56 protein-coding genes and 1 pseudogene (2 of these 57 only partly in view) are annotated in these 55,404 nt (G+C 73.5%); 31 read left to right on the forward strand and 26 right to left on the reverse strand.

Annotation, left to right across the window (positions count from 1 at the left end):
• From ACFT41_RS04190 to ACFT41_RS04255, 14 genes are all read left to right on the forward strand, one after another.
• A protein-coding gene (locus ACFT41_RS04190) for an FAD-dependent oxidoreductase (protein ID WP_377581238.1) crosses the window boundary here: on the forward strand, window positions 1-286 show its 3' end. The gene continues 827 nt to the left of window position 1, outside the view; the window shows 286 of its 1,113 coding nt (coding positions 828-1,113); its start codon lies off the left edge, out of view; the stop codon is at window positions 284-286.
• Window positions 287-368: 82 nt separating this feature from the next.
• The gene (locus ACFT41_RS04195) at window positions 369-2,279 is read left to right on the forward strand and encodes a primary-amine oxidase (protein WP_377581235.1); all 1,911 of its coding nucleotides are present in this window, start codon (window positions 369-371) and stop codon (window positions 2,277-2,279) included.
• Window positions 2,280-2,671: 392 nt separating this feature from the next.
• Entirely contained in the window at window positions 2,672-4,297 is a 1,626-nt protein-coding gene (locus ACFT41_RS04200) for an ABC transporter substrate-binding protein (protein ID WP_377581232.1), read from the forward strand.
• Window positions 4,290-5,171 (forward strand): ABC transporter permease, encoded by an 882-nt coding sequence (locus ACFT41_RS04205; protein WP_377581229.1) that lies wholly within the window; start codon window positions 4,290-4,292, stop codon window positions 5,169-5,171. The genes ACFT41_RS04200 and ACFT41_RS04205 overlap by 8 nt, the downstream gene beginning before the upstream one ends.
• On the forward strand, window positions 5,168-6,253 hold the full coding sequence (locus tag ACFT41_RS04210; RefSeq protein WP_377581226.1) for an ABC transporter permease: 1,086 nt from the start codon (window positions 5,168-5,170) through the stop codon (window positions 6,251-6,253). The genes ACFT41_RS04205 and ACFT41_RS04210 overlap by 4 nt, the downstream gene beginning before the upstream one ends.
• Before the next feature lie 5 nt (window positions 6,254-6,258).
• Window positions 6,259-6,954 (forward strand): alpha/beta fold hydrolase, encoded by a 696-nt coding sequence (locus tag ACFT41_RS04215; protein WP_377581224.1) that lies wholly within the window; start codon window positions 6,259-6,261, stop codon window positions 6,952-6,954.
• Window positions 6,951-7,949 carry an ABC transporter ATP-binding protein gene (locus tag ACFT41_RS04220; RefSeq protein ID WP_377581221.1) on the forward strand — a complete coding sequence of 333 codons (999 nt, stop codon included), beginning with the start codon at window positions 6,951-6,953 and terminating at the stop codon, window positions 7,947-7,949. Before ACFT41_RS04215 ends, ACFT41_RS04220 begins: the two co-directional genes overlap by 4 nt.
• Window positions 7,946-8,926, forward strand: a complete 981-nt coding sequence (locus ACFT41_RS04225) for an ABC transporter ATP-binding protein (protein ID WP_377581218.1) — start codon at window positions 7,946-7,948, stop codon at window positions 8,924-8,926. The genes ACFT41_RS04220 and ACFT41_RS04225 overlap by 4 nt, the downstream gene beginning before the upstream one ends.
• The gene (locus ACFT41_RS04230; protein WP_377581215.1) at window positions 8,923-9,687 is read left to right on the forward strand and encodes an amidohydrolase family protein; all 765 of its coding nucleotides are present in this window, start codon (window positions 8,923-8,925) and stop codon (window positions 9,685-9,687) included. Before ACFT41_RS04225 ends, ACFT41_RS04230 begins: the two co-directional genes overlap by 4 nt.
• The gene (locus tag ACFT41_RS04235; protein WP_377581212.1) at window positions 9,684-10,136 is read left to right on the forward strand and encodes a hypothetical protein; all 453 of its coding nucleotides are present in this window, start codon (window positions 9,684-9,686) and stop codon (window positions 10,134-10,136) included. The genes ACFT41_RS04230 and ACFT41_RS04235 overlap by 4 nt, the downstream gene beginning before the upstream one ends.
• A 14-nt stretch (window positions 10,137-10,150) precedes the next feature.
• Window positions 10,151-10,933 carry a creatininase family protein gene (locus tag ACFT41_RS04240; RefSeq protein ID WP_377581209.1) on the forward strand — a complete coding sequence of 261 codons (783 nt, stop codon included), beginning with the start codon at window positions 10,151-10,153 and terminating at the stop codon, window positions 10,931-10,933.
• A 73-nt stretch (window positions 10,934-11,006) separates the two neighbouring features.
• The gene (locus ACFT41_RS04245) at window positions 11,007-11,684 is read left to right on the forward strand and encodes a cyclase family protein (RefSeq protein ID WP_377581206.1); all 678 of its coding nucleotides are present in this window, start codon (window positions 11,007-11,009) and stop codon (window positions 11,682-11,684) included.
• On the forward strand, window positions 11,681-13,165 hold the full coding sequence (locus tag ACFT41_RS04250) for a gamma-glutamyltransferase (RefSeq protein WP_377581203.1): 1,485 nt from the start codon (window positions 11,681-11,683) through the stop codon (window positions 13,163-13,165). The genes ACFT41_RS04245 and ACFT41_RS04250 overlap by 4 nt, the downstream gene beginning before the upstream one ends.
• A complete protein-coding gene (locus ACFT41_RS04255; protein WP_377613738.1) occupies window positions 13,162-14,745 on the forward strand; it encodes an amidohydrolase in 1,584 nt (527 codons plus the stop codon). Before ACFT41_RS04250 ends, ACFT41_RS04255 begins: the two co-directional genes overlap by 4 nt.
• A gap of 38 nt (window positions 14,746-14,783) precedes the next feature.
• Here the strand turns inward: ACFT41_RS04255 and ACFT41_RS04260 are convergent, their stop codons facing one another.
• Window positions 14,784-15,509 carry a GntR family transcriptional regulator gene (locus ACFT41_RS04260; protein WP_377581198.1) on the reverse strand — a complete coding sequence of 242 codons (726 nt, stop codon included), beginning with the start codon at window positions 15,507-15,509 and terminating at the stop codon, window positions 14,784-14,786.
• Between the two features lie 220 nt (window positions 15,510-15,729).
• Here ACFT41_RS04260 and ACFT41_RS04265 point away from each other — a divergent pair, with 220 nt between their 5' ends.
• The 3 genes from ACFT41_RS04265 to ACFT41_RS04275 all read left to right on the forward strand — a co-directional run bounded on the left by ACFT41_RS04265 (window position 15,730) and on the right by ACFT41_RS04275 (window position 19,619).
• On the forward strand, window positions 15,730-16,677 hold the full coding sequence (locus ACFT41_RS04265) for a PDR/VanB family oxidoreductase (protein WP_377581195.1): 948 nt from the start codon (window positions 15,730-15,732) through the stop codon (window positions 16,675-16,677).
• Between the two features lie 94 nt (window positions 16,678-16,771).
• Entirely contained in the window at window positions 16,772-18,100 is a 1,329-nt protein-coding gene (locus ACFT41_RS04270) for a Rieske 2Fe-2S domain-containing protein (RefSeq protein ID WP_377581192.1), read from the forward strand.
• A complete protein-coding gene (locus ACFT41_RS04275) occupies window positions 18,093-19,619 on the forward strand; it encodes a glutamine synthetase family protein (protein ID WP_377581189.1) in 1,527 nt (508 codons plus the stop codon). The genes ACFT41_RS04270 and ACFT41_RS04275 overlap by 8 nt, the downstream gene beginning before the upstream one ends.
• Before the next feature lie 16 nt (window positions 19,620-19,635).
• Here ACFT41_RS04275 and ACFT41_RS04280 read toward each other — a convergent pair whose 3' ends face one another.
• Both ACFT41_RS04280 and ACFT41_RS04285 read right to left on the reverse strand, forming a co-directional pair.
• A complete protein-coding gene (locus tag ACFT41_RS04280) occupies window positions 19,636-21,960 on the reverse strand; it encodes a glycoside hydrolase family 3 N-terminal domain-containing protein (protein ID WP_377581186.1) in 2,325 nt (774 codons plus the stop codon).
• A gap of 77 nt (window positions 21,961-22,037) precedes the next feature.
• The gene (locus tag ACFT41_RS04285) at window positions 22,038-23,819 is read right to left on the reverse strand and encodes a DNA/RNA non-specific endonuclease (RefSeq protein WP_377581183.1); all 1,782 of its coding nucleotides are present in this window, start codon (window positions 23,817-23,819) and stop codon (window positions 22,038-22,040) included.
• 100 nt (window positions 23,820-23,919) lie between these two features.
• On the opposite strand from ACFT41_RS04285, the gene ACFT41_RS04290 reads away from it, so the two are divergent.
• The 3 genes from ACFT41_RS04290 (at window position 23,920) to ACFT41_RS04300 (ending at window position 26,053) form a co-directional block, all read left to right on the forward strand.
• Window positions 23,920-24,519: a DUF5134 domain-containing protein gene (locus ACFT41_RS04290; protein WP_377581180.1), complete on the forward strand. Its 600-nt coding sequence runs from the start codon at window positions 23,920-23,922 to the stop codon at window positions 24,517-24,519.
• A gap of 132 nt (window positions 24,520-24,651) precedes the next feature.
• Window positions 24,652-25,485 (forward strand): alpha/beta fold hydrolase, encoded by an 834-nt coding sequence (locus ACFT41_RS04295; RefSeq protein ID WP_377581177.1) that lies wholly within the window; start codon window positions 24,652-24,654, stop codon window positions 25,483-25,485.
• A 100-nt stretch (window positions 25,486-25,585) separates the two neighbouring features.
• A complete protein-coding gene (locus tag ACFT41_RS04300; RefSeq protein WP_377581174.1) occupies window positions 25,586-26,053 on the forward strand; it encodes a Dps family protein in 468 nt (155 codons plus the stop codon).
• Window positions 26,054-26,154: 101 nt separating this feature from the next.
• On the opposite strand, the gene ACFT41_RS04305 is transcribed toward ACFT41_RS04300, so the two are convergent.
• Genes ACFT41_RS04305 through ACFT41_RS04330 form a run of 6 tightly spaced genes read right to left on the reverse strand, consistent with a single transcriptional unit; the run spans window position 26,155 to window position 33,430 of the window.
• Entirely contained in the window at window positions 26,155-26,478 is a 324-nt protein-coding gene (locus tag ACFT41_RS04305; RefSeq protein WP_377581171.1) for a CU044_2847 family protein, read from the reverse strand.
• A 20-nt stretch (window positions 26,479-26,498) separates the two neighbouring features.
• On the reverse strand, window positions 26,499-27,869 hold the full coding sequence (locus ACFT41_RS04310; protein WP_377581168.1) for an ABC transporter substrate-binding protein: 1,371 nt from the start codon (window positions 27,867-27,869) through the stop codon (window positions 26,499-26,501).
• Complete coding sequence (locus ACFT41_RS04315) at window positions 27,866-28,987, reverse strand: hypothetical protein (protein WP_377581166.1); 1,122 nt, start codon at window positions 28,985-28,987, stop codon at window positions 27,866-27,868. The genes ACFT41_RS04310 and ACFT41_RS04315 overlap by 4 nt, the downstream gene beginning before the upstream one ends.
• The gene (locus tag ACFT41_RS04320) at window positions 28,984-30,417 is read right to left on the reverse strand and encodes a VWA domain-containing protein (RefSeq protein ID WP_377581163.1); all 1,434 of its coding nucleotides are present in this window, start codon (window positions 30,415-30,417) and stop codon (window positions 28,984-28,986) included. Before ACFT41_RS04320 ends, ACFT41_RS04315 begins: the two co-directional genes overlap by 4 nt.
• Window positions 30,418-30,428: 11 nt before the next feature.
• Window positions 30,429-32,648, reverse strand: coding sequence for a tetratricopeptide repeat protein (locus ACFT41_RS04325; protein ID WP_377581341.1), 2,220 nt, complete (start codon window positions 32,646-32,648; stop codon window positions 30,429-30,431).
• The gene (locus ACFT41_RS04330) at window positions 32,648-33,430 is read right to left on the reverse strand and encodes a hypothetical protein (protein WP_377581350.1); all 783 of its coding nucleotides are present in this window, start codon (window positions 33,428-33,430) and stop codon (window positions 32,648-32,650) included. The genes ACFT41_RS04325 and ACFT41_RS04330 overlap by 1 nt, the downstream gene beginning before the upstream one ends.
• A gap of 53 nt (window positions 33,431-33,483) precedes the next feature.
• Between ACFT41_RS04330 and ACFT41_RS04335 the strand changes: the two genes are divergently transcribed.
• Complete coding sequence (locus ACFT41_RS04335) at window positions 33,484-33,753, forward strand: hypothetical protein (RefSeq protein ID WP_377581348.1); 270 nt, start codon at window positions 33,484-33,486, stop codon at window positions 33,751-33,753.
• A 71-nt stretch (window positions 33,754-33,824) separates the two neighbouring features.
• On the opposite strand, the pseudogene ACFT41_RS04340 reads toward ACFT41_RS04335, so the two are convergent.
• Window positions 33,825-34,307: pseudogene (locus tag ACFT41_RS04340) on the reverse strand (trypsin-like serine peptidase); the annotation flags it as partial.
• Between the two features lie 322 nt (window positions 34,308-34,629).
• On the opposite strand from ACFT41_RS04340, the gene ACFT41_RS04345 reads away from it, so the two are divergent.
• On the forward strand, window positions 34,630-35,577 hold the full coding sequence (locus ACFT41_RS04345; RefSeq protein ID WP_377581160.1) for an alpha/beta fold hydrolase: 948 nt from the start codon (window positions 34,630-34,632) through the stop codon (window positions 35,575-35,577).
• A gap of 112 nt (window positions 35,578-35,689) precedes the next feature.
• On the opposite strand, the gene ACFT41_RS04350 is transcribed toward ACFT41_RS04345, so the two are convergent.
• Complete coding sequence (locus tag ACFT41_RS04350) at window positions 35,690-36,922, reverse strand: PucR family transcriptional regulator (protein WP_377581157.1); 1,233 nt, start codon at window positions 36,920-36,922, stop codon at window positions 35,690-35,692.
• A gap of 85 nt (window positions 36,923-37,007) precedes the next feature.
• On the opposite strand from ACFT41_RS04350, the gene ACFT41_RS04355 reads away from it, so the two are divergent.
• Both ACFT41_RS04355 and ACFT41_RS04360 read left to right on the forward strand, forming a co-directional pair.
• Window positions 37,008-38,099 (forward strand): ferredoxin reductase, encoded by a 1,092-nt coding sequence (locus tag ACFT41_RS04355; protein ID WP_377581155.1) that lies wholly within the window; start codon window positions 37,008-37,010, stop codon window positions 38,097-38,099.
• Between the two features lie 14 nt (window positions 38,100-38,113).
• Entirely contained in the window at window positions 38,114-39,277 is a 1,164-nt protein-coding gene (locus tag ACFT41_RS04360; protein ID WP_377581152.1) for a fatty acid desaturase family protein, read from the forward strand.
• Between the two features lie 26 nt (window positions 39,278-39,303).
• On the opposite strand, the gene ACFT41_RS04365 is transcribed toward ACFT41_RS04360, so the two are convergent.
• The 4 genes from ACFT41_RS04365 to ACFT41_RS04380 form a co-directional block, all read right to left on the reverse strand.
• On the reverse strand, window positions 39,304-40,152 hold the full coding sequence (locus ACFT41_RS04365) for a hypothetical protein (RefSeq protein ID WP_377581149.1): 849 nt from the start codon (window positions 40,150-40,152) through the stop codon (window positions 39,304-39,306).
• Window positions 40,153-40,261: 109 nt separating this feature from the next.
• Complete coding sequence (locus tag ACFT41_RS04370) at window positions 40,262-40,441, reverse strand: hypothetical protein (RefSeq protein ID WP_377581147.1); 180 nt, start codon at window positions 40,439-40,441, stop codon at window positions 40,262-40,264.
• Between the two features lie 566 nt (window positions 40,442-41,007).
• Window positions 41,008-41,664, reverse strand: coding sequence for a response regulator (locus ACFT41_RS04375; protein WP_377581144.1), 657 nt, complete (start codon window positions 41,662-41,664; stop codon window positions 41,008-41,010).
• The gene (locus tag ACFT41_RS04380) at window positions 41,661-42,794 is read right to left on the reverse strand and encodes a sensor histidine kinase (protein ID WP_377581141.1); all 1,134 of its coding nucleotides are present in this window, start codon (window positions 42,792-42,794) and stop codon (window positions 41,661-41,663) included. Before ACFT41_RS04380 ends, ACFT41_RS04375 begins: the two co-directional genes overlap by 4 nt.
• A 186-nt stretch (window positions 42,795-42,980) precedes the next feature.
• On the opposite strand from ACFT41_RS04380, the gene ACFT41_RS04385 reads away from it, so the two are divergent.
• Window positions 42,981-43,457: a DUF6326 family protein gene (locus ACFT41_RS04385; RefSeq protein ID WP_377581139.1), complete on the forward strand. Its 477-nt coding sequence runs from the start codon at window positions 42,981-42,983 to the stop codon at window positions 43,455-43,457.
• 298 nt (window positions 43,458-43,755) lie between these two features.
• Here ACFT41_RS04385 and ACFT41_RS04390 read toward each other — a convergent pair whose 3' ends face one another.
• The 3 genes from ACFT41_RS04390 to ACFT41_RS04400 all read right to left on the reverse strand — a co-directional run bounded on the left by ACFT41_RS04390 (window position 43,756) and on the right by ACFT41_RS04400 (window position 45,434).
• Window positions 43,756-44,463, reverse strand: coding sequence for a spermidine synthase (locus ACFT41_RS04390; RefSeq protein WP_377613740.1), 708 nt, complete (start codon window positions 44,461-44,463; stop codon window positions 43,756-43,758).
• Between the two features lie 136 nt (window positions 44,464-44,599).
• Window positions 44,600-44,968, reverse strand: a complete 369-nt coding sequence (locus ACFT41_RS04395; protein ID WP_377581134.1) for a DUF4180 domain-containing protein — start codon at window positions 44,966-44,968, stop codon at window positions 44,600-44,602.
• On the reverse strand, window positions 44,961-45,434 hold the full coding sequence (locus tag ACFT41_RS04400) for a helix-turn-helix domain-containing protein (protein ID WP_377581131.1): 474 nt from the start codon (window positions 45,432-45,434) through the stop codon (window positions 44,961-44,963). Before ACFT41_RS04400 ends, ACFT41_RS04395 begins: the two co-directional genes overlap by 8 nt.
• Window positions 45,435-45,562: 128 nt before the next feature.
• On the opposite strand from ACFT41_RS04400, the gene ACFT41_RS04405 reads away from it, so the two are divergent.
• Window positions 45,563-46,120 (forward strand): histidine phosphatase family protein, encoded by a 558-nt coding sequence (locus ACFT41_RS04405; protein WP_377581128.1) that lies wholly within the window; start codon window positions 45,563-45,565, stop codon window positions 46,118-46,120.
• 40 nt (window positions 46,121-46,160) lie between these two features.
• Here the strand turns inward: ACFT41_RS04405 and ACFT41_RS04410 are convergent, their stop codons facing one another.
• The gene (locus ACFT41_RS04410; RefSeq protein WP_377581125.1) at window positions 46,161-46,430 is read right to left on the reverse strand and encodes a metal-sensitive transcriptional regulator; all 270 of its coding nucleotides are present in this window, start codon (window positions 46,428-46,430) and stop codon (window positions 46,161-46,163) included.
• A gap of 167 nt (window positions 46,431-46,597) precedes the next feature.
• Here ACFT41_RS04410 and eccB point away from each other — a divergent pair, with 167 nt between their 5' ends.
• Window positions 46,598-47,971, forward strand: a complete 1,374-nt coding sequence (gene eccB / locus ACFT41_RS04415) for a type VII secretion protein EccB (RefSeq protein WP_377581122.1) — start codon at window positions 46,598-46,600, stop codon at window positions 47,969-47,971.
• 126 nt (window positions 47,972-48,097) lie between these two features.
• On the opposite strand, the gene ACFT41_RS04420 is transcribed toward eccB, so the two are convergent.
• A complete protein-coding gene (locus ACFT41_RS04420) occupies window positions 48,098-48,700 on the reverse strand; it encodes a class I SAM-dependent methyltransferase (protein WP_377581119.1) in 603 nt (200 codons plus the stop codon).
• Window positions 48,701-48,709: 9 nt separating this feature from the next.
• Complete coding sequence (locus ACFT41_RS04425) at window positions 48,710-49,120, reverse strand: hypothetical protein (RefSeq protein ID WP_377581116.1); 411 nt, start codon at window positions 49,118-49,120, stop codon at window positions 48,710-48,712.
• Between the two features lie 328 nt (window positions 49,121-49,448).
• Here ACFT41_RS04425 and ACFT41_RS04430 point away from each other — a divergent pair, with 328 nt between their 5' ends.
• The 3 genes from ACFT41_RS04430 to ACFT41_RS04440 are packed head-to-tail and all read left to right on the forward strand — an operon-like array spanning window position 49,449 to window position 51,756.
• Window positions 49,449-49,595 (forward strand): hypothetical protein, encoded by a 147-nt coding sequence (locus tag ACFT41_RS04430; RefSeq protein ID WP_377581113.1) that lies wholly within the window; start codon window positions 49,449-49,451, stop codon window positions 49,593-49,595.
• Window positions 49,592-50,410: a TIM barrel protein gene (locus ACFT41_RS04435; protein ID WP_377581111.1), complete on the forward strand. Its 819-nt coding sequence runs from the start codon at window positions 49,592-49,594 to the stop codon at window positions 50,408-50,410. Before ACFT41_RS04430 ends, ACFT41_RS04435 begins: the two co-directional genes overlap by 4 nt.
• Window positions 50,407-51,756, forward strand: a complete 1,350-nt coding sequence (locus tag ACFT41_RS04440) for a hypothetical protein (RefSeq protein ID WP_377581108.1) — start codon at window positions 50,407-50,409, stop codon at window positions 51,754-51,756. The genes ACFT41_RS04435 and ACFT41_RS04440 overlap by 4 nt, the downstream gene beginning before the upstream one ends.
• A gap of 23 nt (window positions 51,757-51,779) precedes the next feature.
• Here the strand turns inward: ACFT41_RS04440 and ACFT41_RS04445 are convergent, their stop codons facing one another.
• The 5 genes from ACFT41_RS04445 to ACFT41_RS04465 form a co-directional block, all read right to left on the reverse strand.
• Window positions 51,780-52,484: a CBS domain-containing protein gene (locus ACFT41_RS04445; protein ID WP_377581105.1), complete on the reverse strand. Its 705-nt coding sequence runs from the start codon at window positions 52,482-52,484 to the stop codon at window positions 51,780-51,782.
• A 126-nt stretch (window positions 52,485-52,610) separates the two neighbouring features.
• Window positions 52,611-53,018, reverse strand: coding sequence for an arsenate reductase ArsC (locus ACFT41_RS04450; RefSeq protein ID WP_377581102.1), 408 nt, complete (start codon window positions 53,016-53,018; stop codon window positions 52,611-52,613).
• Window positions 53,019-53,056: 38 nt separating this feature from the next.
• Window positions 53,057-54,124, reverse strand: coding sequence for an ACR3 family arsenite efflux transporter (arsB, locus tag ACFT41_RS04455; protein ID WP_377581099.1), 1,068 nt, complete (start codon window positions 54,122-54,124; stop codon window positions 53,057-53,059).
• A gap of 18 nt (window positions 54,125-54,142) precedes the next feature.
• Complete coding sequence (locus ACFT41_RS04460) at window positions 54,143-54,832, reverse strand: helix-turn-helix domain-containing protein (protein WP_377581096.1); 690 nt, start codon at window positions 54,830-54,832, stop codon at window positions 54,143-54,145.
• A 33-nt stretch (window positions 54,833-54,865) separates the two neighbouring features.
• Window positions 54,866-55,216 (reverse strand): ArsR/SmtB family transcription factor, encoded by a 351-nt coding sequence (locus ACFT41_RS04465; protein WP_377581093.1) that lies wholly within the window; start codon window positions 55,214-55,216, stop codon window positions 54,866-54,868.
• 74 nt (window positions 55,217-55,290) lie between these two features.
• Between ACFT41_RS04465 and ACFT41_RS04470 the strand changes: the two genes are divergently transcribed.
• Window positions 55,291-55,404: the beginning of a GNAT family N-acetyltransferase gene (locus ACFT41_RS04470; protein ID WP_377581091.1), read on the forward strand. The gene runs 384 nt beyond the window's last position; only the first 114 of its 498 coding nucleotides appear in the window; its start codon is at window positions 55,291-55,293; the stop codon falls past the right edge of the window.

Below are 55,404 nucleotides of genomic sequence, written 5' to 3' on the forward strand. Positions count from 1 at the left end.
GACCGGAGACCTGTGCCGCCTGATGGCGCGCTACGTCCCCGGCGTGGCCGCCGATCCGCAGCGGGACGTGGTCGAGGCCGCGTCCTGCCTCTACACGATGACCCACGACCGGCGGTTCGTGCTCGGCCGGTTGCCCTGGGCCCCGCCGGTGGTGGTCGCCGCCGCGTGCTCCGGGCACGGGTTCAAGTTCGCGCCGGCGATCGGCGCGGCCGTCGCCGACCTGTGTGGCGGCGCCGACCGCGCCGACCTCGATTTCGTCGGCGTGCGACGCCGGCTCGACCCGTGACGTCCGCGCCGCCACCGGCCCCGGCGTCCACCACCGGCGGGCCGGTGCCCGCCGACCTCATCCCGCACCCCGTGGAGAACTCATGACGATCGCAGCGCACTGGAACGACCCACTCACCGAAGCCGAGATCGCCGAGGTCGTCGCGTTGGTCGGCGACGATCCGCGGATCGGGAGGCGGCCGCGCTACTGGGGGATCGCGGTCGAGGAGGGACTGGCCCGGGCCCTCGCGCCAGGGCAGGGCCGACCGGTACGGCTGGTGGTGATGAACCCCGACGCCCACGCCGCCTGGGAGGTCGGCGCCTGGACCTCGGGCGTCGACCGGCCGGCGTCGGTCGCCTCCTGGACGCCGGTCGACGCCCGGCGGCCCGGTGTCTCCAGCGAGGAGGCCCGGATGGTCGCGCGGGCGTGCCGGGAGGACGCCGCTTTCCAGGTGGCGCTCGCCCGGCGCGGCATCACCGACGCCTCGCTGGTCTGGGTCGACCCCGAATCGATCACCGGCTTCGAACCCGCGGACCTGGCCGACCGTCGGCTCTCCTGGGGCACCGTCTGGCACCGGCTGAGCGAGGACGACAACGGCTACGCCCGGCCCGTCGCCGGGCTCGTGCCGATCATCGACCTGGAGACCCTCGAAGTGGTCCGGATCGAGGACCACGGGGTGCTCCCGATGGCGTCCGAGACGGGCAACTACCGCTCCGGCACCTGGGGGCCGGACCGGACCGTCGCGCCGCTGGAGATCATCCAGCCGGAGGGACCGGGTTTCACCATCGACGGGCAGTTGGTCACCTGGCAGAACTGGTCCTTCCGGGTCGGCTTCACCCACCGCGAGGGCCTCGTGCTGCACGACGTCGTCTACCACGACGGCGACGAGACGCGGCCGGTGGTGCGCCGGGCGGCTGTCAGCGAGATGTACGTGCCCTACCTCGACAGCGACCCGACCGCCTACCGCAAGAACTTCTTCGACTGGGGCGAATACGGCGCCGGGCCGCTCACGGCGTCGCTGGAGCTGGGCTGCGACTGCCTGGGAGAGATCCGCTACTTCGACACCGCCGTGCTCAACGGCCACGGCGAGGCGCGGACCATCAAGAACGCGATCTGTCTGCACGAGGAGGACTTCTCCATCCTGTGGAAGCACGTCAACACCCGCACCGGTGAGGCGGACGTGCGGCGCAGCCGCCGCCTGGTGATCTCCTTCTTCGCGACCGTGGCCAACTACGACTACGGCTTCTACTGGTCCTTCTACCAGGACGGCATGATCGACCTGGAGATCAAGCTGACCGGCGTCATGTCGGTCTCGGGAATCGACGACGGGCAGACCCCCCGCTACGGCCGCCTGGTCGCCCCCAACGTGCAGGCCCCCAACCACCAGCACTACTTCGGGCTGCGGCTGGACATGGGGGTCGACGGCCCGCGCAACCGGCTCTACGAGATCCACGCCGAGGCCGAGGAGGACGACGAGCTCAATCCGTACGGCAACGCCTGCCGGATGGTGCGGACGCCGATCACCACCGAGGCCGAGGCGGCCCGCAACACCGACCCGGCGCGGGCGGTGCACTGGCTGGTCGAGAGCACCTCCCGGACCAACCGCTACGGCGACCGGACCGGCTACCGACTCACCCTGCCCCACACCACGCGGCTCTTCGCCCGCCCCGGCAGCGTCGTGGAGCGGAAGGCGCCGTTCGTCGCCAGGCAGCTCTGGGCCACGCCGTACGAGCCGACGGAGCGGTTCATCGCCGGCGAGTACCCGAACCAGGCGCCGCTCGCCGCGGAGGGCATCACGGCCTGGCAGCAGGCGAACCGGTCGCTCGACGGCGTCGAGCTCGTGCTCTGGCCGGTGGTCGGCGTGCACCACGATCCCCGCCCCGAGGAATGGCCGATCATGGCGGTGCACCGGATCGGCATGCGGTTGGAACCGGACGGCTTCTTCGACCGGAACCCGTCGCTGGACCTGCCGGCCCCGCGCCGTCACGGTGCCGGCGACTCCTGCTGCCACTAGGGAGGCGGGGCGGTCAACGATCGCGTCGGCGATGGGCGCGGTCGCCGCCCACCGACGACTGCGTAACTGTCCAGTCAAAGCCCATCCCTGGAACTTTGGATCCCAAACCTATTCCGCTGGATCCATCACCTGAGTAGGCTCGGGTGGGCCACGTTACCTGGCGAAACATGAACCGCCGGACGGATGTTCGGCGACCAGGCTGGACGGGGTGTGGGACCAACGCCCGGCGGGCGGGGTTCGTTCTTCGCCCCGCGCTTGTTGAAACCAGCCGGCAATAAGGGTGACACGGGGCTGAAGTGGCAGCCCACGACACTAGTTGTATCCAAAGCAAGTGAGTTTGGATACAAGCAGGACGATGGCATGTAGGTGCTTGACGTTCAAGGAGTTGCCCCATGGAAGCCTCCCCCACCATCTCCCGTCGGAACCTGTTGCGCGGCGCCAGCCTGCTCGGCATGGGCGTCGGGTTCGGCATGACCGGATTGCTGAGCGCCTGCGGCCTTGCCGCGGACACCGAAGATGCCGCGGAGCGCCGCGGCGGCACCCTGACCCTGGCCGTCGACGCCACCGGCGGCATCAACGAACCCGCCTTCTACACCTCGCTCGGCGACTGGATGGCGGTCGACTGCATCTGCCGAGGACTGACCTTCATCTCCTTCGAGAGCAACGACGTCCAGCCCGACCTCGCCGAGAGCTGGGAGATCTCCACCGACCAGCTGACCTACACGTTCAAGCTCCGCCAGGGCGTCACCTTCCACGATGGCACCACGTTCACCTCGGCGGACGTCGTGGCCAGCCTCGGCCGGCAGTTCAACCCCGACGACAAGACGCTGCCCACCGGCGCCTCACCGCCGCTCAAGAGTCTCGGCGCCAACGTCGCCAGCCTCGAGGCCGTGGACGCCAACACGGTCAAGCTGGTGCTCAAGGCACCGGACCGCATGGTGCTCGCCCGGCTGTCCGACATCGGCGGCCGGATCATCTCCAAGGCGGCGCTGGACAAGCACGGCGCCGACATCGGCAAGAACCTCGTCGGCACCGGCCCCTTCAAGTTCGTCTCCGCCACCGCCGGGCAGACGGTCACGCTGGAGGCGTTCGACAAGTTCCGCCTCGGCCGCCCGCCGATCGACCGGCTCGTGCTCCAGCAGGTGCAGGACCCGTCGACGATCGTCAGTTCGCTGCTGTCGGGCGACATCGGCGGCACCCAGTTCACCCCGTACTCCGCGTTGGAGCGGCTCAGGGGTGACAAGGCGGTGACGGTGCACGACACGCCCTACAGTTTCGACGCGATCCTCATGATCGACGCCCGGCGGATTCCCGAACTGGAGGTGCGCCAGGCCATCAACCTGGCCATCGACCGCGAGGCGATCCTGGCGCAGGCGTTCTTCGGTGCCGGCGCGCTGCCCGTCGGGTATGCCATTCCGCCGTCGCAGAAAGGCCACGACCCGAGCCTGGCCGACCTGAGCGCCACGGACGTCGACAAGGCCAGGCAGCTCATTCAGGCCGCCGGCGCCACCGGCCGGGAGGTGCGGCTGATGGCGGCCAGCGACAGCTGGCACCCGAAGGCCGCGCAGATCATCACCCAGAACCTGACCGACATCGGCCTGAAGGTCGTCGCCGACTCCGTCGACCCGGCCACCTACTTCGGTCGGGTCCTCAACCCCGACGACAAGTTCCACGACCTGATGATCTGGGAACGCAACTCGTACGTGCCCGACCCGGACAACATGATCGGCGCGCTGGCCATGCCGGCCGGTGTCTACGGTGACTTCGCGTCCGGCCTCAAGACCCTCAAGGGAGCGGACAGCTTCGCCGCGGATCTCACCGAGGCGAAGAATCTGCCCGACGGCCCGGAACGCACCGCGAAGTACAGCGACATCCAGCGCCGATTCGCCGAGCAGTACATGGTGCTGTCGATGCTCGCCTACTCGTGCAACCCGGTCGTGAGCGGGAGCAACGTGCAGGGGATGAACGTGGCCGGGCTCGGCAGCCACCGCTGCTTCATGGAGAAGGCGAGTGTCTGAACTGGCCCTACGCCGGTGGGTGCCGTCGGCCGGGCGACTGCGGGCCGGGTACCGGCGTCGCCGCGTCGCCCGGTCGTGGCTCGCCACCGTGTCCTGGACCGTGGTGTTCGCGTTCGTCCTGATCGCCGCGTTCGGGCCGCTGCTGGTGTCCGCGGATCCGAACCGGCAGACCCCGGACGCGCTGCTTCCGCTGGGCGCGCCCGGGCACCTCCTCGGCACCGACGACCTGGGTCGTGACCTGCTGGCCCGGATGGTGTACGGCGCCCGGCCGCTCCTGCTCGTGGCGCTGCTGGCCACGGCTCTCGCCGCAGCGCTCGGCATCACCGTCGGACTGGTCGCCGGCTTCGCCGGCCGCTGGACCGAGTGGCTGCTCATGCGGCTGATGGACCTGGCGCTGGCGTTCCCGTCGATGCTGCTGATCGTCCTGGTCGTGGTCGCCACCGCACCGGGCGTTCCCAGCCTCGTCGTGGGCATCGGCGTCTCCCTGGCCCCGGGGCTGGCCCGGCTCGCCCGGGCGCTCACCGCCCGCGAGGCCCGCCGCGACTACGTCCTCGCGGCCCGGCTGGGAGGCACCTCCACGCCGCGCATCCTGGTCCAGGAGGTGCTGCCGAACATCGCGGGCCCCCTGGTCGCCCAGACGGTGATGACCCTGTCCGTGGCGGCCGGCTTCGGCGCCGGCCTGTCGTACCTGGGGCTTGGCATCCAGCCGCCGACCCCCGACTGGGGTTACATGGTGCAGGCCGGCCAGGAGTTCCTCTACCTCGCCCCCCACCTGGTGCTGCTGCCCGCCGGAGCGACCCTGCTCTTCGTGGTCGCCGGCAACTTCGTCGGTGACGACCTGCGCGACGCACTCGATCCGAGGACGACCCGATGACGGCCGGGATGCTCCCGCCGGCCCGCCGGCGGCAGATGCGCAGCCGGCTCGGCACGCCGTGGCTGGTCCTGCGGCGGCTGCTGGCCGTACCGCCGGTGTTGTTCCTGCTGGCCTCGCTGGTCTTCGTCGCGATGCGGCTGCTGCCCGGCTCGCCGGCCAGTTCGCTGGCCGCCGCCGGTGGCAGCGGGCAGGCGACGGCCGCGGAGATCCGGGAGAACACGGCGCGGATCAACGAGGCGTTCGGCCTGGACCGATCGTTGCCCGAGCAGTACCTCGGCTACCTCGACGATCTGATCCACCTCCGCCTCGGCCGCTCCTTCTACGGCGCCAACGAGATTACGGGCCTGCTCGGCGGCGCGCTGCCGGCCACCATCGAACTGACCATCGCGGCGATGCTGGTGGCGATCCTGCTCGGCCTGGTCACCGGGCTGCTCGCCGCGCTGTTCAAGGACACCTGGGTGGACACCCTGACCCGCACGGTCGGCACGGTCAGCTTCTCCCTGCCGTGGTTCGCGCTCGGCGTGCTGGCGATCGTGGTCTTCGGGGTGTGGCTGCGCTGGCTGCCGGTGATCGGCAGGATGCCCAGCCAGCTCGACTACCGTCCGCTGACCAACTTCGTGCTGGTCGACGCCATCCTGCAGGACCGCCCCGAGCTGATCGGGCCGTGGCTGACGCACCTCGTCCTGCCGGCGACCACGCTGGCGGTGTCCATGGCCGGCTTCATCACCCGCATCGTGCGGGCGTCGGTGCTGGAGATCCTCGGCGACGACTTCATCCGGACCGCCCGGATGAAGGGGCTCTCCGAAGGCGCGATCGTGCGCCGGCACGTGTTGCGCAACTCGTCCCTGCCGATCGTCACGGTGCTCGGCCTGCAGTTCGGCTCGCTGCTGGGTGGTTCGGTCATCACCGAGACGGTGTTCTCCTATCCCGGGGTCGGCAACCTGCTCATCAACGGGATCCTGCAACGGGACTACCCGATCGTGCAGGGGGCCGCGCTGGCCATCGCGCTGCTGTTCACCCTCGTCAACGTCGCTGTGGATCTGCTCTATCTCGTGCTCGACCCCCGACTGAGAAAGGCCTGACCGCGATGAGACCGAAGAACATCGTCCTGGTCCACGGCGCCGGCGGGACGGCCACCACCTGGTCGAACGTCGCGCCACTGCTGACCGCCGCCGGATACGACGTGACCCTGGTGACCAACCCCATGCGGTCGCTCACCGGCGACGTGGCGCACACCGCCGCCGTGGTCCGGGAGCTGTCCGGTCCGGTGCTGCTCGTCGGGCACTCCTACGGCGGGGCCGTGATCAGCAACGCCGGCCGGGAACCGGGGGTGGTCGGGCTCGTCTACATCGCGGCGTTCGGGCCGGACGAGGGGGAGACCGTCAACCAGATCGTCGAGCGGTACCCACCGGCCGCCGTGTCGAAGTACATGCGGCGGGGACCGAACGGCGAGTGGTCCTCGGAACACACCGCCGAGTACTGGGCCGAGATCGGCTGGGACGTGCCGGTCGAGCAGCGGGCGGTCTGGGACGCGGAGTCACGGCAGAGCGACAACGCCATCTTCACCGAGCCGACGGCCGTGCCGGCCTGGCGGACGCTGCCCAGCTGGTACCTGGTCGCCGCGCAGGATCGCACCCTGCGACCGGAGATCCAGCGGGACATGGCAGCCAGGATGGGCGCGACGGTGGCCGAGGTGCCCGGAAGCCACTTCACGCCCCGGGCCCGGCCGGCGGAGGTCGTCGCGTTCGTCGAACGAGCGGTGACCGGTGTGGCGGCGAGATGACCGAGCCCTTCCTCTCCATCCGTGAACTGCGGGTCGAGTTCGACGTCCCGGCCGGGCGGCTGCCGGCCGTCGGCGGCGTCGACCTCGACCTGGGCCGCGGTGAGGTGCTCGCGCTGGTCGGTGAGTCGGGGTCGGGCAAGTCCGCGCTCGCGATGAGCCTGGTCGGGTTGAACCGGGGCCCGCGCACGCACATCAGCGGCGTGGTCGAGTTCGGCGGGGCCGACCTGATCGGCGCGTCCGAGGCCCGGCTGCGTCAGGTGCGGGGCCGGGACATCGCCGTGGTGTTCCAGGACGCGCTCGCCGCGCTCAACCCGACCCAGCGGATCGGCGCCCAGGTAGCCGAGATGATCCGGACGCACCAGCGGGTGTCCCGGCGACAGGCCTGGCAGCGGGCCGTGACGCTGCTGCGTGACGTGGGCATCGCCAACCCGGAGCGGGCCGCCCGCTCGTACCCGCACCAGCTCTCCGGCGGCATGCGGCAGCGGGTGATGATCGCGATCGGGCTCGCCAACGATCCCGCCGTGCTCATCGCCGACGAGCCCACCACCGCCCTGGACGTGACCATCCAGGCGCAGGTGCTGCGGCTGCTCAAGCGGCTCCAGGCCGAACACGGCACGACCATCGTGCTGATCACCCACGACCTCGGGGTGGTGGCGGAGGTCGCCGACCGGATCGCCGTCATGTACGCCGGACGGATCGTCGAGCAGGGCACCCGCGACCAGGTGCTGTTCGCCCCGCAGCATCCGTACACCAGCGCCCTGCTCAACTCCGTGCCCCGGGTCGACGGGCCTGCGGTGGACCGGCTGCCCGCCATCGCCGGCAGCCCGCTCACCGGCGTCGACCGGCCGCCCGGATGCGCGTTCGCACCGCGCTGCGGGTCCGTCCGGGATGCCTGCGCCTCGACCCCGCCGGTGCTGCGGCACCGGTACGGCAGCGGCGGGCACCTGGACGCCTGCCTGCTCGGTGCCGAGCGTGGGGAGGTGCTGGCCGGATGAGCCCCGAACCGTTGCTGCGGGTCGAGGGCCTGCGGGTGGAGTTCGCCGGGTCCGGCGTGCGCCGGATCCGGGCGGTCCGGGACGTCGACCTGGACGTGTACGAGGGCGAGACGCTCGGCCTGGTCGGCGAGTCCGGCTGCGGCAAGTCCACCCTCGGCAAGGCCATGTTGCGGGTCATCGAGCCGAGCGCCGGCAGCATCCGGTACGGCGACGTGGACCTCACCCGGTTGCGTGGTGGGGCGCTTCGGCGCATCCGGGCCGACCTACAGATGATCTTCCAGGATCCGTTCGGTTCGCTGAACCCGCGCCGCAGGGTGGCCGACATCGTCGCCGAACCCATGATCCGCGCCCGGGGCGTGCGGCGGGAGGCCGCACGGGCCACCGCCGACGAACTGCTGGACCTGGTCGGGCTGGGCCGGGAGGCGGGGGAGCGGCGGCCGCACGAGTTCTCCGGCGGCCAACGGCAGCGCATCGGCATCGCCCGGGCGCTCGCGCCGGCACCGCGCTTCGTGGTCGCTGACGAAGCGGTCTCCGCGCTCGACGTGTCGATCCAGGCGCAGATCATCAACCTGCTCGCCGACCTGATCCGCGACCGCGGGTTGACCATGCTGTTCGTCTCGCACGACCTCGGCGTGGTCCGGCACATCGCGGACCGGGTGGCGGTGATGTACCTGGGCCAGATCATCGAGGTCGCGGACCGGGACTCGTTCTTCGCCGCGCCGGCGCACCCCTACAGTGAGGCGCTGCTCGCCTCGGTGCCCATGCTGACCCGCGAGCCGGCCCGGGAGCGGATCGTCCTGGAGGGCGAGCTGCCCGATCCGGCCGACCCGCCGGCGGGGTGCGCCTACCACACCCGGTGCCGCTACGCCGTGGACCGGTGCCGCACCGATCCCCCGGCACTGCGCCCGCTCAGCGCGGGACGTTCGGTGCGGTGCCACCTGCCGCTGCCCACCACCAGGAAGGCTGACCCCTCTTGATCATCGACGCGTACAACACCACCCAGGACGTCCGGGGCCGCTCCGACTACCTCACCGGCGCCCGACCCGGCCAGGCGCCGCCGCCGCACGTACCGTTCGACCCGCGTCGGATCCTGGACCGGATGGACGCCGCCGGCGTCGACCTGGCGATGGTCTGCTCGCTGGCCCAGCGGATCGAGAACGACTTCATCATCGGCCTGGTCGACGCGCACCCGGACCGGCTGTTCGGCTTCGGTCAGGTCATGCCGCAGGCCGACGACGCGTTGGACGAGATCGCCCGGATCGCGGAGGCGGGACTGTCCGGCCTCAAGCTGCATCCGAGCCTGCACGGCTACCACGTCGCCGACCACGGCCTCCTCGACCCGGTGTTCGAGGCGTGTGCCCGGCACGGGTTGCCGGTGCTGATCAACGCGCTGGACGACGCGTTCTGCGCGCCGTTGGCCATCGAGGAGATCGCCCGCAACCACCCGGACGTGCCGACGATCATCGCGCACATGGGCGCGGTCTGGAACGTCCCGGAGGCGATCATCGTCGCCGAGCGGCAGCCGCACGTCTACCTGGAGACCTCGGCGACGCTGGTGAGCGACGTCAGGCGGGCGTACGCCCGGCTGGGCCCGGAGAAGCTGCTGATGGGCAGCGAGTGGCCGGGATCCGACTTCGACCTGGAGCGAATGAAGATCGCGAAGGCGATCCCGGACCCGGCGGACCGGGCGTTGGTCGAGGGCGGCAACATGGCGAAGCTCCTCGGGCTGACGGCATGATCAGCACACCGGTGACCCGCGTCCCCGTTCCCGCGGACATGTCCGCCGCCGACGCGGAACTGCTGGAGCGCGCGCAGGATCTGCTGGGGCGGGTCTGGGTGGCCGGGCGGCACGAGGTGGCGACGGCGCTGCGTACGGCCGACGGGGGCGTCTTCACGGGGGTGCACCTGGAGGGGTCGTGCCGGCGCAGCTCGATCTGCGCCGAGGGCGTGGCGCTGGGCGCGGCCCGCACCGGCCTGGACCCGGCAGCGTCGCTGCTGGTCGACACCGTGGTGTCCGTCCAGGTCAAGCCCGCCGACACGTTCCGGATCATCGCCCCGTGCGGGGTCTGCCGGGAGCTGATCAGCGACTACAGCCCCGACGCGACGATCTGGCTGACCGGTGGTGTCGGCCCGGTCCGCATGCGCGCGCTGGACCTGCTGCCGGAGAAGACCCTACGTGCGTGGTGACGAAGGAGGACGACATGAGCGATCTCGCGGCTGAACTCGGCGGCTCCGGCCGACCGGTCCGGTGGGAGGACCTGACCTGGCCCGAGGCGGGGCAACTGGTCACCAGCCTCGACGCGGTGATCATCCCGGTGGGCGCCGTCGAGCAGCACGGGCCGCACCTGCCGCTGTCGGTCGACGTCCGGATCTGCGAAGCGGTCGCGCTGGCGGTTTCCGCCGCCACCGGAGTGCCGGTGCTGCCGACGCTGAGCTACGGGGTGTCGGCCTCGCACGGCGACTTCGCCGGCACCGTCTCGGTGCGGCCGGAGACGCTGATCGCGCTGGTGGCCGACATCGTCGACTCGCTGCACGAGCGTGGTGTCCGCCAGTTCATCCTGCTCAACGGCCACATCTGGAACAACGGTGCCCTGGACGTGTCGGCGGAGAAGCTGCGGGTGCGCCACCGCGGGGCCCGGGTGCGGGCGCTCGGCTACGTGACGATGTATCCAGGGCCGGAGGTGGACGGCCACGTCACCCACGGCCGCGGCCTGATGCACGCCAACTACTTCGAGACGTCGGTGATGCTGTACCTGCACCCCGAACTGGTCCGGATGGACCGGGCGACCTCGCACGTGGACGTCGACTCGTTCTGGGACTACCGGATGGACCAGGTCAGCGAGACCGGCGTGTGGGGCCGGGACGTGGCGCAGGCCAACGCCGAGCACGGGGCGGCCGAGTTCACCCGGTGCGTCGAGACGACCGCGCGGGCGGTGGCCCGGGCCGTCCGCGAGCCCTGGCCCGACCCGACCCACCGACCGTGATCGCCCCGTCGACCGTGACCGACCCACCGACCGTGACCGACCCGTCGACGCACCGCCCAGGAGGGACCCGCTGATGGAGATCTTCGACATCACCATGCCGATTCACCCGCAGATGCTGCACTGGGGTCGTAAGCCCGAGGTGGAGATCGTGGAGTCCAAGGCCGACGGCGACGTGTCGAACGTGACCCGGTGGCGTCTCGGCGCGCACACCGGCACCCATGTCGACGCCCCCGCGCACTTCGTCGACGGCGCCACCCCGATCGACAAGGTCTCGCTGTACTCGCTTGTCGGCCCGGCGGTGGTGGTGGACATGACCCACGTGGACGGGGACATCACCGTCGACCACCTCGCCGCGGCGGGCATCGCCGGGGAACGTCGCGTGCTGTTCAAGACGTCGAACTCGGCCGGTCCCCTGAAGGAGACGGACCGGGCGCCGAACTGGGTGGGGCTGAGCCCCGAGGCGGCGAGGGCCCTCGTCGACGGCGGGGTGGAGTTGGTCGGCATCGACTACCTGACCATCGAGAGCCACACCCGCACCGACACCTGGGACGCGCACCACATCCTGCTCGGCGAGGGCGTGCTGATCCTGGAGAACGCCGACCTGGACGCGGTGTCGCCCGGTCGGTACGAGCTCGTCTGCCTGCCCGCCAAACTCGTCGACGCGGACGGCTCCTTCGCCCGTGCCGTCCTGATCCGCCGGGACGCCGCGCCCGCGCCTGAGCCCGGCCACCAGCACCGGAACGTGGCATGACGCGGGTGGCGCTGGCCGCCCCGCACCCGGCGGCGGTGGCGGCCGGCCGCGCCGTGGTCGCCGCGGGCGGGGGAGCCGTCGACGCCGCGCTGGCCGCCGCGGCGGCGCTGACCGTCGTCTACCCACACCAGTGTTCCCTCGGCGGCGACCTCGTCGCCGTGGTCCGGCCGGCCGGCGGGCCGCCCCGCGTGGTGCTGTCCGTCGGCGCGGCGCCCGCAGCGCTCGACGCCGACACACTGCGTTCGGGTGGCGCCGTCCGGATGCCGGCGCAGGGCCCGCTCACCGTCACCACGCCCGGCGTCGTCGCCGGTTGGGCCTCGGTGGCGGGGCTCGGCGCCCGACTCGACTGGGCCGCCCTGTTGGCTCCGGCTGTCGCGCTCGCCGGTGCCGGCACACCGGTCAGCGCCGGCCTGGCCCGGGCGATCGAGAACCGGCGCGACATCATCGCCGCCGACCCGGGGCTGGCCGCGCTGCTGTTGGACGCGGCGGGCGCGCCCCTGCCCGAGGGCGTGCCGCTGACGCAGCCCGCGCTGGCCGAGACGCTCACCGCGATCGCCGGCAACTGGCGGACCTTCTACAACGGACACGTCGGGCACCGGCTCGTCGCCGGGCTGCGCCGGCTCGGCAGCCCGCTGTCGGTGGCGGACCTTGCGGCGCACCGCGCCGAGCGGGTCGCGCCGCTGACCGCGTACGCCCACGGCGTCGAGTGGTCCGTCGCGCCCCCGCCGACGCAGGGCGCCACCTTCCTCGCCGTCCTCGGCGCGAGCGACCCGCTCACCGCCGCGCGGCGGGCGCAGCTGGCCCGGGACGCGCTGCTGGGCGATCCGCGGACGGGGCCGATCGACCTCGACGGGCTGCTGCTGCGCGCCGAGCGGCCGGCGGCCGACGTGGTCGCCGGCCCACGTCCGACCGGCGACACCGTGGCGGTGGCCGCGGTCGACGCGGACGGCACCGCGGTGTCGCTGATCCAGAGCGTGTTCCAGTCCTTCGGCTCCGGCCTGCTGGAACCGGACACCGGTATCGTGCTGCACAACCGGGGCGCCATGTTCAGCCTCGATCCGCAGCACCCCGGCCGGCTCGCCCCGGGGGCCCGGCCGCCGCACACGCTCTGCCCGGCGCTCGCCGTCGGTGGCGACACCGTGCTCGCCCTCGGCTGCCAGGGCGGCCGGTCCCAGCCGTGGATCCTCGCCCAGGTCGCCGAGGGCGTCCGCGCCGCCGCCGACCTGCCGGACGTGGTGGGCGGGCCGCGCTGGGTGATCGGTGGCCGTGACCTCGGCCGCACCGAACCAACCCTGCTGCTGGAGCCCGGCACGGCGGGCGGGGACGACCTCGCCGCGCGGGCACCCGCCCTCGGCCTGTCCGTGGCCACGACGGCGGGGCGGCACGACGACGCGGGGCATGTGCAGGTCGCCCGCCTGCGGGGCGCGGTGCTCGACGCGGCCAGCGACCCCCGGGCCGACGGTGTCGCGGCGGTGTTGTGAGAGCCCTGCTGGTCACGGGTGAGGTGAGCGCTCCGGAGTCCGGCGGGCCCCGGGCGCGGGCGGTCGGCGTGGTGGACGGGCGCGTCGTCGCGGTCGGCGACCCCGAGGAGGTACGGGCCCGACTGCCGTCCGGCGCTGCGCGGCTCGCCGCCCCGTACGTCGCTCCGGGCTTCGTGGACAGCCATGTCCATCTGATCTGGGCAGGCCAGCGCGCCACCCGGCTGGTCCTCGACGACGTCGGCGGTCTCGGCGAACTGCTGGACCGGTTGCGGGCCCACGCCGCCGCGAACCCGTCGGCACAGTGGCTGACCGCCGACGCCGGGTTCGACCTCGACGGCCGGCTGCCCAGCGCCGCCGAACTGGAGGCCGCGGTGCCCGGCCGTGGCCTGCTGCTCGACCGCAAGGGCCACGACGCGCTGGTCAACGTCACCGCGCTGCGCCGCGCCGGGATCGGCCCCGGCACGCCGGATCCGCCGGGTGGCCGGATCGACCGGGACGCCGCCGGGACGCCGACCGGGCTGCTCGTCGAGCGTCCGGCCGTCGATCTGGTCCGTGCCGTGCTGCCGACCGTCGACCGCGACACCCGCGTCGGCTGGATCCGGGCCGGGCAGGCCGAGCTGCTGCGCCACGGCATCACCACCGCCGTCGACCCGGCCGTCGCGGTCGAGGACCTCGACGGATACGCGTACGCCGCGCGGTCCGGTCGGCTGCGGATGCGGGTGGTGGCGATGCCGCTCGGCGACGCCCTCGCCACCGATGCCGTGCTCGACCGGGCGGTCGCGCGGACCGGCCTCGTCACCGCGGATCCGGCTCGGCTGCGCCGGGGCCCGACCAAACTGTTCCTCGACGGCGGCGGCTCACTCGGCACGGCGCTGCTGTCGTCGCCGTGGCCGGGTACCGACGGCTACCACGGCAACCAGACGCTGTCGGTCGACATCGTGCACGCGCACTGCGTGGCTGCCGCCGGGGCGGGGCGCGGGGTGGGCGTGCACGCGGTCGGTGACGCGGCGGTCGACCTGGTGCTCGACGTGCTCACCGACGTCGACCGCCGCGCCCCGATCGCGGGCCTCGGCTTCCACCTCATCCACGCGTACCTCGGCCCGAGCCGCGCCGCGATGGACCGGGCCCGGCGGCTCGGTGTGCGGGTCTCGGCCCATCCGGCATTGCAGTGGCAGGTCGGCGCCGGGCTGGTCCAGCGACTCGGAGCCGAGCGGGCCGGCGCGGCCAACCCGCTGCGCGCCTGGCTCGACGCGGGCGTCGAGGTCGGCGGCGGCTCGGACGGCCCCGGCCTGCCGATGTCGGCCCTGTTCGGCATGTGGCAGGCCCGGACCCGGCAGGTGCGGGGCTGGCCCGATCCGCTCGGTGCCGGGCAGGCGGTCACCGCCGCGCAGGCGCTGGCGCTGTTCACCACCGGGGCCGCCCGGATCGCCGGAGGCCCCGGCACCGGGCGCATCAGGGTCGGCGACCCGGCCGACCTCGCGCTGTTGGACGTGGACCCACTCACCTCGGACGTCGAGGCCCTGCGGACGGCGACGGTCGTGACGACCATCGTCGGCGGCGAGGTCGAGTACCGGGCCTGACCTTCGCTGCGACCCGCTCCCGCCGCGAGCGTCCAGGGTTATCCGCGGAAGACGGTGGACGAGCGGAGTTCGTACCACCGGGCCAACTGCTCGCCGGCCTTGATGACGTGTTCGCGCATCTGGTCGGCGGCGCGCCGGGCGTCGCCGTCGGCCAGCGCCTCCAGGATCCGCTCGTGCTCCTGGAAGTTCTCGTCGCGATGCCGGCTGTCGTTGACGATCAACTGCGCGGAGACGTTGCGGGGAAAGGTTTCGTTGATGTCGCTGATCGCCTTGCTCAGCCGGGCGTTGCCGGAGATGCTCGCGATCAGCGTGTGGAAGATGTCGTTGCTGCGTCGGTGATCGTGCTGGGCGGGCACGACGTCGCCGCGCCGGGCGGAAGAGTGGTCGTACATCTCCTGGTTGGCTGCCCGCAGCTGGTCGATCTGGTCGCGGCTGATCCGCCGGACCGCGCGCGCGGCGGCCAGCGCCTCCAGTTCCGCCCGCACCTCGTACGCCTCGCGGACGTCCCATGGCGCCGGGACGCTGACCACGGCGCCCTTGTTGGGCAGCACCTCGATCAGGCCGCTGGTCTGTAGTTGGCGCAGCGCCTCGCGGACCGGCGTGCGGGAGACGCCGAAGTTGCTGGCGAGCTCGGCCTGGCGCAACTGGGCTCCGATCGGGATCTCGCCGGTCATGATCCGGTCGCGGATCCGCTCGGCGAGGTCGTCGACGAGGGCGGAGCCGGTCTTGCGGGTTGCCGCGAGCTCCTCGGAATCGGTGGTCAACCGGCCACTCTCCCTCTGCGTCGATCGTGGGCTCCGGGTGGCCCGGCTGCTCAGGCGCGGTGGAGCGCCGGAACGCCTCGTTGGTCACCAAACCTGCCTGTTGCGTCACACCACGATACCAGGGAAGGGGTTGCGTGGACCCATGTGGGTTCCACTTGGGTGTGTTTGCTTCCGTAACGGATCCGAAGTGGGTAGCATTGGATCCAATGGAAGGGGGAATGTGCCTACAGAACTACCCTTCGTCATCCGCGCGCTCCGGCTGGAGGCGGCCGGCGTGCTGTCGGTCGAGCTGATCCCGCAGGACGCCCGCACGGCGGTTCCGGACTGGACCCCCGGGGCGCACGTCGACCTGGTGGTCGGCGACGGCTCCACCCGGCAGTATTCGCTGTGCGGGGATCCCGGCGCCCCGTGGTGGCGGATCGCGGTGCTGCGCGAGCCCGCCGGCCGCGGTGGCTCGGCGTGGGTCCACGACCAGCTGCGCCCCGGCGACCGGGTCCGGCTGCGTGGCCCGCGCAACCACTTCGCGTGGGAACCCGCCGCCGCGTACCTGTTCGTGGCCGGCGGCATCGGCATCACCCCGCTGCTTCCGCTGCTGGCCGAGGCGAGGCGGCGGGGTGCCGCCGCCCCGCTGCACTACTTCGGCCGGTCCCGGCGCAGCATGGCATTCCTCGACGAACTCGCCCCCTACGGTGACCAGGCGCGGGTGCACGCGGCGGACGACGGGCCCCGGCCCGAGCTGCGCGAACTGCTCGACGGGCTGCCACCCGACGCGCTGGTCTACGCCTGCGGCCCGAGCCGGCTGCTGGACGGGCTGCGGGCCGCCATGGACGAGGCCGGCCGCCTCGACCGGCTGCGCACCGAGCGCTTCACCGCGCCCGTGTCGGCGCAGCCGCAGCGGGTCGGATCCTTCACCCTCCGGCTCGAGCGCAGCGGCGTGGAGCTGACGGTGCCCGCCGACCGGTCCGGGCTGGACGTCCTGCTGGAAGCCGGCGTCGAGATCGTCAACGACTGCCACGAGGGGATCTGCGGCAGTTGCGAGACCCGGGTCCTCGCGGGCGCCGTCGACCACCGGGACCACGTGCTCACGGCCCAGGAGCGGGCGGCGGGGGACTGCATGATGGTCTGCGTCTCCCGCGCCGCCGGTGACCGGCTGGTCCTGGACCTGTGAGTCGACCTCGGGTGCCGCCCCCGCTGACGACTGCCGACGGGCGCCCGGCATCCGCTCCCCGCTCCACCCCCCTTCCCCACCGCGGAGGTAAGCAGTGCTGCGACAGGCAGACAACGAGAAGCTCACCCGGACCGGGCCCGGCACCCCGCTGGGCGGCCTGATGCGGGCCTACTGGCAGCCGGCCGCGCTGGTGTCGGAGATGCCCGCCGACCGCCCGGTCAAGGCGATCCGGCTGTTCGGCGAGGACCTGGTGCTGTTCCGGCGCGCCGACGGCTGGGCGTTGATCAGCCGCTTCTGCGCCCACCGCGGGGTCGACCTCTCCTACGGCCGGCTGGAGGACGGCGGGCTGCGCTGCCTCTACCACGGCTGGCTCTACGACGCGCAGGGACGCTGCGTGGAGCAGCCCGCCGAACCCCCGCACAGCCGGTTCCTGGACAAGATCCGGATCGCCAACTACCCGTGCGTGGAGCGCAACGGCATCGTCTTCGCCTACCTGGGCGCCGGCGATCCGCCGCCCTTCCCGGCGTACGACTGCTTCGCCGCGCCGGACGACTACACCTTCGCCTTCAAGGGGCTGTGGGAGTGCAACTGGCTCCAGGGGCTGGAGGGCGGGATCGACCCGAGTCACGTCTCCTTCCTGCACCGGTTCGTCGGCGAGGACCCCCGCGACGTCTACGGGCAGCAGTTCAGCGAGGAGGTCGAGGGCACCGGCACGAAACTGTCGAAGCTCGTCGGCGACCACTACCGTCCCGACATCGAGGTGGAGAGCGCCGAGCACGGGCTGCGGGTCTTCGCCATCCGGCAGCTGACCCGGGAGCTCAAGCACGTCCGGGTGACCAACCTGCTGTTCCCCAACGCCTTCGTGGTGCCGTTCGGCAACGACAAGGTCTTCACCCAGTGGCACGTGCCGATCGACGACGAGAACCACCACTGGTTCATGATCTTCTACGACTTCGCCGCGCGGACCGACAAGGAGACGCTGCTGCGGCAACGGCTGGAGGGCGTCTCCCTGCCCGACTACCGGCCGCTGCGCAACCGGGCAAACAACTGGGGGTTCGACCCGGGCGAGCAGCGCGACCTCACGTACACCGGGATGGGGCTGGACATCAACGTCCACGACCAGTGGGCGGTGGAGAGCATGGGCCGCATCCAGGACCGGACCGTGGAGCGGCTCGGCGTGTCCGACCGCGCCGTCACCGCCAACCGACGGCTGCTGCTGCGTGCGATCGACGCCTTCCAGGCCGGTGGCGCGCTGCCCGGGCACCCGCTCGACGAGGCGGACGCGGCCCGGCTGGTCGGCCCGCTGGCCGTCGACATGGTCTCGCCCAGCGAGGGCTGGCAGGAGCGGTGGCGGGAGAAGGAGGCCGAACGCCGCAACCGGTCGCCGTGGCACCGGCCGCAGCCGGAGGTGGCCGGTGCGTAACGCCGACGAGCGCGACGTCTCCGCCGGCGGCGGCGGGGCCAGTGCCCGGCCGATGCTGGCCCAGGACCGGGGCGGCTTCGTCGACCGGCACGACCTGTGGTCCGAGGCGCAGTACGCCGCCGCGGCGCAGATGCGCCGGGTGATCGACGAGCTCGGCGTCGAGATGGTCCGCTTCGGCTTCGTCGACCAGCACGGGATCATCCGGGGCAAGACCATCGCCCGGTCCGCGGTCGCCGCGGCCATGCGCTCGGGCCTGACCGCCCCCAGCTCGCTGTTGCTCAAGGACACCTCGGGCAGGTCGGTCTATCCGGTGTTCGCCGCCGACACGGGGGTCGGCGTCGCCGGCTTCGCCGGTGCCGGCGACATCGTCCTCGTGCCGGATCCGGCCTCCTTCCGGGTCGTGCCGTGGGCCGAGCGGACCGGGTGGGTCCTGTGCGACGTCCGCTTCCCGGACGGCTCGCCGGTGCCCTTCTGCACCCGCGGCCTGCTGCGTGACCAGTTGGGCGTGCTGGCCGGGCGCGGCTACGGGATGACCGTCGGGGCCGAGCTGGAGTTCCACGTCTTCCGCGCGACCGACGCGGGGCTCACCCGCGACCGGGTCGGCCGGCCCGGCGCACCCGGCGCGGCCGCGACGGTCGGCCCGACGACGCCCGGTTCCCAGCTGCTGCACGAGGAGGCCCTCGACGGCCTCGACGACCTGGTGCAGGCGCTCTACACCGGGCTGACCTCGCTCGACCTGCCGTTGCGCTCGATCGAGCTGGAGTTCGGGCCGAGCCAGCTGGAGCTGACCATGGCGGCGGCCGACGCGGCGACGACCGCCGACGCGGTGGTCGTGTGCCGCAGCGCCGTCCGGCAGATCGCCCGTCGGCTCGGCTTCCACGCGACGTTCATGTCCCGCCCGCAGGGGGCCGAGACGGCCTCCACCGGCTGGCACCTGCACCAGTCGCTGAGCGACCTGCGCACCGGCCGGGGCGCGTTCGTGCCCGACGCCGACGACACCGGGCCCCTGTCGGCCACCGGCCGCGCCTACCTGGAGGGGCTTCTGCGCCACGCCGCCGCAGCGGCGGCGTTCACCACGCCGACCGTCAACGGCTACAAGCGCTACCAGAGCCACTCGCTCGCCCCGGACCGGGTCGCCTGGGGGATCGACAACAAGGGGGCCATGGTGCGGGCCGTCGGCGGCCCGGGTGACCCGGCCACCCGGCTGGAGAACCGTTCCGGGGAGCCGGCGGCCAACCCCTACCTCTACATCGCCGCGCAGGCGGTCAGCGGCCTCGACGGCATCACCCGCCGCCTCAAGCTGCGGCCACCGACCACGAACCCGTACGACGCCGCCGCGCCGCCGCTGCCCCGCTCGCTCGGCGAGGCGGTGGCCGCGCTGGAGACCGACGCGGTCTTCCGCGCGGCGCTGGGCGACGTCGTCGTCGACTGGTATGCCCACCTGAAACGGGCCGAGTACGAGCGCTACCTGCTGCACGTCTCCGACTGGGAGCAGCGGGAGTATTTCGGGCTGTTCTGACGGGCCCGGTGGGCGGTCAGGCCGCCGGTCGTACGGTGAACGGCGCCCGCAGCAGCGTCGCGTCCCGCGACGACGGGCCGACGAGCAGCGTGAAGTCACCGGGCTCCACCACCCGCACGCCCCGGCCGTCGACGATGGCGCAGTCGGCGACGGGGACGTCGATCCGCACCGTGGCGCTCTGCCCCGGCGCCAGCGTCACCTGACGGAACGCCTTCAGTTCCTTCGCCGCCCAACTGGCGGAGGTGACGGTGTCGCTGACGTACGCCTGGATCGTCTCCAGGACCGGCCGGGCCCCGGCGTTGTGGACGGTGACCTCCGCGTGGACGGTGTCCGTCGGCGACAGGTCACCCGGCTCGACCCGCAGGTCGGCGTACTCGACGGTGGTGTACGACAGTCCGTCGCCGAAGGCGAAGGCGGGGCGCTGGGTCAGGTCGGCGTACCGGGAGCCGTGCTGGCCACGGATCTGGTTGTAGTAGGTGGGCTGCTGCCCGACGTGCCGGGCGAACGAGACGGGCAGCCGCCCGGCGGGCTCGACGAGGCCGAGCAGCAGCTCGGCGATCGCCCGGCCGCCCCGCATGCCCGGGTTCGCCACCCAGAGCAGGGCGGCGGCGTCGAGCGCCGAGTCGGGCAGCACCAGCGGCTTGGACGCGAGCAGCACGACGACCAGCGGGGTGCCGGTCGCGGCGAGGGCGTCCAGCAGGGCGATCTGCCCGCCGACCAGGTCGAGCGTGGCGGTGCTCCGGCTCTCACCGACCAGCTCGATACGGTCGCCGACGACCGCGACGACGTAGTCTGCCCGCTCGGCGGCGGCGACCGCCTCGGCGATCAGCGCCCCGTCCGGCGGGCAGGGCACGACGACCTGCGGCCGGGGCTGGCCGTCGGGGAACAGCTCCCCGTCGGGATCGGTGGCCATGGTGAGGATGTCGGCGCCGTGCGCGTGGGCGACCGTCCAGCCGTCGGGCGCGTGCGCGCGCAGCCCGTCGAGCACCGTGGTGATCATGTCGCGGGGCTGGCCGTCGCGCATCCAGTCGGCCTGCCCGGAGGAACCCGCCCAGTCACCGAGCTGGGTCTGTGCGTCGTCGGCGAGCGGCCCCACGACCGCGACGGTACGCGGCGGGCCGCCGTCGCCCCGGGCGCGCCCGGTGTCGTCGGCGGCGAACCCGCCTGCGAGCGGGAGCACCCCGTCGTTGCGCAGCAGCACCAGCGACCGGCGGGCGACCTCCAGGTTGAGCGCCGCGTGCGCCGCGCTGCCGATCACCGCGCGCTGCCGGGCGACGTCCGGACGGCGGGGATCCTCGAACAGGCCCAGCTCGAACTTGAGGGCCAGGATGCGGGAGACGGCGTCGTCGAGGTCCGACTCCGCCAGCAGGCTCTGCGCGACCGCGTCCTGGGCGCCCTGGAAGAACTGCGGGGTCGTCATGACCATGTTGTTGCCGGCCCGGACGGCCGCGGCGGCGGCGTGCGCATGGTCGGGCTGGACCCGCTGCTCCCAGACCATCCGGCCCACGTTGTCCCAGTCGGTGACGAGCATGCCCGTCCAGCCCCACTCGCCGCGCAGCACGTCGGTCAGGAGCCAGTCGTTGACGGTGATCGGCACGCCGTCGGTGGTCTGGTAGCCGAGCATGAAGGTGCGGCACCCCTCGCGGGCGACCCGCTCGAACGGCGGCAGGAACCACGCGCGTAGCTTGCGCCGCGACAGGTCCGCCTCGGTGGCGTCCCGGCCGCCCTGGGTCTCGGAGTAACCGGCGAAGTGCTTGGCGGTGGCCAGCACGGCGGTCGGGTCGGCCAGGTCGTCGCCCTGGTAGCCCCGCACCATGGCGCAGGCCAGCTCGCCGATCAGGAACGGGTCCTCGCCGAACGTCTCGCCGACCCGGCCCCAGCGCAGGTCACGGGCGATGCACAGCACGGGGGAGAAGGTCCAGTGCACGCCCGTCGGCGCCACCTCGACCGCGGTGGCGCGGGCGACCCGCTCGACCAGGTCCGGCGCCCAGGTGGCCGCCATGCCGAGCTGGGTGGGGAAGATCGTCGCGCCGGGAAAGAACGAGTGCCCGTGGATGCAGTCCTCGCCGACCAGCAGCGGGATGCGCAGCCGGGTGCGCGCGGTCAGCTCGTGCGCCTCGACCAACCGGGCGGGGGAGGTGTGCAGGATGGACCCGACGTGCTTGCCCAGGATGTGGTCGGCCAGGTCGCCGTGGGAGTCGAGCTGCATCATCTGGCCGGCCTTCTCCGCCAGGCTCATCCGCCCGAGCAGGTGCGCCACCCGTTGCGCGGTCGGCCGGGCCGGGTCGAGGTGGGGCAGGTCGTCGCTGATCGGGTCTGCGATGCTCCGGGACGCGGTCACCGCCCGACCGTACACACTCGCGTGCCCGCCCGCGGCCCGCGCCGGCCACCGGACCGCGCCGCCGGCGGTCGAGTGGCTCAGAGGACGACCTGGCGCAGATCGCTGATCTCCCGGACGCCGATCCCCTCCAACCGGGCGAGGGGATCGGCGTCGCGCAGGGCACCGAACGACAGCCGGGTGAGGGCCTCGACGCGGGTCACGGGCACCTGGTACGTCCGGTACGCGCCGTACGAGAACGCCTCCGGCACCAGCTCCAGCCCCGCGATCAGGTCCGCCTGGCTGAGCAGGTACGCGGTGGCGGAGAGCGCGCCGTCCTCCTTGACCATCGCGGCGACCTTCCAGAACTGCCGGGGCAGTTGCACGCCCCGGTACCGGTCGTCGTCGGCGGCGAGGACGGGGCCGGTGAAGACGGTGACCTTCAGGTCGTGGGTGTCCGCGTTCTCCAGCAGATGGTCCTCGAGCCCCGCCCAGGTCGTCTTGTTCTGGTTGAAGTCCTTGTGCTGCGGGGAGCAGTTGGTGAAGTGGAACGTGTCGTCGTTCGCGCCCTTCGCGACGGCGCGCGACGCGCCCCAGGCGGGGTCGAGCCGGCGGACGAGGTGACCACGGTCGAGCGGATTCGCGGCGTAGACCTCCTCCCCGGTCTGCTCGTCGGCGGCCAACCGTGGGTCGAGCGACCAGCGGTCCGGTTCGCGCTTGAGGCGGACGCTGGTGTTGCCGTCGATGTTGACGGCGGTGAAGAACGCCAGCCGGCGCAGCCGGTGCAGCACGACGCTGAAGTGGTGGTACGGCAGCACGTACCGGGGCTCGGCGGTGGCCAGCCGGTTGACCGCCGCCAGGGGCACCTGGTCGGCGTGCAGGGCCGGCAGCGGCACCGGATGGCCGGCGCCGAGGAAGAGCGGATCGTAGCCCGCCCGGTCGGTGTGGTCGGGGTCGATGCCGACGGACTCCCGCACGGTCGGCAGGGAGGCCGCGAGCCTGATCGGGCGGCGGGGCGCGTGGCCGTCGAACGGTGCCGCCGGGCCGGGACGGGCGAAACCGGCCGGGCCGGGCAGCTGCTCCGCCGGGCCGGTCGAGGGCAGGGTGCTTCCCGCGGCGAAGAGCCCGTCCAGCAGGAGCTGCCGCGCGGGCGGCAGGGACTGCTCCCTGAGGAACGCCAGCAGCCGGCTGACGCGCAGCCCCTCGTTGACGATGCCGCCGAGCTCGTCGTGCCCCGGCGCGGGGGTGCTGGCGTGGTGCAGCGCGACGACCTCCCACTGGTCGTTGAAGACGGGGGAGCCGGACGAGCCGGGCTGGGTGTCCGTCTCGTAGTGCAGGAAGCTGTCGACCAGGTCGACGACCCGGTTCTCCCGCAGCGCGACCTGCTTCTTCCCGCCGCACGGGTGCTGCACGACGCTCACGAAGTCGCCGATGATGGCCTTGCCCTCCGACTCGATCAGCCGGTTGAAGCCGAACCGGCCCAGCTCGGCCGGTGACCCCTTGACCGCGACCAGCGCGAAGTCCAGCTCCGCGTCGGCGAGGAAGAAGCGCCCCGGGTCCAGGACGAACGCCCGCAGCGGCAGCGGCGTCCCGTCGGGGCCGTCCTGGTAGTCGAACTCGACGCCGCTCTGCGCGGCGACGTCCTCGTCGGGCAGGACGTGGTGGTTGGTCAGCAACAGCTCACCGGTCACCATCGAGCCGGTGCCGTAGCCCGTGAGCCGGCCCCGCCCGTCACGGACGTTGACGCGGCCCACCGCCCGGGCGGCGACGACCCCGCCTTCGAGGGCCAGCGTACGGCCGTTCGCGGCCGGCGGCAGCCGTTCGCCGGGATCGCCCCGGCGGCCGCCGGATCGTCCCCCACGAGGTGCCGCCGGACAGGGCAACTTTGCGCGCAGACGCCGGCTCCTTCGCCGACTACCGTCGGCCCTGACCGCCCGGCCCCGCCAGCCTGGCCCGCCACCGGTCGGACGAGGGGAGCGAACCATGGTGTTCCCGGCGTTGCAGTGGCCGATGACGCTGGCGCTGGTGGCCGTGACATCCTACCACGGACTCCGGTTCCTGGGCCAGGCGTCCGCGCGCGGGGGGTCGGAACAGGCCGTGCGGTGCCGGATCGCCGAGGGTGTCCATCTGCTCATGGGCGTGGCGATGACCGCCATGGTGTGGGCGCTCGGGGTGCCGCCGGCGGTGTGGGCCGTCCTCTTCGTGCCGGCCGGGGCCTGGTTCGCGACGCTGACGGCCCGCCGCCCAGCGGGGCCGGGCTCGCGGGCGGCCACCGGGTACTTCGCCCTCGCGTCGGCGGCGATGGTCTGGATGACCGGCCTGCCGGGCGACCACGCCGGGACGCACGGCCAGCACGGCGGGGCCGCGCCGGCGGGCTGGTGGCCACCGCTGGTCAGTCTGGCCCTGGGCGGATACCTGCTGCTCGCCGCGGGCTGGTGGGCGGTCCGGGGCGTCCGCCTGACCCCGGCCTGGCGCGGCCACGTGCCCGCCGGCCGGTCGGTGCCGCCCGGGGCGCGGGCCGAGGGCCTCTGCCACGCCACGATGGGCGTCGTGATGGGCCTCATGCTGCTGGCGATGGTGTAGGCCCTACTTCTGCGTGTCTTCTTCGTGGTGCGGGCTGTACCGGGCCGGTTGACTCGACGGCGAGGCACGGACGGCGCGACGGGGGACGTCGGACGGGCTCACGGTTTCCTCCCTCATCACCAGGAGCAGCACATGCCATACGTCAAGGTCGGCGAAGAGAACAGCGGCGACATCGACATCTACTACGAGGACCACGGCACCGGAGCGCCCGTCGTGCTCATCCACGGCTACCCGCTCAACGGGGCGTCCTGGGAGAAGCAGTCGCGGGAGCTGCTCGCGGCCGGATACCGGGTGATCACGTACGACCGACGCGGGTTCGGCAAGTCGAGCCAGCCGACCGTCGGCTACGACTACGACACCTTCACCGCCGACCTGCACACCCTGCTGGAGCACCTGGACCTGCGCGACATCGTCCTGGTCGGCTTCTCGATGGGCACCGGCGAGGTGACCCGCTACCTCGGCACCTACGGCTCGCAGCGGGTGCGCAAGGCGGTGCTGATGGGGGCGGTCCCGCCGTTCCTGCTCAAGACCGACGACAACCCCGAGGGCGTCGACGCGCAGGTGTTCGCCGACATCAAGGCCGCGGTGGTGGCCGACCGGCCCGCGTACTTCAAGAACTTCCTCGACAACTTCTACAACGTCGACGTGCTGGGCGGCACCCGGATCAGCGACGAGGCCTGGCAGAACAGCTTCATCACCGCGCTCGGCGCGTCGGCGTACGCCGCGTACGCCTGCGTCGACACCTGGCTGACCGACTTCCGTGCCGACCTCGGCAAGATCGACGTGCCGACGCTGCTGATCCACGGCGACGCCGACCGGATCCTGCCGATCGACGCCACCGCCAACCGGCTGCCGGAGCTGATCTCCGACCTGCGTTACGAGGTTGTCCCGGGCGGCCCGCACAACATCGCCTGGACCCACCCGGAGCTGGTCAACCGCTACCTGCTCGACTTCATCGCCGCGTGAGCGACCCGCCGGCTGACCTGCGTCGGTGGGCGACGCGCGGGCCGGCACGGCGACGGCTCCGGCCCGCCGCCCCACCCCTGAATCGAACGGGAGAACAACCATGGCCGTTGTCGACGGCATCCTCGACTCCACGGACCGCAAGACCACCGGCGAGGCGCTGCAACAGGCGCTGGCCGACCTGATCAACCTGGGGATGCTGGCCAAGCAGGCGCACTGGAACCTGGTCGGCCCGCACTTCCGCAGCCTGCACCTGCAACTCGACGAGCTCGCCGACCTCGCCCGCCGGTACGCCGACGAGGTGGCCGAGCGGGCCGCTGCCGTCGGGTTCAATCCCGACGGGCGGGCCGCGACGGTCGCCAACCAGTCGACGCTGCCGACCCTCGATCACGGCGACGTCGAGGAGGGCACCGCCGTCGAGGTCGTGGTCGACGCGCTGTTCGCCCTGATCCGCACGCTGCGTCAGGCGGTCGCCGACACCGCGGCCAGCGACCCGATCTCGCAGGACCTGCTCGTCGGGGTCACCGCCGCCGTCGAGCAGCAGCACTGGCTGTTCCGCGCCCAGCGCTGACCCCGCCCGCCGCCCGGCGGGTTCGCCGGGCGGCCCGATGTCGCCGCGTACGCCGAGGTCAGCGCCCTGGATTGAGCACTGTCAGGCCCCGACGGCGCTGGTCAGGCGGTGGGCTCCCGACGCCAGCGCACCGTCACCTGGAGCTGCCCCTGCACGCCCGTGCGGGCGATCAGCGCGCCCGCCTCCGCAGTCAGCTGAATCCCGAAGCTGATCTCCACTTCGTCCGGCCGGTCCACCATGGACCGGAACTCGGTCAACGCGGCGGACGCGGCGTCCCGCGCCTGGCCGATCGCCCTGTTGAAGCTCACGCCGGCCCGGCGGAGCACGTCGTCGGCGGCGGACGCCGGGGCGATCCCCGGCGTCTCGTCCACGGCCACGAGCACGGTCCCCCCGCCGTCGAGGGCGAACTCGACCACCTCGCTCATCCACTGTCCCTTCTCGATGGCTACCCCGGTGGGCTGAGGCAGGACAGCCCCAGCCACTCCTGCGGCGGCGTCCGGTTCCGCACGCTATCCAGCTCGGTCAACAGACTGCCCAGCAGCGTGGGATCGGCCAGGTACTGCAGGACGGCCGAGTGGAACGCGGCGGTCATCGCCGCCGGCATCATGTCCGAGGCGTCCCGGCAGAGCGTGCCGCTGGTGAGGGTCCGCGCGATGCGGCGCGGCAGACCATCCGGGTACGCCGCCGCGTCGGTGTCCGCATTCAGGGTGAACGCCAGGTGGCCGCTCGCCTCCCGCCACACCCGGCGCGCCGGCTCGCCGGCCAGGAAGCGGACCAGCGCCCGCGCCTCCGGCGAGTCCGCGAACATGCCCACCACGTCCTCGGAGATCTCCCGCACCGGCGCGTCCGTCGGGTCGAACGCCGGAGAGGAGAAGAAGTCGAACGCCGGCGGCGGCCGGCCCGCTTCGGACTTCGGGGGGTGCTTGACGAGGAACTCCTGGTAGGACCGGACGATGAACGAGGCCTGATGATCGAGGAAGCACCTCGGGGGCGAGACGAACATGCCCGGCCCCGCCACGTTGAAGTCGGTCAGCAACGGGTTTCGGGTGCCCCGCCCGGCCCCCACCAGCGCACCCCACGCCTGCCAGGCCCCCCGCACCTCCGGCGACGTCCACGCCTGCTGCCCCGCCGCCCACCGTTGGTAGACGGTCTGCCCGGACCGGTGCAGCAGGATGTCCTCGATCCAGTCGGTGCCCGGCCACCCGGACTGCGGCTGCGCCCCCATCCCGAGGCACCACGGCGCACCGCCACCTGTCGCGAGGTCGCGGGTCAGCGCCACCAGCTCCGCCCACGTCGCCGGTGGCGACGTGACGGTGGGGCCGCGCGAGGCGTTCGTGCCGTACCAGATCAGGCTCTTGGGGTGCACGGCGACGGACAGCCCGTACACCCGGGCACGGGTGCTCCCCGGGGGCGGGAGCCGGAGCAGCTGCGGGGCGAGACCCGCCTCGTCGGCCGGGACGACATCGTCGAGCGGGAACAGGTCGCCGCTGTGCACGTACGCCTTCAGGTCGTTGAGCCGGGGCAGCACCGCCAAATCCGGCGGTCGGCCCCGGTCGACCCCGGACCGCAGCACCTGGCTGACGTCCCGGGTGCCCTGATAGGTGACCTTGATCCCGGTCTCCGCCATGAAGGCGTCCAGCACCGCCAGGAAGGGCCAGGCCTCGCTGCGTCGCCTCCGCTCCTCCTCGGTGTCGCCCTCGCCGTCCTCCGACCAGGACGCGACGACGCTCAGGGCGCGCGGCTGCGGGGGCTCGGCGCAGGCGGCCAGGCCGGCGGCGAGCAGGATCGGGGTCAGGGCGAGCGCACCGCGTCTCATCGTTGCCGATACCTGTATTCCTCTAGTCGGGGCAGGAAACCGACGATCACCAGCGCGGCGGAGAGCAGGGCCGCCGAGGGCAGCACGACCTCGCCGCCGCGACTGTTCGCGGCCCGCGCCGCGAGCCCGGTGGCGTCCTGGCCGTGTCGCCACGCCTTCCGGCCGGCGGCCCCGGGCCCGTCCGCCTCCCGGCCCGTGCCCGAGCCCGGCCCGCCGTGGTGGGGCGCGAGGACCTGCGCAATCGTGTCCGGGCACGGCGTCGGCGTGCAGGCGGCGGTGAGCAGGCCGGCCAACTGCGTGGCGTTGCGGCCGGCCAGCGCCTCCAGCTGGACCCCCCGAGCCTCGGCTGCCCGATGCGTCGCGGCCCGGGCGTCACCGAGCTGGTCGGTCGAGCGCAGGCTCGTCGCCGTGGTGCCGCCCATCGCCAGCACCGCGAGCGTCGCCAGCAGCAGCGGCGCGTTCAGCACCCGCCGGAACCGGCGGCGCAGGAACAGCTGGGCGGCGACCAGCAGCGCGCCGAGGGCGAGCACCGGCAGCAGCCAGAGCAGGAGCATCACCCGGCCCGCCCAGACCCCGTCGACCTGCCGATTCAGCGCCGCGTCCTGCTTGTCCTCCAGCAGATCGAGGCGCACCAGGATCTCCTCCAGCAGGCTCGACGCGTCGCGCAGCGCGGCGGCGCCCAGCGCCCCGCCGTCGGGCTGGGCGAAGTGGGCGTGGGCCCGCTCGATCAGGCCGGTGTAGGTGACCAGCGACGCCTCGACGACCTGGATGTCGCGGCTGCCGTCGTCGCCGGCGGCGTTGTCCTCGGCGACCTCGGCGAGGTGCTGGCCCGCTCGGGCGATCTGGTTCTGGTAGTCCTCACCCGGCCCGGCGAGCAACCGGGTGCCGGCGGCGAAGCTGGCCACCGCCGCGCCGTGCGCCTCCCGCAGGGCGACCTGGGTGTCGTACACGGCCAGGATCGCCGGCACGGAACGGTCGTAGGCCGCCTCCGTGGTCCGCTGCACCCCGAGGAAGACCGCCAGGCAACCGGCCAGCGCGACCGCGTTCGCGGCGAGCAGCGCCCACAGCAGCCGCAGCAGCGTCCGCCGGGTGGTGCTGGTCAGCGCCGTGCCGTTCACGCCGGCACCGGTCCGGCGTCGGCGGGATCGGGGAACTCGTGGCGGCACCGCTGGCAGAACCGGGCGCCCGGCGGCGAGCGGTGGCCGGCCGGGCAGACCCGGGGCGGGGCGTCGGCGGCCGGCACGGGTGCCGACGCCGCCCGCGGATCCTGCTCGCGCACCGTGAACGACGACCGCACGGCCACGCTGATCACGTCGAGCCGGGGCAGGTCGTCGCGCAGGCGTACCGACGCGGCGTCGACGTCCTCGACGAGCAGCCGCAGCTGCTCCAGGTGGAACGCGTCCCCGGCGGCGGTGGCCAGCTCGACCGCGCGGCCGAGCAGGTGCGCGGCGGTCGCCCGGTCGCCCGCGTCGTATGCGTCGCAGCCGTCGGCGATGAGCCGGCTCAGCTCCTCCTGCCCGGTGTAGTGGGCCACCCGCGGGTCGATCCGGCTGGACAGGGCCAGGTCCTCCGTCCAGTGCGCCAGGGCGTTCACCGGCCGGGCGGCCGGCGCGTCGTCCACCAGCAGGTCGACGCGGGCGACCCGTAGGTCCTCGCCCGTCGGCCGGCCCGCCGGGTCCACCTCGAGGCAGAGGTGGAATTCCCGGCTCTCCACCCCCCAGGAGCCGGTCGCGCAGGCCACGGACCGGTCGTCGACCGGCGTCACGGGCAGCTCCATGATCGTGGGATGCACCTGCCGACAGGACAGCACCCGCGCCGGCGGGACCACGGTGATCCGCAGACCGGCCCGGGCCACCCGCTTGGCCATCGTGGCCCGCATGGTCGCCCGGAAGTCGGCCTCCAACTCCTCGGGTCGGCGGACCGCGTCGGCGGTGCCGTGCAGTGCCTCGGCGACGCGCGTCAGCTCGCGGGGCTCCCAGGCGTCGCCGACGCCCCGGGCGTCGCAGGCGAACTGCCCCGCGCAGGCCGCCAGCACCTCCGCCAGCCGCTGCGGCGTCTCGTGCTCGTTGCGGCCGTCGGTGAGCAGCAGGGCGTGGCGGATCGCCTCGGGGTGCTCCGCCAGCAGCTCCCGGGCCAGCTCCAGCCACGTGCCGATCGCCGTGCCGCCGGCGGCGGCGAGCCGGCCCAGCTCGCGCCGCGCCTCGTCCCGGGTGGCCGGTGAGGCGGCGGCCAGGCCCCGATGGGCGGGGTAGACCATCCGGGCCTCGTGGGTGCCCTCCACGACGGCGAAGCGGACCCCGTCCGGCAGCATCTCGACGGCCGCGGCGGTGGCCCGCCGGGCCGCGCCGAGCTTGGTCGGCGGGTGCGCCATCGACCCGGAGCAGTCGACGAGGATCACCTCGGCGTAGCCGGAGCCGTCGGCCTCCGCCGGAGCGTCGCCCGCCCCGGCCCGCGCGGTGACGGTGAGGATCGCGTGCAGCTGGCGATCCCTGGTGGACAGGAACCGGTCGTGGTCGATCCGCAGGTCGAAGTCGAGCGCGCTGGACACCGGGTCGCTCCTCACCATGATCGCAGGAAGGTCAGCGGCCGGACCGCGTTCGCCCGGTCGACGAGGACACCGTGGTCGTTGGCCGTGCGCGCCTGCCGGGCCAGGTCGCGCAGGGAACTCTCCACCAGCCGTCGCAGGGACCGCTCCGACGGCGCGTCGCCCAGCGTCTCGCCGCCGGCCAGGCCGCCGGCGCCGTGGACTCCGACGCGGTCCAGGGCGGCCTGCCGGATCACCGCGGTCATCCGGTCGCGGGCCTCCCCGTGCCGGGCGCCCCCGTCCAGCCGCAGCCGGCCGAGGCGGCGCACCGCCTCGTTGAGGTGCTCCGCGCCGGGCGGATCGTCGCCGAGCCGGGTGGCCAGCACCCGCACGGCCGCGACCTGGGCGGCGTCGTAGTGCCGGGAGACGCGGGGGACGCCGTCGAGGAACCGCACCGCCGCCTCCCGGTCGCCGTCGGCCAGCCGCAGCCGGGCCAGCCCGAACGCGGCGCTGGCGGCCGAGCGGTCCCGGCGCCACACCGCCCGGTAGTAGCGGGTCGCCTCGCCAGCGTCGCCCCGCTGCTCCGCGCAGTAGCCGAGCGCCAGCTTCGGGGCCACCTCGCCCGGCAGTTCCCCGTACGCCCGGTCGAACCGCTCGGTGGCCCCGCCCGCGTCGGACCGGGCGAGCGCCAGCAGGCCGTGGTGCCAGACCAGCCGCCAGTCGGCCGCCGCGTCCTCGCCCAGCAGCCCGGCGGCGACGGCCAGCGCCTCCTGGGCCGGGCCCGGTCGGGCCAGCTCCAGGTGCGCCCGGCAGCGGGACAGCTGGAGCTCGACCGAGTCCGCCTCGAACGCCGCGAGCCGGGCCAGCAGGCTGCGGGGGTCGAGGGCACCGATCAGGTGCAGGGCGGCGGTGGCGGGGTCGCCGGCCGCAGGGCGGGGCACCGGCAGGCCGGTGGCCACCGATGCCGGCGCCGGGCGGCCGTGGTGCGGCACCTCGGCGGCGGACGGGTCGGTCCAGGCCGCCAGCCCCGGCACCGCGCCGAGCCCCGCGTCGAGCAGCGCCGCCGTGGGGGCGAACACGGTGGACGGCTCCTGGGTGCGGTCGGCCGGGGGAGCCGGCAACAGCTCCCGCAGCACGCCCTTGAGCTGCTCGGACATCTCGGAGGCGGACGCGAAGCGGCGGCGCCACTCGGGGTGGGTGGCGCGGGCGACCAGCCGCCCGAAGGACTCCGCCCCGAGGTCGGGATCGCGGTCGGTGGTGCCGAGCGGGGGCCTGCTCAGCTCCCGCAGCATGACGCCGACCGCGTAGAGGTCGGACCGCACGGTGAACCCGTGCGCGGCCAGCTCTGCCGGGCTCACCCCGTAGGTTTCGGTGCGTACCTTCGGGCTGTGCCGGTCCTCGGCGCGGCGCACCCCGCCGAGGTCGATGAGCTTGACCCGGTCGGCGGTGCGGATGACGTTGCCCGGGTGCAGGTCGGTGTAGAGCAGCCCCTTGCCGTGCAGGTAGTCCAGCGCGGTCAGGATCTCGTGACCGTACGCGAGGATCTCCACCAGCGGCAGCGTGACCGCCGGCCGGGCCGGGTCGGCGGCGGCCTGCCGCAGCTCGTGCAGCGCCATCCCCTCCAGGTATTCCATCACGATGTAGCTGGTCTGCCCGCCGAAGAGCCGGTCCTGGGCGCTGACGAAGTTGAAGATCCGCACGATGTTCGGATGGTCCAGGGTGGTCAGGAACTGCCGTTCCGAGACCTCGATCGCGAGGGCATCCGGTTCGGTCTTGTTGATCAGCCGCTTCAGGGCCATGGGTTTGCGGTCCAGGTGGACGTCCTCGGCGAGGTAGACCTGCCCCAGGCCGCCCCGGGCCAGGTATCCGACCACCTCGTACTGGCCGGCCACCAGGTCGCCGGGCGCGAGGGCGGAGACGAACGCGAAGGGCGTCCCGCAGCGGAAGCAGTAGCCGTGGTCGAGCCGCTCCGCCCCACCCCGGCCGACCTGCTCCCCGCAGGCGGGGTTGGCGCAGAACCGCTCGTGCTCGGGCACGGTCAGGCCGGCCGTCGCGCGCCGGTGGCCGGCGAAGTTGCGCACCGGCAGGGACACCAGGCCGGCCACCGGCCACGTCTCGTCGCCGACCGGTGCCCCGGCCGTCGGCGTCGAGGCCCGGGGCACCGACCGCGCGGGTCGGGCCGCGAGGCCGCAGACCTCGCAGAAGCCGTCGGCGTCGACGGCGCCGGGACAGCCCGGGGTACGCGCACAGCGCATCAGGACGGCGCCCCTTCCCGCCGGTCGCCGAGGGCACGGCGGACCGCCTCGGCGTAGGCGTGCACGGCGTCGGTGGCGTCGGTGAGGTCGCACGGGCCGGCCCAGAGCAGGTCGTGGGCCCGTCGGTAGGAACGCCCGAGGCCCCGGTGCTCGGTCAACCCGCCGGCCACGGCGCGCGCCCGGTGCGCGTCCAGCAGCCCCCGCAGCTGCTGGTGCACGGTAGCCCGCGTGGTCAGCTCGCGCCGTAGCGCCGCCACCTCGTGCAGGGCCCGGTCGGTGCCCTGCTCCATGGTGGCCAGGTGCTCCAGCAACGGGCCGGGGTCGGGCTCCCGGGCGGCGGCCAGCAGCGTGGTGAGCCGGATCCGCAGCCGGGTGGCCCGCGGCTTCGCCGGTGGCAGCCCGCTCACGCGCGCCCCGAGCCGGCGGTGCTGCTCGCGGGTCAGGCGCTCGGCCTCGCGCAGCCCGGCGATCCGCCGGGCCAGCAGCGCGAGCCGCAGACCGACCGCGGGACTGCGGAAGCCCACCAGGACCCGCAGGTCGCGTTCGGCGGCGCGGTCGACGATCGGACCGACGACGTCGGCGACCAGCGCCTTTGGGTCGGTCGACTCGTCCACGCCGTCGATCAGCAGCGACCGGGGCGCCGCGTCGCCGAGCACGTCGCCCACCACGGCCTCCGCCGAAGGCCCGGCCGTGCCGACGAAGCCCAGGATCCGCTCGGCCAACTCCCGGGGCGGCTTGCCGGAGGCGTCCAGCGCCAGGTCGATGCTCCCCAGCGGCGGCACCGACGGCTCCCGCTCGTCGCCGGCCGGCCCGGCCGACGGCGGCCGGAGCTGCCATGGACAGCACCACGGCCCGGCGCACCGTGGCCGAGGCCGTCGACGTGGGCGGACCGGTGACGACCACCAGGACGTTCTCCGGTGAGCGGCGGGCGAAGAAGTCGGCCGTCCGCCGGGCGACCTCGCCGTCCTCCCGGCCGCGGCTCATCGACGTCAGTTCCCGGTCGACGGAGGAGTCGCCGACCACCCACGTCTGGAGCAGGGGCAGGTGGTTCAGCAGCGTCTCCACGGGGATCAGGTACGACCGGCCGGCGGTGGGGTCGCTGTAGTAGGAGACGACCATGCCCACCACGTGGCCGGTCTCGTTGTCGACCGCCGCCGCGCCGCTGAACCCGCTACGCACCCAGAGCCCGGGGCTCACCGGGCTCGGATTCATCTGCATCCACTCGTTGCCCGGGCCCGCCCCGCCGTACAGGACGGCGTGGACGGTCTCGCCGTCGCTGAACTCCTTCGGGAACCCGAAGGCGTAGATGTGCTTCTCCCACAGTGGCAGCCGTCGCAGCTCGGCACCCGGGCGGCCGGGGACCGGATCGGACAGTTCGAGCAGGGCGATGTCGCCCTGGCGGTTCTCGCCCGCCGGCACCCATCCGCCGGCCGCCACCCGGGCGGACCGGGCGGGTAGCTGGGGCAGGCGGACCAGGTCGACGTGGACCAGGCCGGCGGGCGGGGCGGCTCCCGCTTTCGTGCGGCCGGCCGCGCGGTCGATGACGTGGGCGCAGGTGAGGACGTGCCGGTCGCCCAGCAGCGTCCCGCTGCCGAGGATCAGACCGCTGGCGCCACGGATACGGGCCACCCATGGCTGACGGCCGTGATTCTCCCTCACCTGTGCATGGTATTCGCAGACGCTTTCGACAGCGGGGCGCGGAATTGACCTCTGTAAGAAAGACGACTCGGCCGCGAAACACGGAAGAGACGGCAGCCGGCCCCATTCGGGAATTGTCTGTCCTGCGATTCCCAGGGCCCGCGCGGCCGCCTCCGGTCGGTTACCCTCTTCCCGGTGACGGTGACCACGGGGGCGCCGGCCGCACCCGCCCCGCCGGGGCCGGCGGGGTCACGGTCGCCGGCCCCGCGGGGGAGGTCACCCGATCGGGTGACCTCCCGCAGTACCGTCTTCCGGCCGGCCCATCGCTGTCAGAATCGGCCGCATGTCCAGCACCGGGGAGATGATCACGCTCAGGGACGGCCGCCGGGTGGTGGTGCACCGCTGCGGTGTGGACACCGGCCGGCGGGTGGTGGTGTTCTGCCACCCGGCCCCGGGCTCCGGTGCCTTCGACCCCGACCCGGCGGCCACGCGCCTCGCCGGGGTCACCCTCCTCGCCCCCGACCGGCCCGGCTACGGCGGCTCCGACCCGGCCGCCGACTGGGCCGACGTGCCGGCCGCGGCCGACGACCTCGCCGAGCTGATCGACCAGCGTGGCCTCGGGCGGGTGGCCGTCGCGGGCTGGTCGGCCGGCGGCCGGGTCGCGCTCGCCCTCGCGGCCCGCCGGCCCGACCTGGTGCGCCGGGTGGCCGTGCTGGCCACCCCCGCCCCCGACGAGGAGGTCCCCTGGCTCGACCCGGGGCAGCGGGACATGGTCGCGGCGCTGCGCGACCGGCCGGTCGCCGACGCCCGCGCCGAGTTGGACGCCGCGATGGCAGGCCTGGTGCCACCCGATCCCCGGGACCCGGCGGCACTGCGGTTGCTCGGCGCGACACCGGCCGACCAGGCCGCGCTGGCCGATCCCGGCACCGCGACGCGGATCGGCGACATGCTGGCCGAGGCGTTCGCCCAGGGTGCGCGGGGGATGGTGGACGACATCGCCGGCTACTCGCTGCGCCCGTGGGGCTTCACGCCCGACCAGGTGCGGGCGGCCACCCTGCTGCTCTACGGGGCCGACGACGCCCTCGCCGGCCCTGAGCACGGCCGCTGGTGGCGCGACGCGCTGCCCGACGCCCGGCTGGAGGTCGTGCCGGACGCCGGCCACCTGCTGGTGACGCAGTCCTGGCGCAGGGCCCTCGACCACCTGGTCGGCCCGCCGGCACGGGCCACCTCCGCCCGGGAGGCGGTCGCGTTCATCCTCCGCGCATCCGGTCCGCCGCGCCCGGTGCGCTAGGCCCGTTCCGCAGCCCCGCAGCCCCGCAGCCCGCCTCGGCCGCCCGGCCCGCCGCGCGGCCCGGGCCCACAGCCTGCCCCGGATCCGTGGCGCGGCGACCCGCCGGCCCGTCTCAGTCGCGTTCCTGGGGTGCCGGCAGCACCGCCAGGGCGAGCGTCAGGTCCAGCACGGTCTGCGGGTCGAGCAGCCGGTCGCCGTACAGCTCCCGCACCTGCGCCATCCGGTAGCGCACCGTCTGCGGGTGCACGAACAGGGCCGCCGCCACGTCGTCGCGGCGGCCCTGGTGCAGCAGCCAGGCCCGCAGCGTCTCGGCGAGCCGGTGGGCGGTGGCCGGCGGCAGCGCGGCGAAAGGCTCCAGCACCTGCGCGCGCAGGTCGGCCAGGGCCTCCGGGTCCGTGCTGAGCAGCAGCCGTGCCAGGTGCCGCTCGGTGTCCAGCGGCGCGTCGGCGTCGGCGCGGGGCAGCCCGAGCAGCAGCGCGCGGGCGGCGCGCTCGTACGACCCGGCCACCCGGTGCCACGGCCGGGCCGGCCCCAACACCGCCCGGTGCCCGCGCAGCACGCGGGCCAGCTGCCGCCGCCGGCCGCCGTGGGCGTCGGGCACCAGCAGCACGGCCAGCTCCTCCGCCGGCTCCGTCCCCGGCATGTCCTCCCCGCTCTCCAGCGTCTGCGGGCTCAGCGCGGTCAGCACCGTGCGCAGGCCGCTGCGGGGCAGCAGCACGACGGTCAGCGTCTGCGGCGGGGGCCAGTCCGCCCGCTCGGCGCTGCGGCGCAGCACGTCCTCGGCCTCACCGGCCAGCAACTGCTGGGTGAGCCGCTCCAGGTAGCGCTGCCGGGCCCGGCCGACGCTGGCCAGCTCGTCGGCGTGCCCTGCCACGCTGGCGGCGGAGAGTTCGTCGATGTAGGCGAACATCAGCTCGGCGAACTCGGCGACCGTCGTCGCCGCGAGCCCGGCGCGTACGGTGGCGGTGGAAACCTCCCGCCAGGCCACCCGTGCCCCCACCCGGTACGCCGCCAGCAGCGCGTCCATGCTGCGGCCGGAGCGGGCCTCGCCGCTGCCGAGGGCGTACGCGGCCTCCAGCGCCGGGGCCAGCGGGGTGCTCGGGTCCGCCGCCGCCTGGGGCCGCCCGACGAGCTGGAGGAAGGTGCCCAACGCGATGCGTACCGCGTTTTCGATCTTGGCCCGCATCTGCCCGGTGAGGGTGCCCGAGTAGGCCGGGACCTCGGCCGTGATCGCGGTGACCGTGCGCTCGGCGACCACCGGCAGCACCGCGAGCAACCGGGCGGCCGTCGGCGCGTCCAGTTCGAGGTGGGCAACGCGGCGGCTGGTCCCGGACTCTTCCGGCATCGTTGTCCTCCCGGAACAAAACCGTGCGGCGCTTTCATCTCTCTTGGCCAAGATGTTATGCGATCGTGTCCGCCACCCTGGTCCTATGACCACCACCGTCCCGCGTCCGTCCGGCCACCGCACCGTCCGGGACAGGCTGTTCCGGCTCGCCGAGACGGTCACCACGCCGCTGCTGCCCGACGACTACCTCGACCTGGTCGCGCCGCTGCGCTCCGGTGCCGCCCTGCGCGGGCGGATCCTCGACGTCCGACCGGAGACCCGGGATGCGGCGACGGTGACCATCCGGCCCGGCCGAGGCTGGCGCGGGCACACCCCCGGGCAGTACGTCCGCCTCGGCGTGGACGTCGACGGGGTCCGCCAGTGGCGGGCCTACTCCCTCACCTCCGCCCCCGGCCGCCGCGACGGCCTGATCACGGTCACCGTGAAAGCGATCCCGGACGGCCGGGTCAGCAACCACCTGGTCCGCCGGGCCCGGCCCGGCACCCTCGTCCAGCTCGACCAGGCCCAGGGCGAATTCGTCGCGCCCGCGACCGCGCCGCAGAAGGTCCTCTTCGTGACCGCCGGCAGCGGCATCACCCCGGTCATGGGGATGCTGCGCGCCGGCGTGCCCGCCTCGGCGGACGTCGTGCTGGTGCACTCCGCGCCCACCCCCGACGACGTGATCTTCGCCGCAGAGCTGCGCGGGCTCGCCGCCCGGGGCGCGATCCGCCTCGTCGAGCGGCACACCGACACCGGCGGCGTGCTCGGCGTGGCCGAGCTGGCCGACCTGGTGCCCGACCACCTCGACCGGCAGACCTGGGCGTGCGGCCCGGTCGGCCTGCTCGACGCGGTCGAGGCCCACTGGGCCGCCCACGGGGCGGCCGACCGGCTGCACACCGAGCGGTTTCGGCCCACGGTGATCTCCCCGGGCGCCGGCGGTGACGTCACCTTCACCCGCGCCGGGGTCACCGTCTCCGCCGACGGCGGCACCGCCCTGCTCGACGCGGGGGAGGACGCCGGGGTGCTCATGCCGTCCGGGTGCCGGATGGGCATCTGCTTCGGCTGCGTGGTGCCGCTGCGCCAGGGCGCGGTCCGGGACCTGCGCAACGGGGAGATCACCACCGCCGTCCCCGGCGACGGCGTACTCATCCAGACCTGCGTGTCGGCGGCGGCCGGTACCTGCGACATCGACCTCTGACAGGAGAACCGGACGTGACCGCGATCCAGAACAAGGCCCACAACCCGATCGCCCACCTCACCGCCGCCGACATCGAGGCGCTGGGCCGGGAGCTCGACGCCATCCGCGACCGGGTGCTCGCCAGCCGAGGGGAGGCCGACGCCGCGTACATCCGCAAGGTGATCTCCACCCAGCGCCGGCTGGAGCTGGGCAGCCGGGCGGTGCTGCTGTTCTCGCTGTTCCCGCCGGCCTGGGTCGTCGGCACCGCCGGCCTTGCGGTGGCCAAGATCCTGGAGAACATGGAGATCGGCCACAACGTCCTGCACGGCCAGTACGACTTCATGCGCGACCCGAAGATCCACTCGACGACCTGGGAGTGGGACCACGTCTCCCCGGCCGAGCAGTGGAAGCACTCGCACAACCAGCTGCACCACACGTACACCAACGTGCTCGGCAAGGACAACGACCTCGGGTACGGCATCATGCGCGTCGACGAGGACCAGCGGTGGCACCCGATCCACCTCGGCCAGCCGCTGTGGAACCTGATCAACGCCTGCTTCTTCGAGTACGGCATCGCCGCGTACGACCTGGAGCTGGGCCGCAACCTGCGCAAGGGCCGGCACAAGGCCCCCGAGTTCCGGGCCCGCGCCCGCGCGGTCGGCCGCAAGATCCGTCGCCAGTTCCTCAAGGACTACGTCATCCACCCGCTGCTGTCCGGGCCCTCGTTCCTCAGCACCCTCGCGGCCACCTTCACCGCGAACCTGATCCGCAACCTGTGGAGCCACTCGGTGATCATGTGCGGGCACTTCCCGGAGGGGGTGGAGACGTTCGAGAAGACCTCCATCGAGGGGGAGACCCGGGGCGAGTGGTACCTGCGGCAGATGCTCGGCTCGGCCAACATCAGCGGCAGCCGGCTGCTGCACATCATGACCGGCAACCTGTCGTTCCAGATCGAGCACCACCTCTTCCCCGACCTGCCGAGCTGCCGCTACTCCGAGGTCGCCCCCGAGGTGCGGGCGCTGTTCGCCAAGTACGGGCTGACGTACACCACCGGGGCGCTGCCGAAGCAGGTCGCCTCCGCCTGGTGGAAGGTCATCCGGCTCTCCCTGCCCAACCGTGCCACCGAGGCCCCCGCTCCCGCAGCGCCGGCCGCCGAGCCGGAGGCGCGGACGGACGCCCTGGCGACCTCCTCGGCCTGACGTGCTCCGCGCCCTGGCGGTGGTGCCTAGCCGGCGTGCTCCCGCATCCGGCGGTAGTGGTCCCACAGCTCGACGTACGGGATCTGCTGGTTCGTCGCCCGGGCGCGGGACCACTCGCCGGCCCAGTGCATCAGCAGGCTCGGCGTGCGCGACCCGACCACCCGACCGTCCCGCACGGCCAGCGACGGGTCGCCGGCCCAGCGTTCCAGTGGGATCCGCCACGACCCGGTGGCCATCGCGATGGTCAGCAGACTGCCGTACTCACGCCCCGCCGTCACGATGAGATAGTTCAGCAGCGGCTGCTCGTAGCAGGACAGCTCCATGTGCTCGGCGAGCGCCAGGGCCGCAGGGAGTCGCGCCTCGACCGCCGGCGGTGCCAGGCTCCCCTTGCGGGAGACCAGGAAACCGGTGTTGGCGGCGTACGAGATCTGCCGCTGGTTGAGGGCCCCGGCAGCGTACACCGAGTCCTTCCACACCCACCTGCGGATGTCCGGCAGGTCCGAGTGGGACGTGAGGAAGTCGAAACGGTCCAGCAGCCGGAAGGTGAAGCCGATGTCGCTGAGGACCACCGTGTCGGTGTCGATGTAGACGAACTCGTCGAAGGGTCCGTCCCAGATCGCCAGCTTGCGGTACTGCCCGACGGTGTGGCCGTGGAACCTGCGACCGATGTCGTCACACCAGCTCAGCCTGGCCTGGTCGCGCCAGATCGAGAAGTCGTATTCCCCTGCGAGCCGGGCGATTTCCTCGACGTCGTCGCCGAACGGCACGAGGCACAACGGAATCGACGGGTTGTGGGCCCGGAAGCTGTTCAGGAACGCGATCGCGAGATCCAGGATGGCGTCGTTGGCGACGAAATACGCGCCCCGGTTGGACACGTCGCGGCTCCCTTACGGACACGGTGGTCGCACATCGTGATGATGTTAGATCACCGCGTCACGGCAGGACAAGCGATCGCACCGGAGGTCCGGCCGCCCTCGGCGGCGCTCAGCGTCTTGCCGAGTGCCGGTGCTGCACCGCCTGCCGGCCCTTGACGAACGCGAACACGATGACCGCGAGCAGCGCGATCACCCCGATGATCACCAGCCACCGGACCGCTTCGAGGAGCAGTCCGAGCAGGATGAGCGCGCCGCCGACGACACCGACGACCCAGAGCAAGGCCCGCATGTCCACCTCCCGATGACCGGACGGTCCCGTTGGCCGGGCGTCCGCCGCGTGCGCGGCCCAGACGCCATTCCCGCTTCGGCCGTCACCATGCCCGCAGACACCATGCCCGCCGGCCTGGTGTCGCCGGCCGGTGTCGCCGGCTACCCGGAATGCGGGCCAGTGCTCCGGCCTTCAGGCCGGGGGTGAAGGCCTGTGCTGGGAGTGCCGCCAAGGCCCGAGCAGTGTCTTAATTGCGCCGGACGGTTCTGCTGCTCGATGTACTGCTTCACGACATGATCAGCCGGGGTCGAGGCCATCGCCCAGCAGGTTAAAGATCAAGCTAGCGCGTCTGCGGGACGTCGGAGCCGTGACGGGTCGGCCGCCGCCGACACGGTGGTCGATCCTTCGGGGCACCGAGCACCGTGACACACGACCGGGACACCGCAGGGCGCAACCTGTGTAGGAAGGGGACGTCCGACGGTGCGCCCGAAGCCAGCGGATGCCCACTCGACCCGCCCGAGGTGAGTCCCTCGCCTTATCCGGCCACCCGGCGCTCCTGCTTCCGCGATCGAGTGTGTGGGCGCCGATCAGGTGTCGACGCGGCGTGTCTCGTAGGCCCACACGACGATCTCGACGCGGTTGCGGGCGTTGAGCTTGCGCATCAGGGCGGCGATGTGGGTCTTGACGGTGCTGAGGCTGATGGACAGCTCATCGCCGATCTCGCTGTTGGTCCGCCCGCGAGCGGCAGCCAGCAGGACCTGTTCCTCGCGAGCGGTCAGTGGCTCGACAGGCTCAGGTGGCACCGAGCGCGAGCGGCTGTTCGCGAAGGAGGACAGGAGCCTCGCGGTGATGTTCGGTGCGATCAGGGCGTCGCCGCGGGCGGCGGCATGGATGGCCTGGGTGAGCATCTCGGCGCCGGCGTCTTTGAGGAGGAAGCCCCGGGCGCCTGCCTTCAGCGCGCCGTAGACGTACTCGTCGAGGTCGAAAGTGGTGATGACGACGACGGCCAGAGGATCGGCGACGTCGGCCCCGGCGAGCTGGCGGGTGGCTTCGATCCCGTCGACCTCGGGCATGCGGATGTCCAGCAGGCACACATCGGGACGCAGCGAACGAGCCATGGCGATCGCCCGGCGGCCGTCGGCGGCCTCGCCGACGACGGTGATGCCCGGTTGGGCGTCCAGGATCATGCAGAGCCCTGCCCTGACGATGTCCTGGTCGTCAGCGACCAGCACGCGGATGGTCATGACGCGCGCGCTATCCGAGGCAGCGAGGCGTCGACGCTCCAGCCGCCGTTCGGGTCAGGTCCCGCCCGGAGGGTGCCGCCGAGCAGGCTCGCCCGCTCGGCCATGCCGCGCAGCCCGTAGCCGACGTGCGGGGACCTGGTCGTACTCGCCTCGCCGTCATCGCGCACTCGCAGGTGCACCTGGCTGCGGGATGCGGTGACGTCGACGGTGACGTGGGTGGCGCCGGAGGCGTGGCGGGTCGCGTTGGTGACCGCCTCGGCGGCGATCAGGTAGAGGGCGGTGCTGACTGCTGGCTCAACGGCCTCGACGTCACCGGAGACCTGCACGCGGACGCCCAGCACCTCGCCGCCGGGACGAGCGAGTCGTTCGACGTCCACCACCCCTCGCCGGGGGGCGAGATCGGCGTCCGTTCCGTCGCGCAGCACGCCCACGAGGGCTCGCATCTCCTTGAGCGTCCGGGACGCCTCTTCCTCGATGGTGACCAGGGTGGCCAGCGCGCGCTTCGGATCTGCGGCGGACAGCGCGCGACCTGCCTGTGCCTGGACGGCGATGGCCAAGACGCGGTGGCCGACCGTGTCGTGCAGCTCGCGGGCGAGTTCGTTGCGCTGGTGAAGCCGCACCTGCTCGATGTCGCGGTCGTGGCTTCTGGTGCGGTAGCGCACTGCCGCGCCGAGCGCGGCCGAGAACAGGAAGAAGCCGTAACCGGCGACCTTCTCCGCGGGTGAGGTCGGTTCCGCGATGAGGGTGACGGGTAGCCAGATGAGGATGATGCCGAGTCCGAGGGCAGCCTCGCGACCTGCCCCCCAGCGCAGCAGGGCGTAGGGCAACACAAGCAGCCCTGCGATGCCCAGCAGACCGGTGGCATCAATGACCGCGATCCTCGCGATGTCGAACACGAGAACGGCTCCGAAGGCAACGGTGACTGCGGCCAGCGGCCGCGTGCGTCGCCACAGCAGGCACGCCGCGACCACGACGCTGACACCGACCAGCAGCGGCGCCCATGCCCTGTCGTCGCGCAGCAATACCTCGACGAGCGAGATCGCAACAAGAGCCGAGGACAGCGCCCAGTCCCGCCAGACCCGCACCGGCGGGCGTGCGGGGCGAGGCTCAGCCCAGATCCCAGCAAGCATGCTCCCCCCTCCCGGACAACGTAAGGGGGCCGCCGCTCGGGCGGATCAGCCTAAAGTACTGCGGATGTCCCGTGCCTGCGGCCGGGACAGCTCGAGCCCGCAAGCGGAGGTGGCGCCCGTCAACGCTGGTCATGCTGAAGACATCGAGTGAGCCGACCCGGCTGACGCCAGTACGCAGGAGACGTGATGACCAGAACCGACAGACCAGCCGGTGCGCTCCAGGAAGCGCACATCCCGGTCCAGGCGAAGCTCGCCGCGGCCTGGGCCAGCTTCATGTTCCTCTACATCTACGTCGACTACCTCTCCCTGTACAAGCCCGGCTTCATCGACGACATCCTGGTCGGCGTCGTCCATGAGTTCGACACCGGCCCCACCTTCGTCGCCCTTGCGCTCACGCTCATGGCCATCCCGATCCTCATGATCCTGCTCTCCGCGACGCTCCCCGCCCGTGCCAACCGCGCCACCAACCTCGTCGTGGCAACGCTCTACATCCCCGTCTCGGTGTACAACGCGGACGGCGAGTCCTGGACCTACTTCTACTTCTACGGCCTCTCCATCGGACTCGAGGTGCTGCTCCTGGCCTTCATCCTGCGCGCCGCGTGGACCTGGCCCCGGACCATTCGAGCCACCGCCGGCCGCGACCTCGCCCAGGCCCGGGTGTGACGCTCGAGGCGGGCCCGGTGTGCGGGGCCGGTGACAGCGGCTCCGGCAACAGCGACGCGAGCAGCAGCACGATCCAGAGCGGGACCGCACCGACGTCGCGTAGCACCACGGAGTCGCCCGCCCCGTCGGTGAGCAGCAGCGTGAGCACGAACAGGGCGGTGGCGAGGACGGCGTCGGCCGCCCTCGGCCAGCGCGTGAACGGGCCTCGGGTGCACTGGATCAACGTGGGCGCGTCCGGGGCAGCCGTCGCCGTCCCGCAGGGGGACGCCGGTACCCCGTTACGAAGGCGGAGAGGATGTCAACGGCGGGCGACGTAGACGGTGTTGGCCGACTCCCGGCCCTGCAAAGGGTTGGGGAAGCGGACGACGTGGGCCAGGGATGTCGGGAACACCCCGGTGAGCACCCGCTGGAAGTCCGGGTCCGGCGGGTCGTTGGACCACAGCGCGAAGACCCCGTCCGGGTGCAGCAGGTCGGCGAGGCGGCGCAGGCCCTCGGCGGTGTAGAACGGGGCGTGGCTCGGGTGCAACACGTGCCGGGGCGAGTGGTCCACGTCGAGCAGGATCGCGTGGAACCGCCGGCCGGGTGAGTCCGGGTCGAAGCCCGCCCCGTCGGCCACGGCCGCGAAGAAGTCCGCCCGGACGAACCGGGTGCGCGGGTCGTCGGCCAGCCCCGCCGCGAACGGCAGCAGGCCCCGGCGGTGCCAGTCGATGACGTCCTCGATCGCCTCCACCACCAGCAGCGACGCCACCCGGGGGTCCTCCAGGGCGGTGCGGGCCGTGTAGCCGAGGCCGAGGCCGCCGACCACGACGTCGAGCGTCGCGTCGCGCAGCGGGGCCAGCCCGAGCCGGGCCAGCTCGATCTCCGCGACGGGGAAGAGGCTGGACATCAGGAACTCGTCGTCGAGCTTGACCTCGTATACCTCGCGGTCCAGCGCGGGGTCGTGCCGGCGGCGCAGGCTGATCTCGCCGATCGGGGTCTCCCGCCAGGCCAGTTCCTCGAATCGCACGCCCACGCAGGTCCTCACTTCGGCCGGGTCCGAGCGGATGTTACCGCCCGCGCGGACCCGGCCGTCGCAACAACCCGCCAGCCGGTACGCGGCGCGGCGCGCCCGCGCTCGGTCGCCCGGCGCGCACCCGGGCCGGTCAGGACGTGGCGCGCAGCCGGGCGTCGAGCGCGTCGAGGTCGGGCAGGAACCACACGTGGTCGGCCCGGTTGGACTCGTGCACCAGGGCGCGTAGCGCCGAGCTCTCCGCCAGCTGCCCGGAGATGTCGCCGATGACGGCCAGACGCAGCCGGTAGTTGACGAACTTCTGCATGACGTCGCCGGCGAACCGGGTGCCGAGCGAGAAGAACCCCTCGGTCAGCCGGCTCGCGGGCACGGCCACCACCTGCGCGCCGAGGAAGGCTGCGCCGATCAGGTCCAGCGCGTCCTGCTCGGTGGCCACCACCGGGCCGTCCGGGTCGCACACCAGCACCGGGACTCCGGCCAGCTCCCGCACCTCGTCAGGCATATCCCGGCTCCCCGGCGAGCGGGTCGTCCTTTCGGCCGAGCAGGCCGGCCTCGGCATCGAGCACGGCGTCGAGCAGACGCAGCAGGTCGGCGGTGGCGGCGGTGCCGCCCAGGATGACGATCTTCATCCGGCTCCGTTCCTCGTCGTGGACGGTCTGCACCCGCAGCGGGCGCGCGAGGTCGTACCCGTTGTTCGCCCCGGCCAGGACGAACGTGCCGAGCCGGTCGGCCGTGGCCCGGTCGACGCCGTCGACCTGCACGATGCTCGACACCTCCACCGAAGCGCCCCGGGCCGGCGGCGCCGGCGGGCGGCCGGTGAGCGCGTCGAGGTCGGCGCGGGCGATCCGGTACTGCTTGCCGATCCGGGTCGCCCGGAGCCGGCCGGAGCGGATGTAACCGCGCACGGTGCGTACGTGCAGGCCGAGAAGGTCGGCCACCTGCTCGACCGAGTATATTTCTTCCTTCATCACTCCCTAACCTATCTCATGTTGGTGCTGATAGGGAATGATGGGGGTTTCCTTGGGTGCGCAGCCCCGCTCACAGTGCTGTCACTCGACGGCAACCTCTGTCGTGCGCTGAGCCCTAGCCTTGATCCATGTCGACGCGGATCGTCTTCGAGACCCATTCGTGGAGTGCGGACAACGACCGGGGCGTCGCCACCGGCTGGCTGCCGGGGCGGCTGTCCGTGCGCGGCCGGGCGCTGGCCGCCGAGCTCGGTGACCGCAGGCGGGGCGACGGCATCGCGGCCGTCTTCACCTCGGACCTGCGCCGGGCGGTGGAGACCGCCGAGATCGCCTTCGGGGGCGCCGGCATCCCGATCCTGCACGACTGGCGGCTCCGGGAGTGCGACTACGGGGCCCGCAACGGCACGCCTGCGGCGGAACTGCACCGGGGCCGGGCCGAGCACCTCGACTCGCCCTATCCTGGCGGCGAGAGCTGGCGGCAGGCCGTGCTGCGGGCCGGGCGTTTCCTCGACGACGTCCCGCTGCGCTGGGACGGCCGCCGCATCCTGGTGATCGGGCACGTCGCCACCCGGTGGGCGCTGGACCACCTGCTCGACGGCGTCGGACTGGAGGAGCTGATCACCGCCGACTTCGCCTGGCGCGAGGGCTGGGAGTATGACACCGACACCCGCCAGCCCGCCCGCGCCTGACCCGGCGCCTGCGCGCCCCGCCCGGGTGGGTGGGGGACAGTCAGGAGAGGGCCAGGAAGAGCTTCTCCAGCTCCTCCTCGGTCATCTCCGGGTCCTCGCCCCGGTCGCGGGCGGCGTTGCAGTGCCGCATCCCGGACGCGATCAGCTTGTAGCCGGCCCGGTCGAGGGCCTTGGAGACCGCGGCGAGCTGGGTCAGCGTCGCGCGGCAGTCCTCCCCCGACTCGATCATGTCGATCACGGCGTTGAGTTGGCCTCGGGCCCGCTTCAGGCGGGTCAGGGCGTCGGTGGTCATCTCCGGTCGCAGCTTCACCTACGTCACCTCCAGGGAGAAAGGTACCCCGGGGGGTACGACACGGCCACCGTTTCGCATCACACCCTACGACCCTCCCGCGAGCCTCGCGCCCGGTGGCGGAGGGTCTCCGGGGGATCGACGCAGCGTCTATCCTGTGCCCCGATCGACCCGTCGGAGGGGACCGGATGCCGTCGCGGCAGGACCAGCTTCACTCGTACCAGTTCACCGTGCAGCGGGCTGTCGCCGCCCTGGTGATGCGGGAGACCGACCCGGCCCGGTCGCCGTTTCGGCGGCTGGCGGGGGCCGGGCTGGCCAGCGTCCTGGTCGCCGCGATCGCCCTCGGCGGCTTCGCCCTCTACGGGCTGTTCGCCGGCGGCGGCACCAAGTGGCGCGACGCTGGCGCGGTGATCGTGGAGAAGGAGTCCGGCGCCCGGTTCGTCTACCGCGAGCAGAAGCTTCACCCGGTGCTCAACTACGCCTCCGCGCTGCTGATCATCGGTGCCGAGCGCCCGAAGACCGTGCTGGTCTCCCGCCGCTCGATCGAGGGCGTGCCGCGCGGGCTGCCGCTGGGCATCCCCGACGCCCCCGACTCGCTGCCCGACCGGGCCCGGCTGTCCGCCGCCGGCTGGACGGTCTGCTCGGTCGCCACCGCCGGGGCGGAGCACACCGCCCCCCGGTCGGCCGTGCTGATCGGCACGGCAGCCACCGGCGGCCGGGCCCTGGGCGACGACGCGATCCTGCTGCAGCACCCGGACGGCGGCCTGCACCTGGTCTGGCACGCCCGCCGCTACCTGCTGCGCGACACCGGACGGGTCCTCGCCGCGCTCGCCGCCACCCGGCAGCGGGCGGTGCCCGCCGCGCCCGCCCTGATCAACAGCGTTCCGGCCGGGGCCGACCTCGCCCCGCTCGACCTGCCCGGCCTCGGCCAGCCTTCGCCCCGGGTGTCCGGCGCGAGCGTCGGCGACGTCTTCCTGGTCCGCAACTCCGGCGGCGGTCGCCAGTACGCCGTCGCCCTCACCGGCGGCCTCGCCGGCATCACCGAACTGCAGGCCAGCCTGCTGCTGGCCCGCACCGGGCAGGGCGAGCCGGAGGCGATGACCCTCGGCCGGTTCGCCGCCCTGCCCAAGCTGCCGGACCTGGTGCCGGCTGGGCCCGCCGCCCCGCCGACGAGCCCGCCCCAGCTCGCCGCGGCGGACCCGGGGGCCCTCTGCGTCCGGGTCGGCGACGACGCGGGGGCGGGCGACGTGCGGTTGGGCGCGACCCTGCCCGACCTGTCGGACAGCCCGCAGGCAACGGGCGGGGCACCGGTCGCCGACCACGTCGTGGTCGAGCCCGGGCACGGCGCCGTGGTGGAGTCGGTCGCCGCGCCGGGCGCCACCGGCGGCGCGCTCTGCGTGGTCACCGACCTCGGTCGCCGGTACGTGCTGGCCGACCCCGCCGTGCTCGGCATGCTCGGCTACCGGGACGTGCGGCCCGTCCGCCTGCCCGCCGGCCTGGTGAGCCTGGTGCCGGCCGGCAGCCCGCTCGACCCGGCGGCGGCCCGGTCGGCCGGCGAGTAAGGAAGGGCCCCTGTTAACGCCTACGGTAGAGAAGGGTTCCCCTCTCACCCCGCGCCGGCGGGGGAGCGCGGGCTGGCGGGCGGTGCTCCGGCGGGGGAGCGCGCGGGCTGGTGGGCGGGCCGGCGCTCAGGCGGGGCGGCGCAGCACGGTGACCGCGAAGTCGGCGTCCTCGCGCCACGGTCGCAGGTCCCAGGTGGCGAAGCGGTGCTCCAGGCGTAGGCCGGCGGCGACCGCGTCGGCGTCGAAGTCGGTGAGCCGGTAGCCCCGGTCGGTGCCGAAACCGACGACCACCACCCCGTCGGGGCGCACGTGCGCGGCGACCCGACCGAGCACGCGCCGCTCGGTGCCGGGCGCGACGAACGCCATCACGTTGCCGGCCAGCACGGCGGCGTCGAACGGCTCGGGCTCCCCGGCCGCCGCGAGGTCCAGCTCGGCCAGGTCGCCGACCAGCCAGCGGGGGCCGGGGTGGTCGGCGCCGGCCGCCTCGATCAGCACCGGGTCGGCGTCCACGCCCACCACCGGGTGGCCGCAGGCGTGCAGCGCCGCGCCCACCCGGCCGGTGCCGCAGCCGGCGTCGAGGACACGGGCGCGCGGCGGCACCATCGCGTTCAGCAGCCGGGCCTCGCCGGCCAGGTCGGCGCCCTCGGCCGCCAACCGGCGGAACCGGTCGACATACCACTGCGAGTGTTCGGGGCCGGTGTCGGTCACCCAGCGGGTCGGGTCTGCCATCGCCCCACGCTAGCCGAGCCCACCCGTCAGGCTCGCGTGAGCCCTTCTCCGCCCCGCCGGTGAGGTCCTCGGTGCGCAGCCGTTCGCCGGCGAAGAAGAGCAGCACGACGGGCAGGGTGAGCACGACCGGGCCGGCCATCGGCACGGTCTTGGGCACTCGACGCCGTCGGCGAGCAGCGACAGCCCGAGCGACACCGTCCACCGGTCGGGCCTGTCGACGAGGAAGAGCAGGGCGAAGAGGTACTCGTTCCAGGCGATCATGAAGTCGTAGAGCGCGACCGCCATGATCGACGGGGCGGCGAGGGGGAGGCTGACCCGGCGGCGGCCGAAGAACCGCAGCCGGGCCACGGCGTACGCGCCGGGGATCGCCACGACCAGGGTGAGCCCGGCGCGGGACTCGCGGCGATTGATCAATAACAAGACATATGCTGATTTTTTGCTCTACACTGGAGCCCAGTGCTACCGGGATGTGACTCATGGTCAACTGGGTTGTCTCACTCGCCGGGCCCCGACGGGTCAGCCTCGAGCCCTGCCCCCGCGATCTGCTCGGCCCCGGCCGGGGCCGGGTCCGCTACTCCGGCATCTCCGCCGGCACGGAGCTGACCCTCTACCGGGGCGCCAACCCCCGCCTCACGAAGGGCTGGGACGAGGCCACCCGCATTTCGTCCCCCGCCGGTCCCCGCCGACGTACCCCCTCACCGGCTTCGGCTACGAGGAGGTCGGCGACCTCGTCGAGGTCGCGCCCGACGTGGTCGGGCGGCATCCCGGCCAGGCCATCTGGGGCATCTGGGTCCAGCGGGCCGAGGCGGTGCTCCCCGCCGACGCGGTCCACCCGCTGCCCGTCGGGCTCGACCCGATCGCCGACGCCCTCCAAGTCGTGCTGAGGTTCCCATGACCATTCCGCTGGCCTGCCAGGAGCAGCTGCTCCCCGGCGACGATCTGATCCGCAAGCACGCCCTCGCCGCCGCGCTCGGCTTCGCCGGCATCGAGCTGCGCGGCCGGGGCGACCTTGCCCTCGCCCGCCGGCTACCGGAGCTGCGCCGGGCCCGCGCCGCCAGCGTGGTCATGCCGACCGTCTGCGTCGAGATGGACCACTTCATCGGCGACTTCGACCCCGACCGCTCCGCCGACGCCGTACGCAACCTGCGCTCCCAGCTCTCCGTCGTCGCCGAGCTGGGCGGCATCGGGGTGACGACCCCCGCCGCCTGGGGGATGTTCTCCCGCCGGCTGCCGCCGTTCGAACCGCCCCGCCAGCCGGCCGGTGACCGGCAGGTCCTCCTGGACGCCCTCGGCACCCTGGGCGAACACGCCCGCGCGGAGGGTGTCACCCTGTTCCTCGAACCGCTCAACCGGTACGAGGACCACATGGTCAACCGGCTGGACGAGGCGGTGGCGCTCTGCGCGGCCGTCGGCCTGCCCTCGGTGCGGGTCGCCGCCGACACGTTCCACATGAACATCGAGGAGGACGACGTGCACGCCGCCCTGCGGGCCGCCGCCCCCTACCTCGGGCACGTGCAGGTCAGCGACACCAACCGGCACCAGCCCGGTGCCGGCCACCTCGACTGGCCGGTGCTGCTGCGCACCCTGCGTGACCTCGGCTACCCGGGCTGGCTGGCGCTGGAGTGCCGGCTGCGCGGCGATCCGGTGCGGGGGCTGCAACAGGCCGTCACCGTGCTGCGGCACGCCGAACCCCGGCGGATGGCGGCGTGAGCACCGGCATCGCCGCCGACGGTGGTGCGCCGGCCCGCGCCCGTGACGCGGGGGCGCTGTGGCGGCTGGCGGTGGCCACCCTCGACGGCAACTGGGAGCACGACCACACCGTCCCGTCGCGCACCCTCTACCCGCACCAGTGGAGCTGGGACTCGGCGTTCGTCGCCGTCGGCCTGGCCCACGTGCGCCCCGACCGGGCCTGGCGGGAGCTGCGCACCCTCTTCGCCGCGCAGTGGGCCGACGGGCGGGTGCCGCACATCGTGTTCAACCCCGCGCTGCGCGCCGGGTCGTACTTCCCGGGGCCCGAGTTCTGGGACTCCGCGCGGGCGGCCGGCGCGCCCGCCGTGGCCACCTCCGGCATCGTCCAGCCACCCGTGCACGCCCTCGCCGCGTGGCTGGTGCACCGCCGGGCGCCGTCGGAGCGCAGCCGGGCCGAGCTGGCCTGGCTCTACCCCCGGCTGATCGCCTGGCAGCGCTACCTCGCCGGCCGGCGCGACGTCGGCGGGGCCGGGCTCGCCAGCATCGTGCACCCGTGGGAGTCCGGGTTGGACAACAGCCCCGCCTGGGACCCGCCGCTGGCCGCGGTGCCCGCCGACGCGGCGGTCATGCGGGCGTACCGGCGGCACGACACCGCGCACGCCGACGCCGCGCACCGCCCCACGGACCTGGACTACGCGCGCTACGTCGCGCTGGTCGAGGCCTACCGCGCCGCCGGATACCGCGACGACGGGCTGTCCGGGCGGCACCCGTTCCTGGTGGAGTGCCCGCTGGTCAACACCGCCCTGGGGCTCGCCGAGCACGCGCTGGCCGCGATCGCCCGCGAGATCGGCGCCGACCCCGGGCCGCACCGCGAGCGCGCGGCCCGGATCACCGCCGCCCTGGTGGACCGGCTGTACGACCCGGTCGGCGGCACCTTCCACCCCCGGGACCTGCGCACCGGCCAGCTCGTCCCCGCCCGCACCGCGCTCGGCCTCATGCCGCTGGCGCTGCCCGGCCTGCCCGCCCGGCCGGTCGCGGCGCTGCTCGCCGAGGCGTGCTCGCCCCGGTTCGGGCTGGCCGCCCGGATGGACCGGCCGCTGCCCAGCCACGACCGCACCGCGCCCGACTTCGAGCCGCTGCGCTACTGGCGGGGCCCGAGCTGGCAGAACCTCAACTGGCTGCTGTGGCGGGGGCTGCGCGCCCACCACCGGCTCGACCTGGCCGCCGGGCTGCGCGACTCGATGATCGACCTCGTCGCGGCCGCCGGCTGCCACGAGTACTTCCACCCCGACACCGGGGCCGGGCTCGGCTCGCCCGCGTTCGGCTGGACCGCCGCGCTGCTGCTCGACGTCCTCGCCGACACCTGAGCGGCCGGTCGACCACCGAGGGCTCAGGCCATGCCCGCCGGGGTCGCGCCGCCGACCCGCAGCGCCGCCAGCGGGAGGTCGTCGACGGCGTACCCGAGCGCGTCGACCACCTCGACGACCCCGCTGACCTGCGCGGTCAGCCGCAGCGCGAGGCGCACCGTGGAGCGGCGTTCGAGCTGCCCGGTGAGGGTGACCACCCCGTCGTGCACGGTGACGTCGACGACGTCGTCGCGGACGCCCAGCGTCCGGCGCAGCACCTCGCCGACCACGTCGGCGAGGATGTCGCCGTCGGGGCGCAGGTGTACCCGGAGCAGGTCGCCACGGGTCACGATGCCCACCAGCCGACCCAGGTCGTCGACCACCGGCAGCCGCTTGACGTGCCGTTGGGTCATGAGCCGCGCCGCCTCCACGCAGGACGCGTCCGGCGCGACGGTGACCGCCGGGGCGCTCATCAGGTCGGCGGCGAGGGTCGCCCCGGCCTTTACCAGCGCCTCCCGGTGCCGGCGGCCGGCGAACACCCGCCGCTCGTGCGGCTGACCGAGCAACTCCACCTTGTGCAGCAGGTCCGCCTCGGAGACCACCCCGAGGACCCGCCGCGCGTCGTCCACCACCGGCACCGCGGTGACGCGCCAGCCGGTGAGCACGTCGACGATCTCCCGGTACGCCGTACCCTCCCGTACCGCCGCCACGTCCGTCGTCATCACGTCCCGCACCTGCCACGTCCGCATGGCGACCTCCCTCGTTCCACCTCGACGGTAGGGACGGGCGGGTGGTGGTGGGCAGGGCCGGCCGGCCCGGCGGGCGTGGGGACCTCCTGCCCGTACCGATGGGCCGGAGGTCCTGCGGGCGGCCGGTCAGCGGGCGGGGGGCAACTCGCGCAGCAGCACCTCCACCCGGGACCGGATCTCGTCGCGGATCGGCCGGACGGCCTCGACCCCCTGGCCGGCCGGGTCGTCGAGCTTCCAGTCCTCGTAGCGCTTGCCGGGAAAGACGGGGCAGGCGTCGCCGCAGCCCATGGTGACGATCACGTCGGAGGACTCGGCGGTGGCGTACTCCAGGAGCTTGGGCCGCTGGTCGGTGATGTCGATGCCCACCTCGGCCATGGCCTCGACGGCGGCCGGGTTGACCGTGTCGGCGGGCGCGGAGCCGGCGGAGCGGACCTCGACGGCGTCGCCCGCGAGGTGGCGCAGCCAGCCGGCGGCCATCTGGGAGCGGCCGGCGTTGTGCACGCAGACGAACAGGACGCTGGGCTTGTCGGTCACGGTGGTTCCCTCCGGATACGGGTGGCGGAGTCAGCAGGTCAGTGGGTGAAGTGCCGGCGCAGCCACAGCGAGACGTACACCAGGCCGACCAGGACGGGCACCTCGATCAGCGGGCCGATGACCCCGGCGAGGGCCTGGCCGGAGGCGACGCCGAAGGTGCCGATGGCCACGGCGATGGCCAGCTCGAAGTTGTTGCCGGCGGCGGTGAAGGCGAGGGTGGTGGTGCGGGCGTAGCCGAGGCCGATCGCCCGACCGAGCAGGTACGCCCCGGCCCACATGAGCGCGAAGTAGACCAGCAGCGGCAACGCGATGCGGGCCACGTCGAGCGGCCGGCCGGTGATGGCGTCGCCCTGGAGGGCGAAGAGCACGACGATGGTGAACAGCAGCCCGTACAGGGCGGCGGGGCCGATCCGGGGCAGGAAGCGCGACTCGTACCACTCGCGGCCCCGGGCGCGTTCGCCGAGGCGGCGGGTGAGCCAGCCGGCCAGCAGCGGCACGCCGAGGAAGATGAGCACGTTGCGGGCGATGTCCCAGCCCGAGACCGCCAGCTCCGCGCCGGACAGGCCGAGCCAGCCGGGGAGCACGGCCAGGTAGAACCAGCCGAGCAGCCCGAAGGCGAGCACCTGGAACACCGAGTTCAGGGCGACCAGCACGGCGGCGGCCTCCCGGTCGCCGCAGGCGAGGTCGTTCCAGATGATCACCATGGCGATGCAGCGGGCCAGGCCGACGATGATCAGCCCGGTGCGGTACTCGGGCTGGTCGGCCAGGAAGATCCAGGCGAGGGCGAACATCAGCGCGGGGCCGAGCACCCAGTTGAGCACCAGCGAGGAGACGAGGAGCCGGCGGTCGCCGGTGACCGTGTCGAGGCGGTCGTAGCGGACCTTGGCCAGCACCGGGTACATCATGACCAGCAGGCCGAGGGCGATCGGCAGCGAGATGCCGCCGAGCTGCACCGCGTCGAGAGCCCGGTCCAGGCCCGGGACAACCCGGCCGAGCAGCAGGCCGGCGACCATGGCCAGGCCGATCCAGACGGGTAGGAACCGGTCGAGGCGGGACAGCCGGGCGACCACCGCGTTCTCGGCGGCGTCGGCGTGGGTGGTGCTCACGGGCACTCCAGTCGGGTGTCAGTCATGGTGGGCTCCGGGGGAGACGGCGGGGGCGAGGCGGTCGACGCGGCCGGCGAGGTCGGCGTAGGCGGCCTCGAACGCCTCGTCGGTGTCGATCCGCACGGGGTCGGGCACGGACCAGTGCAGCCGGGGGCGCACGGGCCCGGTCAGCTCCTCGTGCGCGTTGTCGCACACCGCGATGATCAGGTCGTCGTCCCCGACGACGTCGGCGATGTGGGCGGTGCGGGTGGGGTCGAGCTCCAGCCGGTGACGGCGGGCGACCGCGACGGCCCGGGGGTGCACCCGGGCGGCGGGCTTCGTGCCGGCGGAGGCCGCGGCACCGCGGGTGCGGCGCTGCCACAGTGCGGCTGCCAGCTGGGAGCGGGCGGAGTTGTGGGTGCAGACGAAGACCACCCGGTCGACCCCGGTCAGCGGGGCGGGCGTGAGGGCGGCCAGGGTCTCCGGCCGCAGCCGCAGGTAGGTGCGCCGCCGGTCGCCCTCCGAGCGCGCCCGGACGACGAGGCCGGCCTCGGTGAGCACCCGGACGTGGTGGGCGACCAGGTTGGTGGGCATGTCGAGGCTGCGGGCGATCTCCCCGGGGGAGGCGTCGCCGAGGGTGAGCGCGTCCACGATCGCCAGGCGGGCGGGGTCGCCGAGGGCGGCGTGGACGCGTGCACGCCGGGTGACGGAATTAAGCTCAGCGTCCATTGACTCAACTATCGTTGAGTGAAGTGCCGGATGTCAACTGGCGAGCAGGGCGGCGAGCTGGCGCAGCGTGCCGGGGCGGGCCCGGTACCAGACCCAGGTGCCGCGTCGCTCGGCGTCGACCAGGCCCGCCTCGCGCAGCACCCGGAGATGGTGGGAGATCGTCGGCCCGGTCAGGTCGAAGGCGGGGGTGAGGTCGCACACGCACACCTCGCCGTCCGTGGCGGAGGCGATCATCGACATGAGTTGCAGCCGTACCGGGTCGCCCAGCGCCTTGAACGCCGGAGCGAGCGCCGCCGCCGTCTCGGTCGGCACCCGGCGCTGCGTGAGGGGTGCGCAGCAGGGGGTGGCGGTGAGGTCCAGCCGGGGCGGTGCTTGTTTCGGCATGGGTCTAGGTTGACATCTGTCTAATCAGCGTGCAAGTCTTTGCTTCGACGGATGTCGAGACAAGGGGGAAAGTCGTGGGTGACCCGCTGATCCGCCCCATGATCGCTGCCGACGCCGACCGGGTCCTCGCCATCTATCAGGCCGGCCTCGACGGCGGCGACGCCAGCTTCGAGACCGTCGCCCCCGGT

Origin of the sequence: Micromonospora sp. NPDC057141 (assembly GCF_042670805.1) — a bacterium.
Lineage (GTDB): Bacteria > Actinomycetota > Actinomycetes > Mycobacteriales > Micromonosporaceae > Micromonospora.

Bases quoted from the DNA above. Each gene is read 5' to 3' on its own strand.
- ACFT41_RS04240 (WP_377581209.1), top strand. From the start codon at position 10,151: ATGAGCGATCTCGCGGCTGAACTCGGCGGCTCCGGCCGACCGGTCCGG.
- ACFT41_RS04335 (WP_377581348.1), top strand. From the start codon at position 33,484: ATGGACAGCACCACGGCCCGGCGCACCGTGGCCGAGGCCGTCGACGTG.
- ACFT41_RS04435 (WP_377581111.1), top strand. From the start codon at position 49,592: ATGACCATTCCGCTGGCCTGCCAGGAGCAGCTGCTCCCCGGCGACGAT.
- ACFT41_RS04345 (WP_377581160.1), top strand. From the start codon at position 34,630: ATGTCCAGCACCGGGGAGATGATCACGCTCAGGGACGGCCGCCGGGTG.
- ACFT41_RS04310 (WP_377581168.1), bottom strand. From the start codon at position 27,869: ATGAGACGCGGTGCGCTCGCCCTGACCCCGATCCTGCTCGCCGCCGGC.
- ACFT41_RS04195 (WP_377581235.1), top strand. From the start codon at position 369: ATGACGATCGCAGCGCACTGGAACGACCCACTCACCGAAGCCGAGATC.
- ACFT41_RS04235 (WP_377581212.1), top strand. From the start codon at position 9,684: ATGATCAGCACACCGGTGACCCGCGTCCCCGTTCCCGCGGACATGTCC.
- ACFT41_RS04220 (WP_377581221.1), top strand. From the start codon at position 6,951: ATGACCGAGCCCTTCCTCTCCATCCGTGAACTGCGGGTCGAGTTCGAC.
- ACFT41_RS04295 (WP_377581177.1), top strand. From the start codon at position 24,652: ATGCCATACGTCAAGGTCGGCGAAGAGAACAGCGGCGACATCGACATC.
- ACFT41_RS04420 (WP_377581119.1), bottom strand. From the start codon at position 48,700: ATGGCAGACCCGACCCGCTGGGTGACCGACACCGGCCCCGAACACTCG.
- ACFT41_RS04210 (WP_377581226.1), top strand. From the start codon at position 5,168: ATGACGGCCGGGATGCTCCCGCCGGCCCGCCGGCGGCAGATGCGCAGC.
- ACFT41_RS04375 (WP_377581144.1), bottom strand. From the start codon at position 41,664: ATGACCATCCGCGTGCTGGTCGCTGACGACCAGGACATCGTCAGGGCA.
- ACFT41_RS04445 (WP_377581105.1), bottom strand. From the start codon at position 52,484: ATGCGGACGTGGCAGGTGCGGGACGTGATGACGACGGACGTGGCGGCG.
- ACFT41_RS04200 (WP_377581232.1), top strand. From the start codon at position 2,672: ATGGAAGCCTCCCCCACCATCTCCCGTCGGAACCTGTTGCGCGGCGCC.
- ACFT41_RS04465 (WP_377581093.1), bottom strand. From the start codon at position 55,216: ATGCCGAAACAAGCACCGCCCCGGCTGGACCTCACCGCCACCCCCTGC.
- ACFT41_RS04325 (WP_377581341.1), bottom strand. From the start codon at position 32,648: ATGCGCTGTGCGCGTACCCCGGGCTGTCCCGGCGCCGTCGACGCCGAC.
- ACFT41_RS04400 (WP_377581131.1), bottom strand. From the start codon at position 45,434: ATGAAGGAAGAAATATACTCGGTCGAGCAGGTGGCCGACCTTCTCGGC.
- ACFT41_RS04290 (WP_377581180.1), top strand. From the start codon at position 23,920: ATGGTGTTCCCGGCGTTGCAGTGGCCGATGACGCTGGCGCTGGTGGCC.
- ACFT41_RS04460 (WP_377581096.1), bottom strand. From the start codon at position 54,832: ATGGACGCTGAGCTTAATTCCGTCACCCGGCGTGCACGCGTCCACGCC.
- ACFT41_RS04300 (WP_377581174.1), top strand. From the start codon at position 25,586: ATGGCCGTTGTCGACGGCATCCTCGACTCCACGGACCGCAAGACCACC.
- ACFT41_RS04405 (WP_377581128.1), top strand. From the start codon at position 45,563: ATGTCGACGCGGATCGTCTTCGAGACCCATTCGTGGAGTGCGGACAAC.
- ACFT41_RS04215 (WP_377581224.1), top strand. From the start codon at position 6,259: ATGAGACCGAAGAACATCGTCCTGGTCCACGGCGCCGGCGGGACGGCC.
- ACFT41_RS04245 (WP_377581206.1), top strand. From the start codon at position 11,007: ATGGAGATCTTCGACATCACCATGCCGATTCACCCGCAGATGCTGCAC.
- ACFT41_RS04355 (WP_377581155.1), top strand. From the start codon at position 37,008: ATGACCACCACCGTCCCGCGTCCGTCCGGCCACCGCACCGTCCGGGAC.
- ACFT41_RS04385 (WP_377581139.1), top strand. From the start codon at position 42,981: ATGACCAGAACCGACAGACCAGCCGGTGCGCTCCAGGAAGCGCACATC.
- ACFT41_RS04250 (WP_377581203.1), top strand. From the start codon at position 11,681: ATGACGCGGGTGGCGCTGGCCGCCCCGCACCCGGCGGCGGTGGCGGCC.
- ACFT41_RS04395 (WP_377581134.1), bottom strand. From the start codon at position 44,968: ATGCCTGACGAGGTGCGGGAGCTGGCCGGAGTCCCGGTGCTGGTGTGC.
- ACFT41_RS04380 (WP_377581141.1), bottom strand. From the start codon at position 42,794: ATGCTTGCTGGGATCTGGGCTGAGCCTCGCCCCGCACGCCCGCCGGTG.
- eccB (WP_377581122.1), top strand. From the start codon at position 46,598: ATGCCGTCGCGGCAGGACCAGCTTCACTCGTACCAGTTCACCGTGCAG.
- ACFT41_RS04225 (WP_377581218.1), top strand. From the start codon at position 7,946: ATGAGCCCCGAACCGTTGCTGCGGGTCGAGGGCCTGCGGGTGGAGTTC.
- ACFT41_RS04305 (WP_377581171.1), bottom strand. From the start codon at position 26,478: ATGAGCGAGGTGGTCGAGTTCGCCCTCGACGGCGGGGGGACCGTGCTC.
- ACFT41_RS04370 (WP_377581147.1), bottom strand. From the start codon at position 40,441: ATGCGGGCCTTGCTCTGGGTCGTCGGTGTCGTCGGCGGCGCGCTCATC.
- ACFT41_RS04350 (WP_377581157.1), bottom strand. From the start codon at position 36,922: ATGCCGGAAGAGTCCGGGACCAGCCGCCGCGTTGCCCACCTCGAACTG.